This is a genomic window from Mucilaginibacter sp. 22184, from assembly GCF_052045695.1.
Lineage (GTDB): Bacteria > Bacteroidota > Bacteroidia > Sphingobacteriales > Sphingobacteriaceae > Mucilaginibacter.
In genome coordinates, this window is the sequence record NZ_JBQEPI010000001.1 from 634,041 (window position 1) to 691,711 (window position 57,671).

50 protein-coding genes (1 of these 50 only partly in view) are annotated in these 57,671 nt (G+C 43.7%); 12 read left to right on the forward strand and 38 right to left on the reverse strand.

Going from position 1 to position 57,671, the window contains the following annotated elements; translation table 11 throughout:
* The 8 genes from ACTJKG_RS02680 to ACTJKG_RS02715 form a co-directional block, all read right to left on the reverse strand.
* On the reverse strand, positions 1–986 hold the 5' portion of the coding sequence (locus tag ACTJKG_RS02680) for a sigma-54-dependent transcriptional regulator (RefSeq protein ID WP_172334395.1). Its footprint begins 436 nt before the window's first position; only the first 986 of its 1,422 coding nucleotides appear in the window; the start codon lies at positions 984–986; the stop codon falls past the left edge of the window.
* A gap of 178 nt (positions 987–1,164) precedes the next feature.
* Positions 1,165–2,712, reverse strand: coding sequence for a hypothetical protein (locus ACTJKG_RS02685; protein ID WP_172334394.1), 1,548 nt, complete (start codon positions 2,710–2,712; stop codon positions 1,165–1,167).
* Positions 2,713–2,990: 278 nt separating this feature from the next.
* Positions 2,991–3,596 carry a hypothetical protein gene (locus tag ACTJKG_RS02690; RefSeq protein ID WP_440738275.1) on the reverse strand — a complete coding sequence of 202 codons (606 nt, stop codon included), beginning with the start codon at positions 3,594–3,596 and terminating at the stop codon, positions 2,991–2,993.
* A gap of 354 nt (positions 3,597–3,950) precedes the next feature.
* Positions 3,951–4,733, reverse strand: coding sequence for an enoyl-CoA hydratase/isomerase family protein (locus ACTJKG_RS02695; RefSeq protein ID WP_440738276.1), 783 nt, complete (start codon positions 4,731–4,733; stop codon positions 3,951–3,953).
* Positions 4,734–4,746: 13 nt separating this feature from the next.
* On the reverse strand, positions 4,747–5,166 hold the full coding sequence (locus ACTJKG_RS02700; RefSeq protein WP_172334391.1) for a cobalamin B12-binding domain-containing protein: 420 nt from the start codon (positions 5,164–5,166) through the stop codon (positions 4,747–4,749).
* Between the two features lie 480 nt (positions 5,167–5,646).
* Complete coding sequence (locus ACTJKG_RS02705) at positions 5,647–6,045, reverse strand: hypothetical protein (RefSeq protein ID WP_172334390.1); 399 nt, start codon at positions 6,043–6,045, stop codon at positions 5,647–5,649.
* A 556-nt stretch (positions 6,046–6,601) separates the two neighbouring features.
* The gene (locus ACTJKG_RS02710; RefSeq protein ID WP_172334389.1) at positions 6,602–7,291 is read right to left on the reverse strand and encodes a response regulator transcription factor; all 690 of its coding nucleotides are present in this window, start codon (positions 7,289–7,291) and stop codon (positions 6,602–6,604) included.
* A 1-nt stretch (position 7,292) separates the two neighbouring features.
* Positions 7,293–8,909 carry a sensor histidine kinase gene (locus ACTJKG_RS02715; RefSeq protein WP_440738277.1) on the reverse strand — a complete coding sequence of 539 codons (1,617 nt, stop codon included), beginning with the start codon at positions 8,907–8,909 and terminating at the stop codon, positions 7,293–7,295.
* Between the two features lie 398 nt (positions 8,910–9,307).
* On the opposite strand from ACTJKG_RS02715, the gene pdeM reads away from it, so the two are divergent.
* Entirely contained in the window at positions 9,308–9,973 is a 666-nt protein-coding gene (gene pdeM, locus ACTJKG_RS02720) for a ligase-associated DNA damage response endonuclease PdeM (protein WP_440738278.1), read from the forward strand.
* Between the two features lie 54 nt (positions 9,974–10,027).
* On the opposite strand, the gene ACTJKG_RS02725 is transcribed toward pdeM, so the two are convergent.
* Entirely contained in the window at positions 10,028–11,173 is a 1,146-nt protein-coding gene (locus ACTJKG_RS02725; RefSeq protein ID WP_440738279.1) for a TlpA family protein disulfide reductase, read from the reverse strand.
* A 342-nt stretch (positions 11,174–11,515) separates the two neighbouring features.
* Between ACTJKG_RS02725 and ACTJKG_RS02730 the strand changes: the two genes are divergently transcribed.
* The 3 genes from ACTJKG_RS02730 to ACTJKG_RS02740 all read left to right on the forward strand — a co-directional run bounded on the left by ACTJKG_RS02730 (position 11,516) and on the right by ACTJKG_RS02740 (position 15,337).
* Positions 11,516–12,298, forward strand: a complete 783-nt coding sequence (locus ACTJKG_RS02730) for a succinate dehydrogenase cytochrome b subunit (RefSeq protein ID WP_440738280.1) — start codon at positions 11,516–11,518, stop codon at positions 12,296–12,298.
* A 119-nt stretch (positions 12,299–12,417) separates the two neighbouring features.
* Positions 12,418–14,352, forward strand: coding sequence for a fumarate reductase/succinate dehydrogenase flavoprotein subunit (locus ACTJKG_RS02735; protein WP_172334385.1), 1,935 nt, complete (start codon positions 12,418–12,420; stop codon positions 14,350–14,352).
* Positions 14,353–14,542: 190 nt separating this feature from the next.
* The gene (locus ACTJKG_RS02740) at positions 14,543–15,337 is read left to right on the forward strand and encodes a succinate dehydrogenase/fumarate reductase iron-sulfur subunit (RefSeq protein ID WP_172334384.1); all 795 of its coding nucleotides are present in this window, start codon (positions 14,543–14,545) and stop codon (positions 15,335–15,337) included.
* Between the two features lie 152 nt (positions 15,338–15,489).
* On the opposite strand, the gene ACTJKG_RS02745 is transcribed toward ACTJKG_RS02740, so the two are convergent.
* The 5 genes from ACTJKG_RS02745 to thrA form a co-directional block, all read right to left on the reverse strand.
* Entirely contained in the window at positions 15,490–16,095 is a 606-nt protein-coding gene (locus ACTJKG_RS02745) for an HAD family hydrolase (RefSeq protein WP_440738281.1), read from the reverse strand.
* On the reverse strand, positions 16,092–16,454 hold the full coding sequence (locus ACTJKG_RS02750; RefSeq protein WP_172334382.1) for a hypothetical protein: 363 nt from the start codon (positions 16,452–16,454) through the stop codon (positions 16,092–16,094). The genes ACTJKG_RS02745 and ACTJKG_RS02750 overlap by 4 nt, the downstream gene beginning before the upstream one ends.
* Before the next feature lie 178 nt (positions 16,455–16,632).
* Positions 16,633–17,943, reverse strand: coding sequence for a threonine synthase (thrC, locus tag ACTJKG_RS02755; RefSeq protein ID WP_440738282.1), 1,311 nt, complete (start codon positions 17,941–17,943; stop codon positions 16,633–16,635).
* 227 nt (positions 17,944–18,170) lie between these two features.
* Complete coding sequence (locus ACTJKG_RS02760; RefSeq protein WP_440738283.1) at positions 18,171–19,169, reverse strand: homoserine kinase; 999 nt, start codon at positions 19,167–19,169, stop codon at positions 18,171–18,173.
* A 55-nt stretch (positions 19,170–19,224) separates the two neighbouring features.
* Entirely contained in the window at positions 19,225–21,675 is a 2,451-nt protein-coding gene (gene thrA / locus ACTJKG_RS02765; RefSeq protein ID WP_440738284.1) for a bifunctional aspartate kinase/homoserine dehydrogenase I, read from the reverse strand.
* 426 nt (positions 21,676–22,101) lie between these two features.
* On the opposite strand from thrA, the gene rsgA reads away from it, so the two are divergent.
* The gene (gene rsgA, locus ACTJKG_RS02770; RefSeq protein WP_172334378.1) at positions 22,102–23,022 is read left to right on the forward strand and encodes a ribosome small subunit-dependent GTPase A; all 921 of its coding nucleotides are present in this window, start codon (positions 22,102–22,104) and stop codon (positions 23,020–23,022) included.
* 150 nt (positions 23,023–23,172) lie between these two features.
* On the opposite strand, the gene ACTJKG_RS02775 is transcribed toward rsgA, so the two are convergent.
* From ACTJKG_RS02775 to ACTJKG_RS02790, 4 genes are all read right to left on the reverse strand, one after another.
* Positions 23,173–24,384 carry a serine hydrolase domain-containing protein gene (locus ACTJKG_RS02775; protein ID WP_172334377.1) on the reverse strand — a complete coding sequence of 404 codons (1,212 nt, stop codon included), beginning with the start codon at positions 24,382–24,384 and terminating at the stop codon, positions 23,173–23,175.
* Between the two features lie 9 nt (positions 24,385–24,393).
* Complete coding sequence (locus ACTJKG_RS02780) at positions 24,394–26,817, reverse strand: hypothetical protein (RefSeq protein WP_172334376.1); 2,424 nt, start codon at positions 26,815–26,817, stop codon at positions 24,394–24,396.
* Positions 26,780–27,790, reverse strand: coding sequence for a hypothetical protein (locus ACTJKG_RS02785; protein ID WP_172334375.1), 1,011 nt, complete (start codon positions 27,788–27,790; stop codon positions 26,780–26,782). Before ACTJKG_RS02785 ends, ACTJKG_RS02780 begins: the two co-directional genes overlap by 38 nt.
* Positions 27,791–27,878: 88 nt before the next feature.
* Positions 27,879–29,114, reverse strand: a complete 1,236-nt coding sequence (locus tag ACTJKG_RS02790; RefSeq protein WP_440738285.1) for a cystathionine gamma-synthase family protein — start codon at positions 29,112–29,114, stop codon at positions 27,879–27,881.
* 198 nt (positions 29,115–29,312) lie between these two features.
* On the opposite strand from ACTJKG_RS02790, the gene dtd reads away from it, so the two are divergent.
* The 4 genes from dtd (at position 29,313) to ACTJKG_RS02810 (ending at position 31,671) form a co-directional block, all read left to right on the forward strand.
* Positions 29,313–29,771 (forward strand): D-aminoacyl-tRNA deacylase, encoded by a 459-nt coding sequence (gene dtd, locus ACTJKG_RS02795; RefSeq protein ID WP_440738286.1) that lies wholly within the window; start codon positions 29,313–29,315, stop codon positions 29,769–29,771.
* Positions 29,772–29,869: 98 nt separating this feature from the next.
* Entirely contained in the window at positions 29,870–30,244 is a 375-nt protein-coding gene (locus ACTJKG_RS02800; protein ID WP_440738287.1) for a GxxExxY protein, read from the forward strand.
* Between the two features lie 91 nt (positions 30,245–30,335).
* On the forward strand, positions 30,336–30,662 hold the full coding sequence (locus ACTJKG_RS02805) for a nucleotide pyrophosphohydrolase (protein WP_172334372.1): 327 nt from the start codon (positions 30,336–30,338) through the stop codon (positions 30,660–30,662).
* A gap of 115 nt (positions 30,663–30,777) precedes the next feature.
* On the forward strand, positions 30,778–31,671 hold the full coding sequence (locus ACTJKG_RS02810; protein ID WP_440738288.1) for a DUF4349 domain-containing protein: 894 nt from the start codon (positions 30,778–30,780) through the stop codon (positions 31,669–31,671).
* 136 nt (positions 31,672–31,807) lie between these two features.
* On the opposite strand, the gene ACTJKG_RS02815 is transcribed toward ACTJKG_RS02810, so the two are convergent.
* The 18 genes from ACTJKG_RS02815 to ACTJKG_RS02900 all read right to left on the reverse strand — a co-directional run bounded on the left by ACTJKG_RS02815 (position 31,808) and on the right by ACTJKG_RS02900 (position 51,520).
* Positions 31,808–32,524 (reverse strand): 2-phosphosulfolactate phosphatase, encoded by a 717-nt coding sequence (locus tag ACTJKG_RS02815; RefSeq protein WP_440738289.1) that lies wholly within the window; start codon positions 32,522–32,524, stop codon positions 31,808–31,810.
* Between the two features lie 93 nt (positions 32,525–32,617).
* Positions 32,618–33,697 (reverse strand): glycine cleavage system aminomethyltransferase GcvT, encoded by a 1,080-nt coding sequence (gene gcvT / locus ACTJKG_RS02820; protein WP_172334369.1) that lies wholly within the window; start codon positions 33,695–33,697, stop codon positions 32,618–32,620.
* Positions 33,698–33,808: 111 nt separating this feature from the next.
* The gene (locus tag ACTJKG_RS02825; protein ID WP_440738290.1) at positions 33,809–35,023 is read right to left on the reverse strand and encodes a glycosyltransferase family 4 protein; all 1,215 of its coding nucleotides are present in this window, start codon (positions 35,021–35,023) and stop codon (positions 33,809–33,811) included.
* 146 nt (positions 35,024–35,169) lie between these two features.
* Entirely contained in the window at positions 35,170–35,766 is a 597-nt protein-coding gene (locus ACTJKG_RS02830) for a ribonuclease HII (protein ID WP_172334367.1), read from the reverse strand.
* 125 nt (positions 35,767–35,891) lie between these two features.
* Positions 35,892–37,130: a PP2C family protein-serine/threonine phosphatase gene (locus ACTJKG_RS02835; protein WP_172334366.1), complete on the reverse strand. Its 1,239-nt coding sequence runs from the start codon at positions 37,128–37,130 to the stop codon at positions 35,892–35,894.
* 39 nt (positions 37,131–37,169) lie between these two features.
* Entirely contained in the window at positions 37,170–38,369 is a 1,200-nt protein-coding gene (locus tag ACTJKG_RS02840; protein WP_440738291.1) for an ABC transporter permease, read from the reverse strand.
* A 207-nt stretch (positions 38,370–38,576) separates the two neighbouring features.
* Positions 38,577–39,707 carry a glycosyltransferase family 2 protein gene (locus ACTJKG_RS02845; RefSeq protein ID WP_172334364.1) on the reverse strand — a complete coding sequence of 377 codons (1,131 nt, stop codon included), beginning with the start codon at positions 39,705–39,707 and terminating at the stop codon, positions 38,577–38,579.
* Positions 39,691–40,665, reverse strand: a complete 975-nt coding sequence (locus ACTJKG_RS02850; RefSeq protein WP_440738292.1) for a hypothetical protein — start codon at positions 40,663–40,665, stop codon at positions 39,691–39,693. The genes ACTJKG_RS02845 and ACTJKG_RS02850 overlap by 17 nt, the downstream gene beginning before the upstream one ends.
* 85 nt (positions 40,666–40,750) lie before the next feature.
* Positions 40,751–41,596, reverse strand: coding sequence for a dienelactone hydrolase family protein (locus tag ACTJKG_RS02855; RefSeq protein WP_172334362.1), 846 nt, complete (start codon positions 41,594–41,596; stop codon positions 40,751–40,753).
* A gap of 99 nt (positions 41,597–41,695) precedes the next feature.
* Positions 41,696–43,837, reverse strand: a complete 2,142-nt coding sequence (locus ACTJKG_RS02860) for a xanthine dehydrogenase family protein molybdopterin-binding subunit (RefSeq protein WP_440738293.1) — start codon at positions 43,835–43,837, stop codon at positions 41,696–41,698.
* Between the two features lie 6 nt (positions 43,838–43,843).
* Positions 43,844–44,824 (reverse strand): FAD binding domain-containing protein, encoded by a 981-nt coding sequence (locus ACTJKG_RS02865; RefSeq protein WP_440738294.1) that lies wholly within the window; start codon positions 44,822–44,824, stop codon positions 43,844–43,846.
* Positions 44,821–45,465, reverse strand: a complete 645-nt coding sequence (locus ACTJKG_RS02870; RefSeq protein ID WP_440738295.1) for a (2Fe-2S)-binding protein — start codon at positions 45,463–45,465, stop codon at positions 44,821–44,823. The genes ACTJKG_RS02865 and ACTJKG_RS02870 overlap by 4 nt, the downstream gene beginning before the upstream one ends.
* A 317-nt stretch (positions 45,466–45,782) precedes the next feature.
* Positions 45,783–46,163 (reverse strand): RNA recognition motif domain-containing protein, encoded by a 381-nt coding sequence (locus tag ACTJKG_RS02875; RefSeq protein WP_172334359.1) that lies wholly within the window; start codon positions 46,161–46,163, stop codon positions 45,783–45,785.
* Positions 46,164–46,377: 214 nt separating this feature from the next.
* Positions 46,378–46,830 carry a 3-oxoacyl-ACP synthase gene (locus ACTJKG_RS02880; protein ID WP_440738296.1) on the reverse strand — a complete coding sequence of 151 codons (453 nt, stop codon included), beginning with the start codon at positions 46,828–46,830 and terminating at the stop codon, positions 46,378–46,380.
* Positions 46,831–47,240: 410 nt separating this feature from the next.
* Entirely contained in the window at positions 47,241–47,870 is a 630-nt protein-coding gene (locus ACTJKG_RS02885; RefSeq protein ID WP_172334357.1) for a gluconate 2-dehydrogenase subunit 3 family protein, read from the reverse strand.
* Between the two features lie 21 nt (positions 47,871–47,891).
* Complete coding sequence (locus ACTJKG_RS02890) at positions 47,892–49,625, reverse strand: GMC family oxidoreductase (protein WP_440738297.1); 1,734 nt, start codon at positions 49,623–49,625, stop codon at positions 47,892–47,894.
* 126 nt (positions 49,626–49,751) lie between these two features.
* A complete protein-coding gene (locus ACTJKG_RS02895; protein ID WP_172334355.1) occupies positions 49,752–50,423 on the reverse strand; it encodes a 3-keto-disaccharide hydrolase in 672 nt (223 codons plus the stop codon).
* A 158-nt stretch (positions 50,424–50,581) separates the two neighbouring features.
* The gene (locus ACTJKG_RS02900; protein WP_440738298.1) at positions 50,582–51,520 is read right to left on the reverse strand and encodes a hypothetical protein; all 939 of its coding nucleotides are present in this window, start codon (positions 51,518–51,520) and stop codon (positions 50,582–50,584) included.
* Between the two features lie 390 nt (positions 51,521–51,910).
* Here ACTJKG_RS02900 and ACTJKG_RS02905 point away from each other — a divergent pair, with 390 nt between their 5' ends.
* The 3 genes from ACTJKG_RS02905 to ACTJKG_RS02915 all read left to right on the forward strand — a co-directional run bounded on the left by ACTJKG_RS02905 (position 51,911) and on the right by ACTJKG_RS02915 (position 54,824).
* Positions 51,911–52,339 (forward strand): CBS domain-containing protein, encoded by a 429-nt coding sequence (locus tag ACTJKG_RS02905; protein WP_172334353.1) that lies wholly within the window; start codon positions 51,911–51,913, stop codon positions 52,337–52,339.
* 248 nt (positions 52,340–52,587) lie between these two features.
* The gene (locus ACTJKG_RS02910) at positions 52,588–53,826 is read left to right on the forward strand and encodes a DEAD/DEAH box helicase (protein WP_172334352.1); all 1,239 of its coding nucleotides are present in this window, start codon (positions 52,588–52,590) and stop codon (positions 53,824–53,826) included.
* Positions 53,823–54,824: a glycoside hydrolase family 43 protein gene (locus tag ACTJKG_RS02915; protein ID WP_172334351.1), complete on the forward strand. Its 1,002-nt coding sequence runs from the start codon at positions 53,823–53,825 to the stop codon at positions 54,822–54,824. The genes ACTJKG_RS02910 and ACTJKG_RS02915 overlap by 4 nt, the downstream gene beginning before the upstream one ends.
* A gap of 795 nt (positions 54,825–55,619) precedes the next feature.
* On the opposite strand, the gene cysM is transcribed toward ACTJKG_RS02915, so the two are convergent.
* Positions 55,620–56,492 carry a cysteine synthase CysM gene (cysM, locus tag ACTJKG_RS02920; RefSeq protein WP_440738299.1) on the reverse strand — a complete coding sequence of 291 codons (873 nt, stop codon included), beginning with the start codon at positions 56,490–56,492 and terminating at the stop codon, positions 55,620–55,622.
* A gap of 185 nt (positions 56,493–56,677) precedes the next feature.
* Complete coding sequence (gene epsC / locus ACTJKG_RS02925) at positions 56,678–57,487, reverse strand: serine O-acetyltransferase EpsC (protein WP_172334349.1); 810 nt, start codon at positions 57,485–57,487, stop codon at positions 56,678–56,680.
* Positions 57,488–57,671 lie beyond the last annotated feature (184 nt).

Here is a 57,671-nt window from a genome sequence, read left to right on the forward strand (position 1 = left end):
TTGCCCCGCTCACGCAATGGCGGCATGTAGATGGTAAATTCATTAAACCGGTGGTACAGATCCTCCCTGAATTTGCCTTTTAATATACCATCCTGCAAGCTCTCATTGGTAGCTATAATAATGCGCACATCCAGATCGATCTCCTTGGTGCTGCCTATCCTTTTAACTTTGCGCTCCTGAACGGTGCGCAGCAAGGCAGCCTGGATCTCATAGGAGAGGTTGCCCACTTCATCTAAAAACAGAGTACCGCCATTAGCCATTTCAAAATGCCCAATTTTAGTATACAAGGCTCCGGTGAATGATCCTTTTTCATGACCAAAGAATTCGCTGGCTGCCAGTTCTTTGGTTAACGAACCGCAATCCATGGCGATGAAAGGCTGGTTATGCCGCTGGCTGTTCAAATGGATACTTTTGGCCACCGACTCTTTACCCGTACCACTTTCACCCAATATAATTACACTGTAATTGGTTGGGGCCACCAGCTCTATCTGGCGTTGCAGCTCTTTTGACGATTTGCTGCTGCCGGCCACAAATTCGCTGGCAAATACCACTTTTTTATTGTCGCGGCTTTTTGATTTTTCGGCAACCACATTATTGTCGCTGCCGGTATCTTCAACCAGGGCATAATGGGTTTCGACAGCCTTATTAATGGTATTTAGTATTTCGTCGGGATATAAGGGCTTGGTGATGTAATCATAGGCGCCCATTTTTATCAGTTCAACCGCCATTTTTATATCCGAGTACCCGGTTATAATAATAACGCCGGTTTTAGGGTATTGGGTTTTGATGTTCCTGAGCATTTCGCGGCCATCGGTATCTTCGAGCCTGAAATCGCATAGCACCAGGTTAAACTCGTCATTTTTAAGCGCTTCCATGCCACTTGTACCGCTGGAGGCAGTACTCACATCAAAGCCATTACGGGTTAAAAATTTAGATAGCAATAAAGCCACATTAACTTCATCATCAATGATGAGGATTTTCTTCATAAGAGCAATACTGGTAACGGTAAATGTATAAACGCGTTTAAGTTACAAACAATGTTGCTAATTTATGGAGCTTAATTTAAAAACGGGCTTTTAAACACAAAAAAGGGGTAAACAAAAAGGGAGATCAACATTGATCTCCCTTTTGGATAAAATATTAAATGATTGGTTTAATTAATGATCAGAATACTCTTTTGGGTTCAATGCCTAAGCTTAAAATATTGCCGGTTGTTATTTCCCTCGTAGAATAAGCATTATTTGAAAACCCTGTAATTATGGGCTGGTCAAAAGTCAAAGTGGCTTCTCCTAAAAAATCAGAAGTTAGAGTTGTTTTCACACTGAACGTCCTTTTATCGCTGGTTGTTGCAGTAGCGCCAAATTTTAATCCTACTTTTTCAATCACAGAACTGGTTATTTCAAAGTTAGCAGCAAACGTTGTTGTGTTTTCATACGACTGATTAACCTCCTGTGAATTATCATTCTCGTACACGATAAACTTCCATGCAGTACCATAATTTTGCAAATCCCAAGGCACCAATTCTACATTAGGATGATATTCCTTAGGGGTAACGCTCTGGAGGATATAAAACTCAAATACCTTTCCGCTTCCGCTATATTTAAGATCAAATAACTCCTCAGGTCTTACACTCAATATTTTAGTAATTTGATTCCCTATGCCATTTTTTGAATTAAGTAAAATTGTTATTGTGAATTCAAAATTTCCGTCAGTCCAGGGTTTTTTGGGATATGGTACACCATTATTTGTCAACCCAAATTGATTATACTTTGCATTGGCTTTAGGGTCTTCGTCCTGATCTGCAATTTTACCCAATGCGTCAGGTGTCAAAAATTTAAATGAAGTAATGAATTCGCTGTAATTGTGTCTAAATTCACCTCTTGTGTTAGTTGCAGTTAAACCATAATATATGTAGTCGCGTTGCCAATCATTTCCCGAATTATAAGCTGCAATATTTATAGGATCGATACCATTAGCGTCTGTTGTTCTGTTAATGTTAAGCCTGTTCGAAGTAACTTTTTTATGGATGTTGTCGAAAGCAGCATCAGCAAAACTTAAATTTAAGTTGCCGCTTGTATAAGCAACCAATGATGTTGTCCCTGTTGAGGCAGTTGTATTAGCTCGCAAGTTGGAGTTGCTATTTGTATTTATTACAATTCTTTCGTTCTGTTTTACTACAAGAACAGGAAACCCAGGTATTTCATTTGATTTCGCTATAATTTCTTTACCCAAATCATCATAAATAGAAGTTTGATCTTGCCCTGATACGGCGCTTGCCACTAAAGGAATCTCTGTATTTGTATTCCATTTTTCAGGTGAAAAATTGGGCAATGTAGGGATCAATATAGTTAACAGCGGTAATTGAATTTCAATTGATTCAAGCTCTTCTTTAGAATTTGCAAAATGAACCAACTTTTCATGTACGGTCTCTGTATTATTAACTTTTTTGTCTTTAATCATCAGATAAAGTACATCGTAATCATTATCAAATTGTTTTAAGCTTTCTTCTTTGAGAAAAGCTCTCAAAGCACCGTCTGTTTTAACTGCTTTTGCCAAAATTTTAGCAAATGTAATTTGAGACTTGCTTGTTGCTGAATTTTCAGTTACAATACTGGTGGGTGGATTTTGATTTTGATTGATGTCTTTTTTACAGGCCTGAATTAAAGAAATAAAAAACAAGCAGGAAGAAATAATAAGGATTTTTTTTGTCATAATATTTTTAAATTATTGCGCAAATAGAATCAAAAAAGAATAAAAACATGTCTATTTATTGCAATAATAATAATTATAAAATCATATTATATATAATCATACTCTCCATTCTCGACCATATTTCAAACCAAGTGACATAGTTCAAAATAAGATTTCTAATCGCTATATGACAATTACAGATTATATGCATCTGAATACTTAAACGCAAAAAAAGGCACAAACAAAAAGGGCAGCCAATTGGCTACCCTTTTTGTTAATTAGGTATATGTAGGGCCATATTAGAAGCCGTATGCTACACGCAGACCTAAGAAGCTTACCTTGCTGTCGTTAATACCAGTTGCATATTTTGTAGTTGCTTCGTAACGGATACCAGCGTCGATAAAGTTACCGTTTGCGCTAACCGGGAACTGAACACCTACTTGCGGAGCATAAACAAACGCTGTTGATTTGTTAACACCAACATCTTTTTTGTTTAACAAAAATGCGGCACCAGCCTCACCTTGTACATAAAAGTTTGGAATAACGAAGTATTTTAAACCCGCTTTTACAGGGATCAGTTGAAAGTTTGTAACGTCATACTGACCAAGTGGACCTACCTGATTCTTCTTACCAAATACGTTATTGTAACCAGCGTTAACAGTAACAAATAATTGGTTTGAAATAACCGGGATGTCCGCTTGTACCGAACCGCCTAAATTCCATTTGTAGTTATCTTTAAAGCTTCCCAATGGGATACCAGCGTCAACGCCGATGCTATAACGGATACCGTTGTTAGTAGTGGTTGATGTAGTAGAAGTGGTTGGGGTAGTTGTTTGTGCTTTAGCGCCAAATGCAAATCCTGCAAATGCTAAAACAAGGGCCGAAATTTTAAATGTATTTTTCATAACAATTGTGTGTTTTTGATATATGTTTTATAAACACAATGCAAAGTAAAGCACAGAAACATATACGATTTTTCATCCAAAAGTCACGAATATTTAATCGATTGATTAACAATGATTTATTTTTTGACCAATTTGGTATTTTAGTCAAGCCATTGTCAAATTGAATATTTACCCTCCCGTTAGTGTCAAATTAACACGGAATTAACATAGCTTTTCGGCCGGCAAAAAGCCTTTTTTTGGCGCGTTTGGTGGCTAATTTTTGTTTTTAAGGATAAGGGGCTATCCGAATAAGATAGCCGGATAGCCCCTGACAGAACTTTCATTAACAAATTTTTAACATGGAGATCGGGCAGATCACTCTCCCTTAAACGCGGCTTTGCGTTTTTCTAAAAAAGCGGTAACACCTTCTTTAAAATCTTTGGTGCCAAAACATTTTCCAAACTGTGCTATCTCGATACCGTAACCATCAACGCCATCAGTAAAGCCTGCGTTTACAGAGTGTATAGCGGCAGCCAGGGCCAGCGGCGCCCGCTGTAATATCTTTTGTAATAACTCTTCGGCTTTAATAAGCAAATCTTCCGGGCAAAACACATGGGTAACCAGGCCGTATTGGTGGGCTTCAACAGCGGTGATCATATCGGCGGTCAGTATCATTTCCAGGGCTTTGCCTTTTCCTATCAGCTGGGCCAGGCGCTGGGTGCCGCCATAACCGGGTATTAAACCCAGGGTAACTTCGGGCAGTCCCATTTTGGCAGTTTCTGAAGCTATGCGGATATGACAGGCCATAGCCAGCTCCAAACCACCACCCAATGCAAAACCATTAATGGCCGCTATTACCGGTTTATTGCCATTGGCAATCAGGTTAAACACCTCTATTTGTCCTTTCCGGGCCAGGGCCGTGCCTTCATCAACATTCAGGTTGGCAAATTCGCTGATATCGGCACCGGCTACAAAAGCCTTCGCTCCGGTTCCGGTAATAATAATACCGCCAACGGCAGGGTTTTTAAAAGCCGCGGCAAAGGCTATGTGCAGCTCGGCCAGGGTTTCCCGGTTGAGGGCATTGAGCTTACTTTCGCGATTAATGATGATGTATTGTATGCGTTCTTTATTTTCTATCAGCAGATTTTGAAATTCCATGGGGTTGTTTTATTTAAAAATTACGATGCTCGTGCACCCAATCCGTAATATAAGCTACAATGTCCTGTGTGCTGGTTCCAGGCGGAAAAAGTTCGCCAACGCCCGATTGTTTCAGCGTCACCATATCTTCATGCGGGATAATGCCGCCGCCGGTAAGCAGCACATCATCCATCTCTTTTTCCCGCAGCAGTTTAATGATGCGCGGAAAAACGGTCATGTGCGCGCCTGATAGTATGGATATACCAATGGCATCCACATCTTCCTGCAGGGCGGTATTCACCACCATTTCGGGGGTTTGGCGCAGGCCGGTATAAATTACTTCCATCCCGGCATCGCGCAGGGAGGTGGCAATAATGCGTGCGCCGCGGTCGTGCCCGTCAAGACCTACTTTAGCTACTAAAACGCGTATGGGGCGGTTAAAGGTATTACTCATGTAAAACCGTATTGGTTGCCGTAAAAGTAATAAGAAAGCCGGGAATATTTCGGATGTCGGATGTTCGATGTCGGATTTATATTACAGAACCAGGAACCTCATCGCCACCAGCCCAAAAACCGAACTTATAAAATTCAAACTGCCTCCTCTTAACAAAAACTTTTTAAAGCTCTATTTTAACACTTTTCGGCTCAAAATGAGGGCAAAAACAGGTTAAAAACTGTTCAAAACTCAATCAAAACCATCGATTTTAACACTTTTTAACAAATTTTTGACGCGTTTTGAAAAGTTTAAAAAGAACTATATAATTGATATTCAAATAACTACATACCCAACGGGTGATTTTTGCGCCTTTTATCTCTTTAACCAAACAGCCCTGCTTACAATTTTCAAGTAAGCAGGGCTGTTTGGTGGATATACTTAAAGATACAAAAAATATCCTGGGATTACAATGGGTTATGGTTAGTCAGGGTAAACAAACTATTGCTTTTTTAACCTGTAGGTATAATTATAGCCCGTGCCTTTTTTCACCAGGATCAAACTATCGCCTTTGGTGGTTGAGGTGTAAGTACCGTTGAGCAACAGGCCCCAATCAAAATTGGCTGTGTGTACCGTACTGTCTGTAAATGCTATTTGATTTTTGCTGGTAACGTAGCTGCCTCTGCTCGAAACGCCGAAAGCGGTATTTAAAGTAGCTTGATATGTTTTACCTGTAATAACAACTTTGGCTGTAGCGCTAGTTGCGCCAACGCTTGTGGATGTAAATGCACCGGTATACGTTCCGTCCAGCTTTTGTGGGAGCGGGGTTGCCTCGTTTTTGGAACAGGCAGTAAAACTTAGCGTAGCAGAGAGTAAAATAAAAAAGATAGGGGTTTTCATAATTTGGTTTTTTAATCATTACGGTTGATGGATGATTTGTGTAACAGGTTGATGAAAAATCCTTTTCGGAGAGGCATGTATGGTGCAGACCCGCTCTTGGCCGCGGGAGGGCCCTTACTTTGTAGCCACAAAGTAACCAAAGGGCTTTCAGCAGAAATGCTTCTTTGCGCACGAGGCCTTTGCCCTGCAAATCAGGCAGAACCACGGGCTGCAATTATTTGCCCCGCTTCGCACCCTTTAGCCTCTGCTTCTGCAAAACTTGCTATGCCCCTGCAGCCGCACAGGCCACCATCGTTCTACCCGCTTTCGTCCGAAGCTGTTCTGCTGACGGGGAAAGGAAATTCAATAAATCATTAATTAAAGCGTGGCCAGCCAGGGGGTTCAATTGGGCTAAAGCCCATAGCAGCTATTTACTTGTAATCCGTTGGTTAAAACCAACGGCAATAAAGGGTAAATCAATTAGTTTTCCATTCATTGCCGTCCCATTTATGGGACGGATAATAGAAGCATTTGATGGCTTTAGCCAAAAACGATCTTCCGAACACCTATAGTTCCATCACCAGACCAATTTGTACCCATGTCCTCTTACGGTAATGATCTGCACGTTGGGGTCGGCTTTTAAATGTGTGCGGAGTTTGCTGATGAACACATCCAGGCTCCGGGCATTAAAAAAGCTGTCGTCGCCCCAAACGGTTTCCAGCAATGCTTTTCGTGGTAATATTTGCTGCTGGTTTTTACATAACAACCTCAAAATATCGCTTTCCCTGCTGGTTAATTGCCATTGGTTGATGCCTTGCTGAACGGTATTTTTTAGTGGGTTAAACGTAATACTGCCTATCTGGTGACTTTCGCCCGCGGGTTTGCCGGTGCTCAACAAACGGTTATCACTTAGTAAAACCCTGATGCGCACTACCAGTTCCTCTACACTAAAAGGCTTTTTTAAATAGTCGTTAGCGCCCGACTCAAACCCGGCCACCACATCTTTGGGCTGCGACCGGGCCGTTAAAAATATGATCGGTGTTAGTTTGTCGGTTTCACGTACCTGCCTGGCTACTTCAAAGCCATCCATTTTGGGCATCATGATATCCAGCACTAAAATATCGGGCCTGTCGCTTTTATATTTTTGCAGGGCCTGTTCGCCATTGGCGCACAGTATTACTTCAAAGCTATTTTCTTCCAGGCTTTCACGTACAATATGGGCCAGGGCCAGTTCATCTTCGGCCAGCAATAAGCGTATTTTACTCATATTACATCGGTATTGATATCATAAACTGACTGCCCGTATTCACTTCGCTTTTTACAGTTACCTGGCCACCATGCGCTTCTGCAATATACTTCACATAACTTAAACCAAGCCCGGTACCTTTCACATTGTGCACATTACCGGTAGGTACCCGGTGAAACTTTTCAAAAATGCGCCCCAGGTGCGCTGCCGGGATGCCCATACCCTTATCGCTTACGGAAAAAACGATCATATTGCCATCCCGGTATACATCTATCTTGATATCGGCCGGCTCATTGGAATATTTAACCGCGTTATCCAAAACATTCAATATGGCGTTACCGAAGTGCAGTTTATCCGCCACAATATAATCAACCCGATCTCTATTATTATAGGTGATGCTCACTGTTTTAGCGGCTTTGGCTTTTTCGGCGGTTATCAGTTCGTTCATCAAGGCATCAACCTGTATTTTCTCTTTCAGCAAGGTTATTTTATCGCGTTCAAAGGCGGCTACATCAAGCACTTTGCCCACCAGCTCGTTTAGTTTGGTCAGTTCATTCCTGGAGGTTTGCAGGTATCGCTGTGTTTTTTCGGGATCATTTAAGGCATTAAATTTTTGCAGCCCCTCAATGGCTACGGTAATAGTAGCGATAGGTGTTTTTAATTCATGCGTCATGTTGTTTATAAAATCATCCTTTAACTCGCCCAGTGCTTTTTGCTGATTGATGGTTCGGACTATATAATAAAAGCAAAATATAGTGAACAACACCAGCAGTGCCGATAATAGCAGGGTGATCATCATCCCTTTGATAACGGCATATTGCGGATTGCGGATCGCCGCCTTTGCATATAACGTAAACTCATCTTGCCGGGTGTAATGCGTTAAAAGAAATATAAAGCCATGATATTGATAAACGTTTTCATTGGTTTCGCCGTCATGGAAATTGAAATTTTGCTCCGACTGGCCTTTGTTGGGTAAGCTTAAAATAAACGGCGCATCAATATTCCTTTTCTGTAGTTCCTCGGTAAAATACCGGCTTAGCTTTAAACTATCGGCCTGTTTATAATTGGGTGGCAAAGCATATATGCCCTCTTTGGGCAGCGGCCATTTATTGCCGGGGATACCTGGGTGCGTTTTTATAAATGTGGATAGTTCCTGTGAGGGGTGCATAGCATCGTCGATACCTAAAAATGTGGTGAGCTCCATCATTAAAGTCGGAACATAAAAAGACATTTCCGTTAGCACCTCCGGAACGGTGGCTTTATGACCGATCATATCCTTATAATAGTTATAGGTATTGACATTCGTTTGAAAAGGATTGCTGTTTACAGAGCCATGAAATGAGAAACTAATATTAAGCACCGGGTTTACGTTGTTGTTTGGAGTATTTACTCTTGAAGGGGTATCGATGGTAATAACACTGCTGGGATCAGAAAGTCGTTTTACCAATACGGTTCGGACGGAGTCAAAATAATCTTTTTTACACCGGTCCATAGCAAGCTGCATGGCGACGATTACTTTGCTATCAAATATTTTTTTATTGATGGTATAAGCATTGAGGCTCCAATAAATTTGGAAAATAACAATGCCTGTTAATGATATGGCTATTAAGATTAATACGATTTTGAGTTTCCTTTTCATGATTAATGGATTGATGAAGATAAAAGTAAATACATCAATATGTGCCGGCATTTTCTGTTAACATTGCTTAACATTAAATAATAAAAATTAAGGTTGAGGGGCTTTTAAATTCCCTCCCCACAGGAGGGGTGTGGCTGGTTTGTGAGCAAAAGCGGGGAGGGGTTTATACGTTATGCACATAGAAACCCCTTCCTCCCGCTTTAAGGCAAGTCGCAGAGTAGACTCACTCGGTCTGCACTTCGCTGGACCACCCTCTCTTCGGCTTCGCCGGAAAGAGGGTAGAGAAAATAAAAGTGTAAAATCCCCTCTCTCCGCTTCGCGCATAGAGGGGCGACAAGCGCAGCGACGTCGGGGTGAGTCGATACATCTCCGGAAATAAATTTTAACTTTGTTCTGTTATGATGATCTGTGTGGCAACTCCATTTACTTTATTAGGGCAAAAACTTTTATTACTCCCTCAGAAAGCGATCTATTGGGAGCAGCAAAAGGCATTGATCATTGCCGATGTGCACCTGGGCAAGGTGGGGCATTTCCGCAAGGCGGGCATCGCCATTCCAAGGGATATGGAGCAAAGCGATCTGGCTACTCTGTCTGATCTGATCCATGAATATCAACCCGAAAAACTATTGTTCCTGGGTGACCTTTTCCACAGCAATATGAATAACGACTGGGATTGGTTTATCCTGTGGCGAAGCCAGTTTCCCAACTTGCAGATCATCCTGGTTCGGGGCAATCATGATATCATCGCCGATAAACATTACCAGAAACTGAATATCGAACTACATGACGAATTGCTCATGCATCCCTTTTTAATGCAGCATCATCCGCTTGTTGACGAGCAGTTGCAAAACGCGGGGGGCTATGTTTTTTGCGGACACATACACCCCGGAGTTAACCTGAGCGGCCGTGGCAGGCAATCCATCACGCTGCCTTGTTTTGCTTTTGGCAGTAAACAGGCCGTATTGCCTTCGTTTGGTAAATTCACCGGCAAAGTGGCCATCCGCAATCAAAAAGCCGACAGGATATTTGCCGTTTTGAAAGATAAGGTGCTGGCTATTGAATGAACGAGAGAATCAAGAAGCCAGAGTCAGGAATCAAGAAAAACTTCGCACGGGTGATTAATGCGCTTTACTTAAATATTGCTTAACCGTGGCGTATATACCACCTATGGGTACATCGCGCTCAATCATGTGCCAGTTGCCATCAACCAGATCATAATGTGGTATTTTGGTAACGCTCCAGTTGAGGGTGTTGGGCGAATCGTCGCCTTTCAGGTCGGATACCTGTGTCCAGGTGATGCCGTCTTCCTGAACGGCGCTGCTCCACCAGTCGGCTTTGGTATCCATGGATACGCTGATCACCCCAAAATTCTTATCGCCAAACTCACGCAGCATCGATTTTAGTTCCACATGGTTTCGGCGGCTGATGTCGTTAGCAGCCCGCCAAAAATCAATTAAATAGACAGCTTTATGCATCGCCATCGGATCAAATGGTTTCCCATCCAATAGTTTACCATTGATAGCCGGAGCCTTGGCACCCGGGATAAGCTTCACCAAGCGGCCCAGTTTTTCACCTATTTCTTTGCCATCATCGCTGCTTTTTACGGCAGCGCTTAGTTTTTGATAGACGGCATTATATACAACCGGGTCGCTTTCATAATCGAGCTGCAGCATGAGGTGCGCGCCGATAGTATTCTGAGGGTATTTGGCAACAAATTCATTCATGATCTTTGATGCGAGAGCCCGTTTTTTAGCCTCAACCGCCGAAGCGCTGTTCAACAAAGCCACAAATTGATCTTTGGGCAATAGGGAAGATGCTTTATCATTTATCCGGGCATTGATCTGGCTTGCCTGGCGGTTCAAGTCGCCGTTAAGTTTATTGGCGATACTGTAATAGGCCGAAAGTTCCTGCTGTATGGGCGATGATGATGTTATTTCGGGATAATCGCCAGGCTTGGCGGCATCGGCTTTAATGGTATACTTGCCATCCTGCAGGTAAACTTCAAACACGCCATCGGCTGCTTTTTTACTGGTCGAATCATTGGTGAGCTTCATGCTGTAATAGCCCGGCACTTCCAATACTTTGGCGGGGACTTTAAATTTACCGTCCTTAATATTATCGCCATAAATGGCATGCCCGGCATGATCATTAATGACAAACACCCCGCTTTTATCGCCGGTAACGGTTCCTTCAAATTCTACATGTTCAAAATGCTTACAACCGGCAAGGCAGAGAGCCAGTAAAACAACAGCTGCTAATTTCATTGATAATAATTATGTTCCTAATATAGGAGAAAGAATCAAGAGGTTAGAGCCAAGAATCAAGATAAGCTGTATAAGAGCCTCACCCAACCCTCTCCCTTGGAGAGGGCTTTAAAGCGTTTTTTTAAGGCTCCCCTTTGGGGAGAGATTATTACATGAGGTCTTCGCCGTTTAGAGGGGGCTCTTACCTCCTGATTCTTACCTCTTGACTCTTTGTTCCCTGTGTAATTTGAATGTAATTTCTTAGATTGATTCTAAATAGACTTTTCCCTACCAATAAGCCGGATGCATTTCTATCTTTTGGCATATAATAAATACTTTTGCCTAAAATAAATCTATTTCATAATGAGCGAATTTAAACAAACCTTTAACTCATCACTGGGAAAAAAGCTGATCATGGCTTTAACAGGCTTGTTTTTGTGTACTTTTTTAATTGTACACCTTGGGGGCAACCTGCTGTTGTTTAAGGACGATAATGGTTTTGGTTTTAATGTGTATGCAAACTTCCTGACACATTTTCCACCGATTGAGGTTATTGCATGGATCCTGTACCTGGCAATTGCGGTGCATGCTATATATGCGTTGATCTTAACAGTAAAAAACCGCAAAGCGCGTCCGCTAGGCTACGCCGTAGCAGCAAAATCAGATGCCAGCTGGTCATCAAAAAACATGGGCCTGTTAGGTTCCATCCTGTTGGTATTTATCGTAATACACATGGGCGATTTCTGGTTCAAGTACAAATACACCCATGAAGTTGCGTTTAAGGAATACCGTACCGACCTGGCTACAGACCAAACTACTGTATCAGACTATACACCGGTATCTGCCGATTTCAACCACTCTGTATCTACCGAAAACAATGTAGAGATAGTACGAGTGAAAGACCTGCATGCACGTGTGGCGCACACTTTTGGCAACATCTGGTACGTATTGATCTATGTAATTGCGATGGGAGCACTATCATTCCACCTGTTGCATGGTTTCCAGAGCGCTTTCCGCACGCTGGGATGGGTACATCGTAAATATACACCTATAGTATACGGTATTGGCGCATGGTTTTTTGCGGTTATTATACCTATAGGTTTTGCCCTTATGCCATTGTGGTACTTTTTTATGCACAAAGGGTAATTTAAGTTGACTAAGTTAAATGGCTGATTGAATTGGCTTAAGTTAGATAGTGTAGTTTTCAAACCACTTAACTTAATCAACCCAATCAACCACTCACAAACTACATAATTATACGAGAAATGAGTTTAGATGCTAAAATTCCTCAAGGCCCATTAGCCGAAAAATGGAGCAAGCATAAATTTAACCTGAAGCTGGTTAACCCTGCCAACAAGCGTAAATACGATATTATTATTGTAGGTACCGGTTTAGCGGGTGCATCGGCTGCGGCTTCACTGGCCGAACTGGGTTATAACGTAAAATCTTTTTGCTTTCAGGATAGTCCACGCCGTGCGCACTCTATTGCGGCACAGGGTGGTATCAACGCGGCAAAAAACTATCAGAACGATGGCGACAGCGTTTACCGTTTATTCTATGATACCATTAAAGGTGGCGATTATCGTGCCCGTGAAGGCAACGTTTATCGCCTGGCCGAGGTATCTGTAAATATTATTGATCAGTGCGTGGCACAGGGTGTTCCTTTTGCCCGCGAATACGGCGGCTTGCTGGATAACCGTTCATTCGGTGGTTCGCAGGTATCGCGTACGTTTTATGCCCGCGGTCAAACGGGACAACAATTGTTGTTAGGCGCGTACTCGGCCTTAAACCGCCAGATACATGCCGGCAAAGTAAAAATGTATACCCGTACCGAAATGCTTGATGTGGTTGTAGTTGATGGCCATGCCAAAGGTATTGTTACCCGTAACATGCTTACCGGCGCTATCGAAACACATGCAGGTCACGCGGTATTATTATGTACAGGCGGTTACAGCAACGTGTTCTACCTGTCAACCAACGCTATCGGTTCAAACGTAACAGCTGCCTGGAGGGCCCACAAACGCGGTGCTTTCTTTGGCAACCCATGCTATACCCAAATTCACCCAACCTGTATCCCGGTATCGGGTGATCACCAGTCGAAATTAACGCTGATGTCTGAGTCGCTGCGTAACGATGGTAGGGTTTGGGCGCCAAAAACAGTTGAACTTGCCGAGCAATTGCGCAAAGGCACACTGAAGGCTGATCAGATCAAAGAAGAAGATCGTGATTACTTCCTGGAACGTAAATATCCATCATTCGGAAACCTGGTTCCGCGCGACGTGGCTTCACGTAACGCCAAGGAAATGGTAGAGGATGGTCGTGGTGTTGGCGCATCAGGCTTCGCCGTATTCCTTGACTTTGCCGATGCTATCAAACGCCTGGGCGAAGAAACCGTAGCTGCCAAGTATGGTAACCTGTTTGATATGTACATCCAGATCACCGACGAGAACCCGTACAAACAGCCGATGCGTATTTACCCTGCGGTACACTATACCATGGGTGGCCTTTGGGTTGATTATAACCTGATGACCACCATACCAGGCTTATATGCTTTGGGCGAGTGTAACTTCAGCGACCACGGGGCTAACCGCCTCGGTGCATCAGCACTGATGCAGGGTTTATCTGATGGTTATTTTGTGATCCCTTATACCCTGGGTGATTACCTGGCTACCATCGGTCCTAAAAAGGTTGATACCAGTCACCCTGCTTTTGAGCAAACCAAAAAAGAAGTTATTGAGCACGTTAATAAACTGTTGGCCTTAAAAGGCACCAAAACAGTCAACGAATATCACCGCGAGCTTGGCCACATTATGTGGGAATATTGCGGTATGGCGCGTACCGAAGAAGGCCTGAAAAAAGCCAAAGGCCTGATCCAGGCGCTGAAAGCCGATTTCTGGAAAAACGCTATTGTAACCGGCGATAACGAGGAAGTAAATGCTTCGCTGGAGCGCGCCGGTCGTGTGGCCGACTTCATTGAACTGGGCGAGCTGATGGTTGATGACGCTTTAATGCGCGAAGAATCATGCGGCGGTCACTTCAGGGTAGAATCGCAGACACCGGATGGTGAGGCTAAACGTGATGACGAAAACTTTGCGTTTGTTGCCGCCTGGGAGTTTAAAGGGGAAAACCAACCCGAAGTATTGAACAAAGAGCCACTGGTGTTTGAATCGGTGCATTTAACACAGCGGAATTACGCGTAAGGGGGTATCAAGTAGCTAGTATCAAGTATCACGACAGTTGCATTTGCTTTTCGATGCTTGCAAGAAAATCTTGATACTTGATACTGATTACTTGATACTATAATAAACATACATTGAAATTAGGACAAGGTACGGGCAAGAAAAGTCTTGATACTTGATACTAGCTACTTGATACTAAATCTCAAAAAAGATGAGTAACGGAAATATGAACCTGACGCTTAAAGTATGGCGTCAAAAAAATGCGCAAGCCGCGGGCAAATTCGTAACGTACAAGGCCGAAAATATTTCGCCTGATATGTCATTCCTGGAAATGCTTGACGTGGTGAACGAGAGCTTAACCCATAAAGGCGATGAGCCCATTAACTTTGATCATGATTGCCGCGAAGGTATTTGCGGTATGTGCTCACTATACATCAATGGCCACCCGCACGGGCCAAAAAGAGGTATTACAACCTGCCAGCTGCACATGCGTACTTTTCATGATGGCGAAACCATCACGATTGAACCATGGCGCGCTTCGGCATTCCCTATTGTAAAAGATTTGGCTGTTGACCGCTCGGCGTTTGATCGTATTCAGCAGGCTGGTGGTTATGTATCGGTAAATACAGGTGGCGTACCCGATGGTAATGCCATCCCTATTCCAAAAGTTGTTGCCGACGAGGCTTTTAACTCCGCTACCTGTATTGGTTGCGGTGCCTGTGTTGCAGCTTGTAAAAATGCTTCGGCTATGCTTTTTGTATCGGCGAAGGTTACACAATTAGGTCTGTTGCCACAAGGTCAGCCAGAGCGTTACCGTCGTGTACAATCCATGGTAGCCCAGATGGACGAAGAGGGTTTTGGTAACTGTACCAATACCGGTGCATGCGAGGCAGAATGCCCTAAAGAAATTAAGCTGACTAACATCGCACGGATGAATAACGATTTCCTGAGTGCTAAACTATTCCGCCAGGAAGTTCTGCATGAAGAGCAGCACGGTGGTGCTTAATCGCGATAGCGAATAATATGTAACAAGGCTTTGGAGATTTTCCAAAGCCTTGTTCTTTTTATGGCCTGTCATGCTGAGCCTGTCGAAGCATGGTGGGTGGCCTCTGCGCGCGGGCCTTCGACAAGCTCAGACTGACTACTTTTGCAAAAACACTACAACAACCCCAACGCATCCAGTTCCTTTTCCAACTGCTCAGCCGAAGTAAAATGTATGCTTTTAATCCCCACTTTTTCAGCGGCTAATATATTGCGGTAATTATCATCGATGAATAAAGCTGTCTGCGGGTCAACCTGGTAACGATCAAGTAAGATCTGGTAAAATTCCGGCGCGGGTTTGCGCATTTTCTCGACGCCTGATACCACAATACCATCAAACCAGCCTAAAAAATCATACCTGGTCTGGGCTACCGGAAAAGTTTCGGCCGACCAATTGGTTAACGCGTATATCTTGTATTTACCGCTTGTTTTTAGCCTCCTGAACAGCTCGACAGTATCATGAAAAGCCTCGCCAAGCATTTCTTCCCAACGCCCGTAAAACGCACGGATAAGGGCCTCATGCTGCGGAAATTGAGCCACCAGAATATCGGTTCCTTCCTGCAACGACCTGCCCGCATCCTGTTCCTCGTTCCAATCCGAAGTACAAACTGTTGCCAGGAAATGGATCATTTCCTGTTCGTCGGTAAACAGGGTCCGGTACATATAATGCGGGTTCCAATCAATCAAAACCGCGCCCAGGTCAAATATGATGGTATCGATCATTTCTTTTTATCGGAGTGCTCGTAAATTTTAGTGCCGGTAACTACAGAATCCTTCAGGGAGAGGATCAATTTTTTAACGTAAATAACTTTTCCTTTTTTGTTTACTTCCTCCACATCATACACCATTTCGGCAGTATTGCTTTGTTGTGGGCGATGCAGCAGGTGAATCACTTCCTGGTATTTTAAACCTTTAAGCTTATAGTTTTTCAGCAAGTCATCCACCATCCCGCTCCGGTTAGGGAATGTAAGGCCATCACCGTAATCCCAATCTTCCCGGGAAAATTTTTTATGACCAGAACAAGCCGCAAAAAACAGGGCGATTACGCAGCATATTAAGATTACTTTTTTATCGATATTCATTGATCAAATATAGCAAGATTCGATTAATGAGCTTTGGAAATGATGGAACAGAAACTTTATTAACGATCGTCATTGCGAGCGCAGCGTGGCAATCCCCGACTATACAGAGAGACTCTGCAAATCGGGGATTGCCACGTCGTTCCTCCTCGCAACAACGTTGCTTTTTTTAGGCAAATCCTTATTTAGCTCCCAACAAATACGCTTTAAAGTCGGCAAAATCCTTACTCAGAGGCACAGCCAGCTTGGTTTTATGCTGCAACTCTTTCACCTGTGCGGGGATCTCGATCTTAGCGCTTATAGCTTCGCTAAACACATCCGGGAACTTGCAGGGGTGTGCTGTTGATAAAAATACGCCTGCGGTCCCGGCACTTGCATGGTCTTGCTGATAATCGGTCAGCGCCTGCCAGGCTATCGCGGTGTGCGGGCAAACCACATAACCATAAGTATCAAATACCCAGTTGATGGCTTTCAGGGTTTCTTCGTCGTTATATTTATAGCCTACAACCAACTGTTTCAAAGCATCGGTATCATTTTTAAACAGATCGGCTATGCGTACCCAGTTACTTGGGTTACCTACATCCATGGCATTGGATAGGGTAGCTACTGACAGTTTTGGCTGATAAACGCCGGTTTTTAAAAACTCGGGCACGGTATCATTAACATTGGTTGCCGCGATGAATTTTTCAACAGGCAAACCCATTTTCCAGGCCAGCAGACCGGCACCGATATTGCCAAAGTTTCCGCTCGGTACCGAGAAGAGCACTTTTTTAACACCCTGCCTTAATAACTGGGCATAAGCGTTAAAATAGTAAAAAGTTTGCGGCACCAGGCGCGCGATATTGATAGAATTGGCCGATGTGAGGCGGAACTTCTCATTCAGCTCGGCATCGGTAAAGGCTTGTTTCACCAGGGCCTGGCAGTCGTCAAACGTACCATCAACTTCCAGCGCACGGATGTTTTGGCCGTTGGTGGTTAATTGCTGCTCCTGCACACCACTTACTTTGCCTTGAGGGTACAATATGGTTACGCGGGTATTCGGCACGCCCAAAAAGCCCAGGGCTACGGCGCCACCGGTATCGCCGCTGGTAGCTACCAGTACGTCCAGCTGTTTTTCGCCCTCCTCTAAAAAGTAACTCATTACACGGCTCATGAAACGGGCGCCAAAATCTTTGAACGCAAGCGACGGACCATGGAAAAGCTCCAGTACATGAACGTTATCATCCAGCTTTACCACAGGGGCAGGGAAGTTGATGGCATCATCAATCAGGGTTTTCAGATCAGCTTCGGGGATAGAATCGCCTAAAAGGTTCTTTGCCACTTCAAACGCAATCTCGGGCAAGCTGTATTTATCCAGGTTGTTGATAAAATCATCGCTCAGGCGGGGGATGCTGTAAGGCATATACAATCCTTTATCCTGCGGCATACTGTTAAAAACCGCGTCTTTAAAGGATACTTCTGATAAGGTGTTATTGGTACTGTAGAGTTTCATTTTTTTGATTTCGGAATTCGGATGTTCGATTTCGGATGTATTTAATTTTTTAATTTGTCATGCTGAACATAGTGAAGCATCTATTCGGCGATTAGATCCTTCGTTCCTCAGGATGACAAAGCTGGCTGCCATGCTGAGCCTGTCGAAGCATGGAGGGAAGACTCTGCTCACGCCCTTCGACAGGCTCAAGGTGACACCTTTTTTTGCTTTTTGAATTTGACTTAAACTTAAAACCTCGCTATTACCTTCGGCCCTGCGTCATTGATGGTGGATACATAGCTGTTTGAGCCAATTTTCAACCCGGTTAAATGCTGCTGCAGTTTTTGAGTGATGAGCGTGGCTGTTTCTTCGTCTTTAGTAAATGCGAAAACAGATGGACCAGAGCCGGAGATACCGAAGCTTACGGCGCCCATACCCATGGCAATCTCACGCATTTTATAAAAATCGGGTATCAGCATGGAACGTACGGGCTCAACCAGAACATCTTTCATGCTGCGACCTATCAGTTCAATATCCTGCATAAATAAACCGCTTACCAGGCCGGCAATATTGCCCCATTGGGTTACGGCATCTTTCATGTGGATGTTTTTACGGATGATCTGGCGGGCCTCACGGGTAGGTACATCCACATCAGGGAATACGATGGCGCAGTAAAGATCTTTAGGATGCGGTAATCTTACCACATCCAGCGGCTCGTAACTGCGGATGAGCACAAAACCACCAAACAGGGCAGGGGCAACATTATCTGCGTGACCCTGACCGCATGCCATTTCTTCGCCTTTCATGGCAAAGGGCAATAACTTTACCGGGTCGGCATCATCGCCCAACAAGGTTTTGATGGCAAACAGGCCTGCAACCGTACTGGCCGAGCTGGATCCCAGGCCGCTGCCTATCGGCATTTTTTTGTGCAGTTCAATATCCAAACCCACATCGGTACGGCCAACGCTTTCCAGATAATGCTGCACGCTTACGCTCACCGTGTTTTTGGCCGGATCAAGCGGCAGGCGACCATCATCGCCAGTTATTTTGCTGATGGTGATGCCCGGCTTACCTGTCAGGCGCATGATCACCTCATCGCCCGGTTCATTAACCGCAAAGCCCAATACATCAAAACCGCAAACCACGTTGGCCACAGTTGCCGGGGCAAAAACGTGGATGCCCTCCCCGCCCCCTGAAGGGGGTGCTATCTGCGAGGGATCTTTTAATTCTTCTATTTTATTTTCCATTTTAATATTATCAAACTATACTGTCGGTTCCACTTTACGGGGCTAGGGGCTCCATTTAATTCGCACCTATATTAATCAGATCAGCAAATACACCGGCGGCCGTAACTTCTGCACCTGCGCCAGGGCCTTTTACTACCAGTGGGCGTTCCTTGTACCTGTCAGTAGTGAAGGATATGATATTATCGCTGCCCGACAGCATGTAGAAAGGATGGTTTTCATCAACCATTTGCAGGGTGATGGTTACTTTACCATCTTCCAGTTTGCCTATATAACGCAATACCCGGCCATCTTTTTCGGCCTGGTCTTTTAGTTTGGCAAAGTGCGCATCTTCTGTTTTCAGTGTGGCGTAAAAATCTTCTACGCTTTTGGCTTCCAGGCTGGCTTTGGGCAGCACGCTTTCTATCTCCACATCAGCCTCTTCCATGGCATAACCGGCATCGCGGGCCAGGATCAGCATTTTGCGCATAAAATCCTTCCCACTCAGGTCATCACGCGGATCGGGTTCGGTATAGCCCTTTTCCTGTGCTTCTTTTACCACATCGTGGAAATTAGCATCGCCCTTAAAGTTATTAAAGATGAACGATATGGTGCCCGACAAAATAGCCTCGATACGCTGTACCCGGTCGCCGCTGTTCATCAGGTTTTTCAGCGTGTTGATGATGGGCAAGCCCGCACCAACGTTGGTCTCATAGAAAAAGTCGACCCCATGACGGCGCGCGGTATCTTTAAAGGTTTTGTATTGTTGATAGCTGCCTGAGTTACCTATTTTATTACAGGTGATCACCGAGATATTGGCTTTAAACACCTGCTCATAAAAACCTATTGGCACCGGGCTGGCGGTATTATCAATAAATACGCAGTTTGGCAGGTTCATTTCTTTCATTTTGCTGATGAAAGCCTGCAGATCGGCCTCATATGGCGAAGCCTGCAAATCATCCTGCCAGGTATCCAGCGATATGCCATCGCTGTTGAAGGTCATTTTACTGGTATTGCTGATGCCCGCTATTTTTACCTGTATGCCATTGTTATCTTTCAGGTATTGGCTATGGGCATTCAACTGGTTAAACAGGGTTTTCCCGATATTGCCGGTACCCAGGCAAAAGGCATGCAGTGTTTTGGTGAGCTGTACAAAAAAGGCATCGTGAACGGCATTTAACGCTTTGGAAAGATCATTAGCCGAGATAATCACGGAGATATTATACTCCGACGAACCTTGCGCAATGGCTCTTACGTTAACACCATTACGACCCAGCGCATGGAACAATTTGCCCGACATGCCCGGGGTTTGTTTCATATTTTCGCCCACAATAGCCAATATGGCCAGGTTCTTTTCGATCACCAGGTGTTCCAGCTTTTTGGCGGCCAGTTCCAGTTCAAATTCCTGTTCTATCACCTGTTTGGCGCGTTCGGTATCCTGGGGCTGTACCGCGAAGGTAATGCTATGCTCTGATGACGACTGGGTGATGAGGATCACGTTGATCTGCTCACGGGCCAGTAGCGAGAACAAGCGACCGCTAAAGCCCGATTTACCCACCATGCCGCTGCCTTCCAGGTTCAGGATGCTGATATTATTGATAGAGGAAATGCCTTTGATAGGCAGGCTTGATGCCTTACAATCATGACGGATCACCGTACCTTCAAACTCTGGCTCAAAGGTATTTTTGATCACGATAGGGATCTTTTTCAGGAAGGCCGGGATCATGGTTGGCGGATAGATCACCTTGGCGCCAAAGTACGAAAGTTCCATGGCCTCGGTATAAGTAAGTTCGGTTAAGGAGAATGCTTTTTTCACCATCCGTGGGTCGGCGGTCATCATACCGTTAACATCTGTCCAGATCTGTATCTCTTTGGCATTAAGCGCCGCGCCAAATATAGCCGCGGTATAATCGCTGCCGCCACGACCCAGGGTAGTGGTTTGCCCGGCATCGTTGCCCGCTATAAAACCGGTTACGATAAGCATTTTATCTTTATTAGCCTCGTACAGGTTACGGATCAGCATTTCGGATAGTTCGGTATTCACTTTCGCGTTACCAAAAGAGCTGTCTGTTTTGATCACTTCGGCGGCATCAACAAAAAGCACATCTTTAAAGTGCTGAGCGGCTATTTTGCTTACCATAATGGTTGAGCAGCGTTCGCCAAAACTCAGGATCTGGTCGCGTGTTTTGGGGGTAAGCTCCCTAAGGGTCAATACACCTTGCAACAACTCCTCCAGCTGGTTAAAATGAATTTTTAAACGGGTAAAAGCCGGGTTTTGGTTTTGCACATCCAGCAGGCTTTTTACCACATCAAAGTGGCGTTTTTCCAGGTCGGCCAGGGCCGCTGTAAATTCTTTTCCGCTGGCTGCGTCCTCCGCCATGGAGGCCAGCAGGTTGGTTACCCCGCCCATAGCTGATAGAACAACTACTGGTTTTTCCTGCGCTTTAAACTCAGTACTCAGTATGTTTAAAAGAGTTTGGATGCTTGTGATCGATCCTACGGATGTACCGCCAAATTTTAGAACTTTCATTTATGGTTTAGTATCAATATTTTAAATATTCCATTCAAAACCCTCTCCTTCGGAGAGGGCAGGGTGAGGCCATTTAAACAAAAAAGCCTTCCTCTTTGCGGAGGAAGGCTTTCATTTGGTTTCTTTTTTATGTTTTTACACCATACGATTATCTTCCTCCGAGGTTTATGCCGGTGGTAATAATAATGGTAATAATGGTGTTGTTAAGTGTCATATATAATGTCTGTAAAGTAAGTAGATTAATCTTTAAATAGCAAGGATTATTTTATTTTTTATGAAAAAGCGAATAAAAAGGCTGATTTGTATCATATAATTACCTGAATGATAAAAAAGCGGGTACAAACCGCGGGCTTTTGCCATAATTTTTGAGCATTACACCCTAAAATAAAGCGATGGCAAATTAATTATTACTTTTGGGGCTATAATATGCAGGGACTAATCACCAAATCAACCGGAAGCTGGTACCAGGTACAAACCCCCGATGGGCAGCGTATAGATTGCCGGATTAAGGGTAAGTTTAGAATGAAGGGCATCACGACCACCAATCCGATAGCTGTTGGCGATGTGGTTGATTTTGAAATGGAACCCGATAGCGAAAACGGCGTAATCACCAACCTGCAGCAACGCAAAAACTATATTATCCGCAAGGCTATCAACCTGAGTAAGCAGGCACAGGTCATAGCCGCCAATCTTGATCAGGCCCTGCTGGTGGTTACCCTGGCCTCTCCGCGTACCTCGCTGGGCTTTATCGACCGTTTCCTGGTGACTGCCGAAGCTTATGATATACCGGCACGATTGATATTTAACAAACTCGACCTGTTTAGCGACGAGGGTTTGGAAATACTGGCCGACTATAAAGCTATATACGAAAATATAGGCTATCCCTGCTTTGAGGTGTCGGCATTGGATGGTACCAATATCGACCAGGTACAGGAGCTGTTAAAAGATAAGGTAACGCTGTTCTCGGGTCACTCCGGTGTGGGCAAATCAAGCCTGATCAATAGCCTGTTGCCTAATCTCGACCTCCGTACACACATGGTATCTGAATGGAGCGACAAGGGCATGCACACCACCACCTTTGCCGAAATGTTTGAGCTGCCGCAAGGTGGTTTTATTATCGATACCCCCGGCATCCGCGAATTAGGCATTATCGACATTGAAAAACAGGAGCTGGGCCACTTTTTCCCCGAAATGCGGGAGCGTATGAACGAGTGCCGCTTCAACAACTGCCGCCATATTAACGAGCCGGGCTGCGCCGTATTGGAAGCCCTGGAAAACGGCGATATCGAACTATCTCGATATGAAAGTTACCTGAGCATTTATCATGGTAACGATACTCGGGCGTAGGTTTTAGAACCAAGAGATAAGAATCAAGAAATAAGACAAAAGAAAAGTTTGTCATCCTGAGTGAAGCGAAGGATCTATTATCGAACTTTGCATATCGGCGATTAGATGCTTCACTCCGTTCATCGTGACAACTAATTTTTACTCAAGCTCTTATTTTTCCCCTGTTGCTTTTACCAGCAGATCAATTATAGACTGTTTATTGGGCAGGTATTTATTGCAAAGGAATAGACCTCCCAAGCCAGTATTGGGGTTGAAGAACAGGAAAGCCCCAACCCCGGGATCATCGCCATCGTGACCAATGGTTCCGTTTATATATAGGTTCCAGAATATACCTTTGTTCCGGTTTTTTAAACTGATGTTTTTGGGCGGATGTTCTGTGCTGAACTGTGGTGTAAACATCGCTTTATAGGAAGCTTCGCTCAGCAAGCTTTTGTCTCCCTGATAACCTCTGATCACGGCCATCAGGTATTTGCTCAGGTCGCTGGCAGATGTTTTGAGCCCTCCATCGGGATAGGTCAACAGATCATACAATGGAAAATAACTATGCAGATCGAGGTAAAGTTTGGCGTGAGTCTTTAAATTCATTGCAGGAACAGACCACCCTGAATGATCCATTTTTAATGGCTTTAAAATATATTTCGTAGTGAAATCGGCATATGAAAGGTGCGATTTGATCTCGATCAGGTAAGCAACCAATGCCGAGCCTATATTGCTGTAGGATGAAGTACCGCCAGCCAGTCCCTCACCAAAATTGGCTTTGTTGTAATATTTGCCCCCGGTAGCCAGATAATTATAAAAAAATGTCTTCAGGGACCCATCCTTCAGGCTTTCCCGGTAGCCTATCCCCTGTAATGCGTTTAAAGCTGTACTATCAAATGATCTTAGTTTAGGATAAAACTGGTAAGTGTTTGGATAAATAGCAGGGTTATCAACAATCCCCGAAGTGTGATTGGCCAATTCCCTTATCGTAATTTTACTGTCGGGCTGGTTGGGATTGATCACTTTGAAGGGCAGGATATCATTAATATTGGTTTCTAATGTAAAATACTGGAGTTCAATAGCCTTCATTAAAGCCAGCGCTATAACAGTTTTACTTACCGACCCTACATTCTGTACGGTGTTGGTTGTATAAGGGATATGGTTACCAATATCGGCAAATCCAACGCTTTTTTGGTAAATGACCTTGTGAGCGTCTACTAAAACCACGCAAAGTCCGGGCAAGCTATCCTGTAAAAAAACCTCATGTAAACTGGTAGTAAGTGTATCCCTTGCGATTTGCGCATTTGCTTTTTTGAATACCCCTGTTAATAAAACACAACAGATCAAACAAGCGTAAATACCTCTTTTAATTACATGCTCCATGCAGTTTAATTACTTAGTTCTTTTTAAAAAATCCCTCAAATAGCTGCAATCATTTACCGCCAGTTTATAGTAGGCTGTTTTGCCATAGCTTTTTTGTAATTCGGCAAAGTAGGGGTTGCGCCTTACGGACTTGTCATATTCCTTTTCGGCATCCTGGAGCTTAGTATAGTTGTAGTCCGGAAAATCCGAGTAGGATGGTAGTTTGATTTGTTTCTGTTTACATTTTGCCGCCATAAAGGTGCATTTGGCTTTAAACTCGGCATTGGTGCTTAGCTGCCTGGCCTGTAAAAACAACTTTTCAGCATAAGTAGTTTTTATATAGTCGGCATCATAATAGTATATGGATTTGCGGCCATAATCTGTCGACGACCAATCATAGCTGATCAGGTACCAGGCATTACCATAGGTTGAGGTATTGTATATAGCCGTAGCCATATCAAAGTAACCGGTAGCGGCAGTTTTAGGGTTAGCCTTAATTTGTTTTTGATAAGCCACCATAGCCTGGGCAAACTGCCGTTTATTATATCCTTTCCCACCTTTCTTTAGCAGCAGTTTCGGGTAGTCGGCCATCTGGCTGATGAAGGGATCGGCACCGGTTGCTTTTTCGTCATAAAAATTGGTCGGGAATTTATTCAGCTCTTTTTCATTAACCATATTTAACGCCGCCGCGGCTTCGGGATATTTATGCTCACGCAGATAGGCGGTACCCAACAGTCCGTACAGATCATCCGTTTTATAGATAACCAGCTTTTTTGTCATGAAATTCAAATACGGGGTAGCGGGCGGACTTTTTTTCCAGGCCACCAATTTGTTAATGGCCGATGAATGCAGGTAATTTTGCCAAAAACCAATGGTTTGATAGCTTGGCTCAATAACCTTTTTTATGGTAGCATCGCCCTGCAGCATAGCCAAAGCGGCTTTGCTGGTATCGCGCTGTTTAAGATAGGCCGGCGCCATAATGTTCTGATAAAAATTGCGGGCAGTGGCTGCAAAGGGATATTGGCCATAAAAACCCCAATCGCGACTGGAGGTATTGACATTGACCTCATGGGCAACTTTTGCATCGAGCCATTTGAGCGATGGTAATAAAGCGGCTTCGTTCACCTCATTATATTGCTGCATGCCCTGCGCGGTAAGCAGCAGTTGGATGATCTGTTTTTGATCATTAAATTTATCACTCAGTTTTTCGTCCTTTAGCGCGTCCATATAAGCCTGGCCAGCTTTGGTGTCCTTTTGCATCCAGGCCATGTAGGCTTGTGCCAGTTTACCCAGCCCATATTCCGGATATTTTTTTTCTGAGGCCAGTTGTTCGCAAAAGGCATTCAACTGTTTCATGTGGTTTTGCGCGTGGAGCTTGGTGCTATCGGCCAGTTTGTTATAATAGGAGTTGAGGAGGATAGGGCTGCCCTCCAAAGTTGGCGTAAGATAATATTCTTCCAGTTTATTGATCTCACGTACCAGCAAAACCCCAACCATATCAGATGTTGGTTCATAATGGTAAACTTCTTTTAAAGAGCGGTTATCCAATTCAGAATTACTGAAACCATCAATAGCCATGATCACCGCCTTTTCGCTTTTGTTATTGGCCAATGCCAAAACCTGCGAAGATTTTACGTTGATATAATTATAGTTGCGATAGGCCTGTATACGCCTTTCGGGATATTGGGCAAACACTTTCGAAAACAGGTAGGCAGCCTGTATGGTATCCTTAAGCCGGCGTTTCTCGCCTGCATTTAACGCCAGGGCCCAGCCTTTTACATGGCTGTCGGTTTTATAATTAACCAGGTATTTATCGTACACATTAGCGGCCTGCTCATAGTTTTTACCATAGTGCAGCAGGCGTTGGGCCTGGTATAAGTACCGTAGTTTAATAAATTTATCATTTTCGGTATTGGCGTTTGATAAAGCTTCTTCACCGGCACTTTTAAGACCCTCAGTATCCATTTCTTTGGGATCCCAGTATTCAAACCTCACGTTGGCGATAGATTCCACACGCTTGGCAAACTGGTAATATTTGAGCGCGCTTTTGTTTGAAGGGAGCGCTTGCAGAAACGTATTATTTTTTAGACTATCGGGTAAGCTGCCTTTTCCGGCTAAATATCCTACGTATAAAGCGGTATCAGCATTGCCTTTTAAACGGTACATCGCCTTTTGTACATCAGCTGCTTTAACACCGCCGCCTAAATAGGTTGCCCATTCGCGCGAGTTGATCTCGGCCTCACTCACCCGTTCATCGTCATCATACAAAAACTTGTAGCTGGTAAAATAAAAGGGCTCGTACTCCTGCGTACGCTGCACATTATTGTGAAAAAACGAGATATAATAATCGTATGGATCAACCTCGCCTCCACAGGCCATATCGATCGCGATTTCAACAAAAAAGCAAATGATCAAACTAACGGAACAGATGAGCAGTTTTTTGAAGGTTGTCATAGGTATAGGTTTTTATAGTAGCATCGTCCAGGTGAAAATAAATAACGTTTACCGTATCCGCTTTAATAAACGGCGATAAATAGGTGGCTGTGGCCTGCAAATTACTGGCAGATACATTTTCCCAGCGCACCTCGTCATTTGTTTTTAAACCATAATCGGGCAAATTGGTTTTGGCCCGGTAAATGTTATTTTTTATAAAGATAAACTGATTTTTATTATTCAGATCATCGAACGAGATCCGTTTAGCAATTCCGATGTATTCCTTATTCCGGAAAGCGACAGCCCAGCTAAACAGTGGCAATCCGATATCAATGGGCATAGGGTAGGAGGTCAAGTTATCGCCCAGGTATTTTTTCAGTTCGCTTATTTCCAATATCGAATTTTGCTCCCCGTATTTACGCAGGTTGCCCATATTATAACACATCAGCATAGCCCGGTTTACCGGTGGGATACCGCTGCCTTTTTGATTTTTTAACTGGTGCAGCCTCAGCGTTGCCGAAATGGGTTTCCCCTTTAGGCCTTTAACTTTATGTAATTGCTCCAACAGGTAAAAATAATTTTCACGGGTTGATGCTGTCCAATCGCAATCTATCTGTAATTCATTAAAGCTGGCTTTACCGGCATGCTGCACTTTGCCATTTACAAAGCGAACGATATTAGCGGCCAAGGCATCAAGCTGTTGGTGGGTTGTTATTTTCAGGATATTGTTAACAATGAATACTACAGGTATCATCTCCACAGTGTCCGGGAGCCTGGCTTGAAATGATATGGGTGATACCGGAATGGGGACACTGCCGCTCTCGTCCATATCCACATCCATGATGCGCATATAAAGTTTGCGGCTATGCAGATGATTCAGATAGTCCGATTCTGTCTTGCTGGTTTTATAAACCGTTTTCCAGAAATAAAAGGAAGTGTTGATAAGCCGGTCATGCCGGCGGCAGGAGGAAGAGAGGCAAGAGCTAAGAATCAAGACTGTAAGATAGAGGACTAAGGTTTTCTGTAAAGATCTCATTCCCACTCTTGTCTTGATTCTTGACTCTTATATCTTGACTCTGTCTCTATCCCAGGGCTTCTTTAAAATCAGCCATCAGGTCTTCGAGGTCTTCGATACCTATCGACAGGCGGATCATGGTTTCGGGGATGCCCATTTCGGCACGCTTATCGGCACCGAGTTCAAAAAATATGGTTTGGGCAACCGGGATAGATAAGGTGCGGGTATCGCCCAAGTTACTTGATTTTATTACCAGTTTCAGCTTGTTTAAAAAGGACAGGCAATCAATGCTTTCATCCAGTTCGATGCTCATCAGGCCGCCAAATTTTTTGAATAGTTTACCGGCACGCTCATGCTGTGGGTGACTTGCAACACCCGGGTAAAATACTTTTTTAATTTTAGGATGTGCTTCAAAATACTGCGCCAGTGCAAACGCGTTGTTACAGGCACGCTCCAAACGCAGGGCCAGTGTTTCGGCACCAACAGAAATGGTATGTGCGGCCTCGGGAGATAAAGTTCCGCCTGAATCTCTTAATCCTTTTTTGCGAATCTGGGTAAGGCCCAGTGTTTCGGGTTTTACCTGTTTTTTAAAGGTTTCGAAAATATTAGGATAGTTGCTCCAGTTAAACAAACCAGTATCGGTAACACAGCCGCCCAGCGCATCGCCATGGCCGCCAATATATTTGGTTAAGGAGTTAATCACTAAACTTGCTTTAACATCAACAGGGTTAAACAAATAAGGCGAGGTCATGGTATTATCTACCATGTAAATGATGCTCTTTTGCGCGCAAAGCTCGCCGATAGCTTCCAGGTCGGCTATTTGTGTGGCAGGGTTGGCAATAGTTTCCACAAACACCATTTTGGTGCTGGCTTTAATTTCGTTGCGTACATTTTCAACATCGGTAGCGTCAACAAAAGTAATATCCAAACCCATATCAATATAGGTTTGGAAGATGCTGCGTGTATTACCAAACAGGAATGAACTGGCAACAATATGATCGCCATGTTTTACAAGGGCCATTACCGTAGCCGAAATTGCCGCCATACCAGTTGAGAAAGCAACAGATGATAATCCTTTTTCCATATTGGTTACCTTATGCTCCAAAGCGGTAACGGTGGGATTACCCTGGCGCGAATAAGCGTATCCTTTTTTCTTGTTCTGGAAAATATCAACCAGATCCTGCACATCCTCGTGCCCATAGGTTACTGAAGTATGTATGGGTTTATGCAATGAGCCATGCTCTGGTTTCCCTAAGCGATCGTCATGTAAAATGGTAGTGGTAAAGCCTCTTTTTGTTGTCATTTTGTACCTATTAATTAAAAAACATAATAGCGGTTGCGAACTTAGTTTTTTTTGAGCAAAAAATTGCGGTTTTGTTGCATAAGAAACAGGATATGAGAATCAAGAGACAGCAAACGGGTGAAAATCCAAATAAAAAGTCTTGTTTCTTGTATCTTGATTCCCGACTCTTACTAACTTGCCACCTTAAAGTTTCTAACAATGAGAGCAGTATTACAACGCGTTACCCAAGCCAGCTGTACAGTTGATGGCAAGGTAACGGGCGCTATTAAACTAGGACTCCTGGTTTTATTGGGGATTGAGGAGGCAGACACGGAAGATGACCTGAACTGGCTGGCCAATAAAATTACCGGCATGCGTGTTTTTGGCGACGAAAACGGATTGATGAACAAAGCCCTGGCTGATGTTGACGGAAATATCCTGTTGATCTCTCAATTCACCTTGTTTGCACAAACCAAAAAGGGCAACCGCCCATCTTTTATCAAAGCCGCCCGGCCCGATAAAGCGATACCCCTATACGAGCAAATGATCAAAACGCTGGAAACACTAACCGGTAAAAAGATAGCTACAGGCGTTTTTGGAGCAGATATGAAGATCAGCCTGGTGAACGACGGGCCTGTGACCATCATCATGGATACAAAGGATAAAGACAATCACTAAAAACAAATGAGCACGGATTCTACTAATTGGATCGAATTACACTAATTTTTATTAGTGTAATTGGTCTTAATTCGTGAAATTAGTGTCGATTTATTGTTATGGCTGAGTTGTTATTTAAGGAAGAGTCCTACAAAATTATTGGTGCCTGCTTTGAGGTGCATAAAATACTGGGACACGGATTTAAAGAAGCCGTTTATAAAGATGCGCTGGAATTTGAATTTATCAGATCTGGGATTCCTTTCGTCCGGGAAAAGCCTTACACCATCGTTTATAAAGAACAAAAGCTCAAACATTTCTTTATCGCCGATTTTGTAGTATACGATACCATTATCCTGGAGATAAAGGTCGGTAACTACATTGGTGAACCGTACATCAAACAAACATTAAATTATCTAAAAGCCTCCGGTTTACGTTTAGGGATCGTTATTAATTTCGGTGCCTCATCCTTAAATTATCAAAAAGTGATCTTCTGATAAATCCTTCGTTTTAAGAACCCTCCCTGTTAATTCGCACATACCAATTCGTGTAATTCGACAAAATTCGTGTAATTCGTGAAAAAAAATTATGGAAATCAAAGAAGCGCAGCATCTTGTAGATAAGTGGATAAAAACCATGGGTATCCGGTATTTTAATGAGCTTACCAATACGGCCATTTTGATGGAGGAGGTAGGTGAGGTGGCCCGCATTATGGCGAGGCAGTATGGTGAGCAATCATTCAAAAAATCGGATACAGAGGTTAACCTGGCTGATGAAATGGCTGATGTGTTGTTTGTACTGATATGCCTGGCTAACCAAACCGGAATTGACCTCACGGATGCGCTGGAAAAGAATTTGGAGAAGAAAAGCATCCGTGATGCCGACCGGCATAAGAACAATGATAAGCTGAAATAAAACATTAAAACAAAATTATATTTTGAAATAATAATTTATTTGGAATTTAATTTTGTTTCAATGTAACCTTACAAGGCTAATCAGAATTTATGGTAACACATTAATTAGCCTTGTTATGAAAGCTTATCTTATTTCAATTACCTTATTAATCACCCTGTCTTCATGCGGCCCCAGCCATCATAAAGAAGGAGAAACGGCTGTTCAATTTGCACCTCCAGTTGTAAAACCGGATAATGAAGTTGTAGAGAAAGATGTATCCTTGTTAGAGTCTGACGCAAAAGCTAAAAATCAAGCCGGAGGTAACGGCTACACTAATGCCGCTGATCAGGTTCGTGATACCACAAAAAAGATCATCAAAAGCGGTACTATTGAGTTTGAAGCCAGCAATATTAACACTGCCCGTAAAAGGATCCTGCAAGCGCTCAAAAAATATGGTGGCTACGTGGATGAGGATAATCAAACCACCAACAGCGATATCAACCGTAAGGAGTATAATTTAAAAATAAGTATCCCGGCCAGGTATTTCGATTTCCTGGTTGATTCAGTATCGGCATCGGCTGATAAGATCGATACCAAAAACATTTCTGTGACCGATGTTACTACCCGGTACATCGATATGAAAACCCGGCTGGATAATAAAAAGATCCTGGAGAACCGGTACTTGGAATTACTCAAAAAGGGAACCAAGATCTCGGATCTGCTGGAGATAGAGAATAAACTAACAGAGATCCGCAGTGATATTGAATCGTCACAAGGACAATTGAACTACCTCAATAAACAAATTGCTTACAGCTCTTTTGACATTACTTTTTACACCAAAGCAACCACCCAGAATATTGACGACCGGTTTACCAATAAATTTAAAACATCAATTATTGCCGGATGGGATACTTTAAAAAACCTGTTTTTCGGAATAATTTCAATATGGCCTTTGCTGGTAATTACAGCGATTATTTACTGGATGTTTAAGGCGTGGAGAAAGAGAAGAGGGATAAAACAAGCGGAATGATTGCCTCTATTATCTCAGCGCGCCATTGCGATCGCAGCGTGGCAATTCCTAAAATACAGAGAGGCCCGGCTTATCGGGGATTGCCACGTCGTTCCTCCTCGCAATGACGTGATGATTAATTTTTGGAGAACCTTACCTAAACCAACCTCACCAACCGCTCTCCCTCTAACACGGGGATTGCGGTTGTAATATCAATTTGCAGACAAAACTCAATATCCTTTTCGATGCCCAACTTCTTGAGGCGTTCACCGTGTGATGTTTTTTTGAGATAAAGGTTGATATCATCTTTACCCAGTTGAAAAAGATCATTAGCAGCAAGGGCGGCATCATCCAGTACAAAACCTTCTGTTTTTAGCTGTTCAATTACAGCACCGGCAAACAGGGTGTCTTCCAGGTTAAAATTATTTTTCCAGCCGGCGCATACCAGTAATATATTTTCGTTCTGCATTTTTAACCAGTTGCTTAACGCGGTAAGGTTTAAAAACGAGCCAATAACAATACGCTTTGCGCTGCGTGATAAATGCAGCGCGTGTGTACCGTTGGTGGTAGTAAGCACTACCGTTTTACCGGCCACCTTTTCGGCAGTGTAGGAGAATGGCGAGTTGCCAAAATCAAATCCATCTACTACTTTTCCATCACGTTCTGCTGCCAGAAGGTAATCCAGCCCTTTCTCTCTATACGCGGAACACTCTTCAACCTGTGATACCGGGATAATAGCCTCAGCACCGTTTTCAATACCATAACATATAGATGATGTTGCCCTGAAAATATCAATAACCACTACAATATACTCCTCTACATTATAAAGCGGTAGCAATGCAGGGGTAAGGCAAACATTTAAACTTTTATTCATTTGTGATTTAGTCATTGTATCATTAAATCATCAGGTCATTGTAGCAATGAGCCAAAAAAATGACTTAATGATCCAATGCCCCGAAGGAAATGACTATTTATAGAAAGGCGGCTTTACAATTTTAGCCTTCACTTTATTGTCCCTGATGCTGATGTATATTTCGGCGCCTTCTTTGGCAACTTCGGTATTCACGTAACCCATGCCAATAGCTTTTTGTAACGATGGCGATTGTGTTCCGGAGGTTACCCTGCCTATATTATTGCCATCGGCGTCAACAATCGGATAATCATGACGAGGAATACCACGGTCTATCATTTCAAAACCTACCAGTTTACGGCTCACGCCAGCTTGTTTTTGTTGCTGCAACGCTTCAGAATTGGTAAATGTTTTGCTGAATTTAGTTACCCAGCCTAAACCGGCTTCTAATGGCGAGGTGGCATCATCAATATCATTACCATATAGGCAGAATCCCATTTCCAGGCGTAAGGTATCGCGTGCTCCCAAGCCAATAGGTTTAATACCAAATGGTTCGCCGGCTTTAAAAATAGCGTCCCAGATCTGATCGGCATATTGGTTATCGAAATAGATCTCAAAACCACCTGCGCCTGTATAACCTGTGGCAGATATGATCACATTATCAACACCGGCAAATTTGCCCCTGTTAAAGGTGTAATACTCCATAGATACCAGGTCAACCTCGGTAAGGCTTTGCAACGCTTCGGCAGCTTTAGGACCTTGAATAGCCAGTAATGAGGTGCGGTCTGATATGTTTTTCATCTCCACACCAAAAGTATTATACTTTGATATCCAGTTCCAGTCTTTTTCAATGTTGGATGCATTAACCACCAGCATATAGGTTTTCTCGTCGAGGCGATAAACCAGCAAATCGTCTACAATACCGCCGTCTTCATTTGGCAGGCAAGAATATTGCACTTTGCCGTCATATAGTTTGGCAGCATCATTACTGGTAACTTGTTGTATAAGGTCAAGGGCGTGATCACCTTTTAAAATAAATTCGCCCATGTGGCTTACATCAAATACACCTACCGCTTTACGTACAGTTTCGTGTTCGGCATTTATCCCGGCATATTGCACAGGCATATTGTAACCAGCAAAGGGCACCATTTTGGCACCGGCTTTAATGTGTGTATCTGTTAAGGCAGTGTTCTTCATCGTTAACGTTTATGCCGCAAAAGTAATTATTCTGACGGGAATTTTGAGAGATTGATGAGGGTTGAATTTTCGAGCATAGCTAACACTCGGTCAATGTTGATTTTAAAGCGCTTAACCCTGATAAAAGGGGGTTAGTTTTTCGTAAAACTGTGCCAGATCATGCGTTACCGCATTTACATTGTGTTGCTGTTCAACCAACTTTCGGGCGTTTGTGCCTATGGTACGGCAATATTCCTCATCGGTGATACAACGCTCAATAGCATTATAAAACTCATCCTGATCATTAGCTATAATAATATTGGTGCCATTCTCGAAGTTTATACCTTCGGCACCAATGGATGTGGAAATGATACATTTTTGCATAGCCATCCCCTCTACAATTTTCACCCGCATGCCTCCACCCGATAACAGCGGTACAATCATAATGGCTTTGCTGTTTACAAATTCAAAGGCATCGTCAACTTCGCCCTGAATAAATATTTTACCCATTACTTCGTAATCATCAAAGCGCTCGGGGATGTTATGGCCGGCAACATAAAACTTTACACGCAGATCACCATCGGTCAAATCCTTGTGAAAATGATCAATAAACCACTCTATACCTTCACGGTTAGGCAGCCAGTCCAATGATCCCAGGAAAAACAGACTGGGAAATTCCGTTTTCTCAAAATCGGGCTGATACTGGGTAAGATCAATCCCTACCGGGAATATTTCGACCGGGATGGAGGTTCCGTATGACAGAATGGTGTTTTTATCTTCGGTTGTAAAAACGGCAATGGCATCAACTTTATTCAACTGCTGCAACTCATAGTCCTTTACCCGCCGGGCCAGCATACGCAGATACCATTTTTTAAACAGATCACTTTTTTGCTGCGCCAATCGTTCCCATACCTGGTGTTCGATATTATGCGAGCGATAAACCAGTTTAGCCCTGGAGTGTTTACGGATAGCCGCCAAATAGGGCGTTACAAACAAACCCTCGAACTGAATAATATCATAGGCTGTTTGCCGAAGCTCGCGTATCAGCAATTTTTCAAACTCGGCATCATAGTACCGGTCAATATCGTTTGATTTTTTTGTTATCAGGTTTACCAGTCCATCGAGCATGGATATACTGATATCGATATTGTAGCTAGTATAATTTATTTTAGTCAGCAGGTCATCCGTCACCTCTTGCGGGTTACCATTGTATTTTTGGGCATTTAAAGCCACCAGCGATACCTTATGTCCAAGCGCAACCAGGCCTTTTATGGTATTACATACCACAATGGCATAGCCTCCGTTTTGCGGAAACGGCACTCGGTGAGTTAAAATAAGGATTTTCATCAGGGCAAATTGTTTTTTAATGACAATGAAGCTATCATGAGCCGTTTTACTCATTTCGGTTTGTGAACCTTTAGCTCATGATGGTTTCAATGGATTCCTGGTTTGGTGCAAAAATACCAACCTGAATGCCGGAATCAAAGCCATCGTTAAAAAATACTTAACTGCGGATCGGTTACACGAAAAGTACGACGATGATATGGTGTATAGCCTATCTTCATTACCGTTTCGCGATGTTTAATTGTAGGGTAACCCTTATTGCTATGCCAGTCATATTCAGGGTGATCGGCCGCTATCTGCAACATATAATCATCCCGGTAGGTTTTGGCCAGAATTGAGGCTGCGGCTATGCTGAAAAATTTACCATCGCCCTTGATGATGCATTCATGCGGGATGTTGGGGTATTTTTTAAAGCGGTTACCGTCGATAATTAAAAACTGGGGCATTAAATGCAATTTTTCAATAGCCCGGTGCATGGCCAGGAACGATGCATTTAAAATATTGATCTGGTCGATCTCCAGGTTGTCAACAGAAGCCACGGCGAAAGCAATAGCTTTTTCCTCAATCTCGCCACGCAGCTGATACCTTATCTCTTCAGATAGCTGTTTAGAGTCGTTCAGTAAATGATGGTCAAAATCGGGAGGGAGTATTACCGCGGCAGCAAACACAGGTCCCGCCAAACAGCCACGCCCGGCTTCATCACATCCCGCCTCAATCAAATCATACTGGTATCTGGCTGATAACATATAGACAAATATAAGAAATATGGGAAAGTATCAAGTAGCTAGTATCAAGTATCAAGATTTTCCTGTAGACGTTTTAAAGGAATGCAGCTGCCGTCATACTTGATACTGACTACTTGATACTATATTTAAAAAATCCTTAAAGTAAGCAGGGTAATATCATCAATGGATTTGCTTTTAACTACATGGTTCAAATGTTCCAGGAGGGAGTCATTCAAATTATCGGGCGATAAGTGCCCGTTGGCTTTTATAAAATCAAGCAGTTTGTCCTCATTCCAGATCTTGGTGTTGATGGTTTCAAAATCCATGAGGCCATCGGTGTAGTTAAATATCAAACTACCGGGCTCCATATCAATTTCTCCCTCATTTAAAAACGGCAGCTCTTCAAAAACACCAATCATGGTGGTGCCTAACTTTAACGGAATGGCTTCTCCGTCTGAGTACAAAATGCTCGGATTATGACCGGCATTGATATAATTGAGCTTGCGTTTCTTTTCGTTATACCGGGCCAGGAATAGGGTTATAAACCTTTCTCCTTTAGTATTGCTCAGCACTATTTTATTGAGGCGATCGATAATATTAGTCAGGTCTTCTTCTACCGCCGCCCAGGCATGCAGGCTGGCCTGAAAATTGGCCATAAGCAATGCCGCCGAAATACCCTTACCTGATACATCGGCAATGCACCACAAAAACTCATTTTCGTTCAGCCGGATAAAGTCAAAATAGTCACCGCCGATATTTTGGTGCGGCAGGTACTTGGCACCGATCTCCACACTATCATCCTTGTGCATGCGCAAGGGGATCAGCATATTTTGCACTTCAACAGCCAGCTCCATCTCACGCTGAAAACGCTCTGATTGCAAACGTTCCCGGAACAACTTTTTATTTTCCAGCGCCACAATGATCACATTCATCAACGTTTGAATAAAGTTCAGGTCGTTGTTAAGCATCTCGCCAGAGGTGTTAAAATCGCCAATGAGGGCATAAGCTAAAACCTTGCTTTTGTGATGTATGGGGATGAAGTAATTATATTTTTGAAGCAGGGGATCGTGATGATCAGTTATAGCAACGGGCGATTTGATCTTACTTAATTTGTTACAGGCCCGGCTCAGCAAGATGGCCGACTCGATCTCGCCGCCATATTTGGAAATACAGACAAATTTATTCTCCTTCTCGATAAAAAAGCGAAGCTTACCCACCTGCAGATAACTCTGCAAAATCACTTCGAGCATTTGTATGAGTATAGGAGTGGCGGTGTTTTTATTAATTGCCCGGGTAATCTCTAACAGGGAGTTTAACTCCGACTGTCTTTTGAGCAACAAGCTGATTAATTCATCTTCACCAGAACTATCGTCTATATATTGCATCTGTTATTAGTAGTCACAGACTAAAGTAAAAAAATATTTTTAAATGCGTGTACTTTGTGATTTTATATCGAAGGCATCACGCAAACCTACGGTAACCAGGTTAAAAGCATATACCAACAGCATAATAGCCAAACCCGGAATGATGGCAAGGTACGCCGAGTTCATGACAATATAGCCATAATGTTCTTTTATCATTCCGCCCCAGGTAGGCATGGGCGGCTGGGCACCAAAACCCAAAAAGCTAAGCCCGGCCTCGAGCAATATGGCCGATGCGAAATTAGACGATGCCAGCACCAGGATAGGCCCTGTTATATTGGGCAAAATATGCCGGGTTATAATGCGGGCATTGTTAAATCCTAATGCCCTGGCGGCTTCAATATACTCTACTTGTTTTAAACCCATCACCTGGCCGCGTACCAGACGGGCAACTTCAACCCACATGGATAAACCTACCGCTATAAATATTTGCCATAGCCCTTTACCTAAGGCAAATGATATGGCAATCACTAGCAATAAGGCAGGTAAAGACCATAATATATTCATCAACCAACTGAGGCAAGCATCTATCCAACCCCCAAAGTAGCCAGCAATAGCACCGATGGTTACCCCAAGCAACATACTGATCAGTACCGACATCAAACCCACTGCCAGTGATATACGGGTGCCCAACAACATCCGGCTTAGCATATCGCGTCCGTAAATATCGGTACCCAGCCAAAAGGTGCGGGTAATTATCTGATCGGCCACAATCTTATCTTTAAAACGTTTATATATCTCTTTACTTTTATTGGTCGAAATACCCGGAGCCAACAGATCCTTACCATAATGGTACCGCGATTTAACTCCATTTACTACCTCAAAAATATTGTAGGCTTTCCTTTCCGGCTTATCCTCATCGCCAATATATTCATTTACAATAATGGAATCCTGCGTAAAATGGTAACCGGTAATGGGGATATCCCGGTAAAATGATGGCTGACCAAAAAACATCCGGGTAAAGAAACCAACGGTATCAACCGGCTCGCTTTTGCGTACCTGTAGCATCATAAAAGAAGATCCCGGCTTTTTAATACTCAACTGTATGGTCATGTTATTGGCATGCGGACTCTGATCGGGCATAATTAAATAACCCAAAATAGCTACCAATAAGGTAAGTATAATAAAAACAAGCCCGGCGACGGCCACTTTATTGTGTTTAAACGCCTGCCAGGTACGTTTGGATGGAGTAAGATCTGCCAATAGTTATGCTGCTTTCGGCTAAATATCGCTTAAATAGGCACAATTAACAAACAGGGAAATTAATATTTACACAGGTTTGTTATTTAGCCTCACCCAGCCCTCTCCAAAGGAGAGAGTTCTAAATATCTTTTATTTTAAAGTCCTCTCCTTTGCAGAGGATTATTACATGATGGCTGCGCTGTTAGGTGAGGCTCTTTCACAGGCTTGTTATTTCACCACCCTGCCTTTCCACAGGTATTTATGGTTATTGCCCATAAGCCCAATAACCACGAAGTAAACTATGTGCAATGGAATGAGCAGAATAAGCAAGCTTACCAGGTAAGTACGTCTGAAAAACGTGGTTATAGGCAGCAGATAAAGGATCTCGAACAAGTATTTCAATAAAAACTGAACCAGGAAAAGTTTTAAAAAGTACAGGTCGTAAAAGCCTAATGCCGCGTTAACCAATAGCGAAACATTAAATAGCCAGATGCATAGGCCAAAGGCCACCACCTTTTTATCCTTGTATTTGGTTGATTTAGAAGCCCAACGCCGTCTTTGCTGCATAAACTCTTGTAGGGTATGTTTGGCATGAGTATATACTACCGCTTCGGTTTGTTTCAAAAACCCGATCCTGCCGGGATAGCGCTCGGCTACTTTTTGCAATAGTAACTCATCATCACCCGATGCCAGATCGTCGATACCGGCAAAACCACCTACCTCATAAAACACATCTTTACGATAGGCAAAATTAGCCCCGTTACAGGTTGATGCTCGGCCATTGCCGATAAATGCGGCACCAATACCTATCAGGTAACCAAACTCCAGGGTCTGCATCAGCTCAAATAAGGAGCGTTCCTCAAAATACGTTACCGGCGATGATACCATAACCAGGTCATTCGTTTCGTAGTAACCCACAATAGATGATAACCAAGCCGGCCCCATGCGGCAATCGGCATCGGTAGCAACCATGAGCTCGCCTGTAGATAATTTGATAGCTTCGGCAATTGCTTTTTTCTTATAGGAGTTAAGCGCGCGTTCCTCCTGTAATTGCAACAATTTAACCCCTTGATCGGCATAACTGCTGATAATAGCCGCGGTATTGTCTGTGGAGTGATCGTCAACAATGATCACCTCAAAAAGGTGCTTGGGATAGTCCTGGGCCAAAACATCTTCAATAGTCAGGCTGATCCGCTCTTCTTCGTTCCGGGCCGCTATTAATATGGTAACCTTGGTTTGAAAAGATGTGCTTTTTACCGGGGTAACCTTTACTCTGCCCCAGCCACGTATCAAATAAATTACCAGTAGCAGGTAAATGCCTGTTAAAAACAGCGAAACAAAACTATGCAGTGCGATCAAAGAATTTGAGTTTAAAAACAAATAAAGACCCAATAATGGCCGGAATAATTAAATTGATGAGCCATATTGACGATACGCCTGCAATAATAGCTATTTTTTGGTCGGTTACATAGGCAAACAAGTGCGAGGCGGTGAAGCTACGCACACCCACATCGAGCAGGTCGAGTGAAGGAACAGCCGATGTTACAAAGAAATAAACAAACAGCATCATCACCATTGGAAAAAACGCGAACTGTGGAATAAGCAGGTGAAATACGATACAGTATTGAACAGTAAACGTTATATAACGGGCCATGCTGAATGCCAGGATACGCACAAGTTCGGGCTTTTTGTACCTGCCCATGATATCAAAAAAACGGTGATATTTCCGGAGAAAAGCTATCCGGTTAATCAAATTAATGATGCCTTTGATATGAAAAAAACAGATGAACAATATAGCAAGCGTCAATACCGACATAAGAACGATCAAAGCAAATAACCAGGCACTCACCGGAATGTAATTATAGAAAAGCCATACAATGGCTATCAGGCCCAAAAGGTTGGTCATAATAATTTGCCCAAAAGCGCCTACCGCCATAGCAAAAACGCCATGTATACGCTTGCGATTGGGCAAAAACATAACCCGGCCACCATATTCGCCCACCCGGTTTGGTGTGGAAATAGCCCAGGTAAGACCACAAAAAACAGCTTCTATTGATTGCCAAATAGAGATATCCACCAATCTTTTCGCCAGATATTGCCACTTGAACGCTTCCAGCACCCAGTTAACCACCATTAACAAAACCACTATCCCCATAGTTATAAACACATGGGTACTGTTTATCTGAGCAGTTAAGGCCTCAAACTGTTTAAGGTCGTCATTCTTTTTATAAAACTGATGGTATATATACCAGCCGGCCATGACCAGTACGGCCGCTTTAAGCGAAATGGATATTATTTTTTTTGTAGAAGTAGTCAAAGGTAAATTTTATGCAATGTTACAAAAAAACCGGGCAAGCTTTTCGCTTGCCCGGTATAACATCACATTATATGATATGTTTTGTTTATTTCAGCCGTGCTTTCAAAAAAGCGATGGTATTAGCGTACGCGTCTTTGGTAGCGTTGCTGTCATAAATGGGATTACTTGGGTTTGCAAATCCATGATCGGCATCATATTGATGCAGGTACAGTTTTTTACCTGCCTTTTTCATGTCCGCATCAAATTTGCCCACTACTTTAGGGTTTATCCATTGGTCTTTATTGGCAAAGTTACCCAACACGTCGGCATTCAATGTTTTTAAGCGGTTAACATCCTGCTCGGGCATGCCATAATACATTACACAGCCAGCAGCTTTTTTACCTGCCAGTAAACTGGTTTGCAAACTCCAGCCACCACCAAAACACCAGCCAATGGTAGCAATGCGCGCTTTAGTACCAGTATAAGCAATGGCTCCGTTGATAATAGCTTTCGCGCGATCTTCATTTACGGCTTGCATAAATTTACCTGCTTCTTCTTTTGTGCTGGCAACTTTACCATCATAAAGATCAAGGTCGATCACGTTAACATTACCCAGATCATTGTAGATCTTTTCAGATTCTTTTTTTACGAAATCATTCAAGCCCCACCATTCGTGTATCACCAGGATATAGTTATTGGTGGCCTTTTTAGCTTTCAGTAAATAAGCGGTTGACTCTTTACCATCAGCGGTTTTATAAGTGATAGCTGTACCAATAGAACTTTGAAAGTGAATAGGCAATGGATTCTTGTGGGCAGCCCTGAATTTTTCGCTGGAGGCCAGCATGGCAAACTGCCTTGTTGCCGAGGGTTTGCTACAGCAAACTACCCTGCGCTGTGCAAAAGCAACAACACCAAGGCAAATAAATAAAGCTAAAAGAGTTAATTTTTTCATAGACGTTTTTTTTAGTGTTAGTAGTATATATGATACAATAACAATACGTTGTTAAGCAATTCTGGTTGTGTGGTTATGAAAATAAAATTACCAACCATCTTACCCTATTACCTTATCAGGTGTTATGGGTAATTCTCTTACCCTTTTACCAGTAGCATTATAAACCGCGTTGGCTACCGCGGCGGCCATGCCTACCAGGGCTATTTCGGCCATGCCTTTTGAGCCCATCGGGTTCAGGATAGGGTCGGGTTTATTTACAAACAGGGCATCTATCTGCGGGATGTCAGCATTCACTGGTACATGATAATCGGCATAGTTGTTATTGATATAACGACCGTAGCGATGGTCTATAATCGCTTCTTCCATCAGGGCCATGCCTATACCACCAATAGCTCCGCCTACAATCTGACTGCGGGCGGTTTTAGGACTGATGATGGTACCGCAATCAGCAACAGAAGTAACCTTATCTATCTTCACTACACCTGTTAAAGCGTTCACCAATACCTTAACAAAGTGTACCGACCAGGAGTTCATCGAATACTTATCCCGGCCTTCGCCACCATCTGATTTGGAAGTAACTTCTACTGATGGCAGATTATGCTGCTTCAATATTTGCGCGTAATCGGGTTTATCATTCGTGTTGTTACCTGTTAATTTTTGAAACTCTGTTTTTAAGTCGGCACAAGCCTTGTACACCGCTGAACCCACGCTTGCCGTTGTAGCCGAGCCTCCTTGTGTAGGTGCCTGTGGTAAGTCGGAAGCTCCGTTTTCAAAGCTGATCTTATCTGCCGGTATACCCAATTGTTCGGCCGCGATTAATACCATAGCCGTACCTGTTCCGGGACCGATATCGCTTACCGCGCTTTGTAAATGCAATGTGCCATCGGCTTTTAGGGTTGCTTTGATCACAGCACCACTCCGGTAAGCGCCAAACATACCGCAACCAATGCCGTAACCTACAAACCAACCATCTTTTTTTACTGATGCGGGCTGTTGTTTGCGGTTGCTCCAGCCAATGCTGTCGGCACCAAGCTGATAAGCTTCTTTTAAATGCTTACTTGAAAATGGCTTCCCATTTTCCGGATCAGTTTCGGCATAATTACGAATTCGTATCTCGATAGGGTCTATGTTTAAAGCATAAGAAAGCTCATCCAGTGCCGATTCCAGCGCGAATGAACCCGTAGCCTCGCCCGGGCCACGCATCCAGGTGGGTGTGCCCAAATTAAGGGCCACTAAATTATATTTGGTGTTGACATTTGGGCACGCGTACAAGCTCTGACTTACATTAACGGCCCCCTCGGTAAAATTTTCATATGGAGAAGTTTGTCCGTAAGCCTGGTGGGTAATCCCTGTAAGTTTACCATCGGCAGTAGCGCCGATACCTATTTTTTGCCAGGTATGCGGGCGGTATCCCACAGAGGTGAACATATCTGCGCGGCTAAGTACCAGTTTAACCGGCTTCTTAACCGCTTTAGCGCCCAATATGGCTACAATTTCATGCGGCCAGGTGCGCAGCGCGCTGCCAAAAGCACCGCCCACAAACCGGGAGTTTACCTGTACGTTTTCAAGCGGTACCTTAAACAGCTGCGAGATATCGCGCTGGGTAGCTTTAACCCCTTGCGTTTTATCCCAAACAGTAATTTTATCGTCAGCATCCCAGCGGGCAATAATGGCATGCAGCTCCATGGGATTATGCGTATTGGTAGGCACTATATATTCCTGCTCCAACTTTATCGGAGCCGATTTCCAGGCATCTTCGGTACCACGTTTATATAAACCATCGCCGCGCGGCGGGAATCCTTTACCAAAATTGTCGGTTAAACTGGTTTGATGCTCCTCTTTGTTATACGTTGCTTTAACCAGCGATGCCCCGTACAGGGCTCGTTCATAAGTATCGGCGATAACCAGGGCTATCGGTTGCCCGTTGTAAAATATCTTATCGTCATTAAATACTTTTAACTGCGCCCTTATACCTTTTTGGTCAGGTTGAAAACCCGGAACTTTTGGCGCGTTAAGATAGGTGACCACCGCCAATACACCTGGAGCCCGTTCAGCGGCTTTAGTATCAAGAGCAGTAATGGTGCCTTTAGCTATAGTACTGCCTGCTAAAACTCCATAGGTCAATCCTTCTACAGCATATTCGGCAGAATATTTTGCTGCTCCGGTAACTTTTAATCGTCCGTCTATCCGGCTCATCCCATCTGATGATGAAGGCCGGTTTATGTTGATCGCTTTTTCCATAGGATATTAAACTAAACCTGCGGCATGTTTTAAAGCCTCGGTGATGCTTGCCGGGGCCAGTTTTAATTTAAACGAATTGTATCCGTAAGCTTTAGCGCCTTGCATAGCCAGTTGGGCAATTTGCTGAAAATTTTCTTCTGAGGCCTTTTTACCCACGAGCGCTTTTTCGGCATCAAACAATCGCCAGGGTTTATGTGCCACACCGCCCATAGCCAGGCGCGCATTTTGTATGATCCCGTTTTTAATATCCAAAGCCGCGGCAACCGATATGAGGGCGAAAGCATATGATTGCCTGTCGCGCACTTTCAAATAGTAGCTGTTTTTTGCCAGGTTATTATCTGGAATTTCTATACCGGTGATCAGTTCGCCAGGAGCCAGGTTATTGTCAGCTTCGGGATGATCGCCAGGCAGGCGGTGAAATTCGGTAAAAGGCACGCGGTGTTCTCCCTTTTTTCCCGCAACGATCACGACAGCATCCAGGGCGGCCAAAGCCACGCACATATCACTGGGATGTACCGCTATACATTGCGAACTGGCACCAAATATGGCATGCATCCGGTTAGCACCTTCATAAGCCCCACATCCGGAACCCGGCACACGTTTATTGCAGGGCATCGCGGTATCATAAAAATAACCACATCGCGTGCGTTGCATCATGTTACCTCCCACAGTGGCCATATTACGCAACTGCGGAGATGCTCCCGATTTGAGCGCCATGGCTAAAAGTGGTTGCTTTTCAATAACCTGCTTATTTTCGGAAACCACACTGTTTAAAGCCAGCGCACCAATATATAATCCATGGGGGGTTACTGTTATATTTTTTAGTGGCAGGTGATTAATATCAACCAATTTATCGGGAGCAGTAACACCACGTTTCATGAGGTCGACAAGATTAGTACCACCTGCAATTATTTTTGTCCCTGGTTTATTAATTGCCTCCAATACGGCCTGCCTGGTAGCCGGTTGAACATATTGAAATTGCTTCATACTTCCTGCCCTCCATTTTTAACTTCCTGTATGGCATTAACTATGTTGGGATAGGCTCCGCAGCGGCAAATATTCCCGCTCATATATTCTCGTATTTCATGTTCTGAACCAGCATGCCCTTCGCGGATACAGGCTACCGCCGACATGATTTGCCCAGGAGTACAATAACCACACTGAAAACCATCATGTTTTATAAAAGCCTCCTGCATGGGATGCAATTGATCGCCATGCGCCAGACCTTCAATGGTGGTGATCTTTTTGCCATTCATCATTACACCCAGGGTTAAGCAGGAGTTAACCCGCCTGCCATCTACATGCACGGTACAAGCACCGCATTGACCATGGTCACACCCTTTTTTGGTACCTGTTAGCTCCAACTGCTCGCGCAATATATCTAACAAAGTTGCGCGCGGCTCCACAGAAAGTATCCGGGGTTTGCCGTTCACCTCCATTTTTAAAGGCATTTTTTCAAAAACAGCGGCGATCTCCTCATTCAGATGCAAACCAGCTGCTTTCGCGGCTATTTCAGGAGTGAGTGCAACAGCTGTTAATAATGATGATTGTTTAAGAAAATTTCTCCTGGAGCTATCCTCTACATACGGCTCAATTGCCGGGATGATAGCGCTTTCTTTGCTTTCCATAAAAAACAGGCTTAATATGATGTTAAGTTAACTATTTTTAATAAAAAGCAACCACAGGCAACAAATGTTTTACATCGCTGGTAACAAAAAAAGGAGGATGAGAGTGTTATCAAATATTTTGCTGAGCAGCAAACTAATGAATCTCTTGCTGAGATATCACAAACACAAATAAGACCCGATGATTAATTTTATGTATAAGTATATACTGCCGGCAGATTTACCAGCCGCTAAAAATAATCCCCAACGAGCCGCAGACAGTATTTTTAAAATAAAACACCGGGTAATGTAGCCCCGGTGTTCTATTCTATTTTATAATTTTACCAACGGCCACCGCCGCCGCCTCTGTTACTATCTTTTGAGTAGCCGCCGCCACCGCCACGGTTTCCACCGCCGTAGCCGCCACCACCGCCGCGGTTACCACCACCGTAACCACCGCCGCCTCTGCGGTCAGTCGCTTTTTTCTCTTCGGCCTGGCTTACAGCAATTGAACGACCTCTAACTTCAGAGCCATTTAAGCCGGTAATAGCTAATTGGGCAGCCTCATCATCAGGCATTTCAACAAATCCGAAACCCTTGCTTCTTCCGGATTCCCTGTCAATAATTATTTTTACGGTGCTTACTTCACCGTACGCTTCAAAAAGCTCTTTTAAATCGGCTTCCTCTAATTGAAAAGGAAGACTTCCTGCAAATATGTTCATCAATTTTTAATTTATAATAGCAAGGTTCTTTTTTTACTTGCCTCGTTTTGTTAACATCAAATATAGTAATAGATATTTGATGATTACTGCAAGAATTTGTGAATGAACGTTTTTATTTTTTTTAATAATTAAAATATCATTTAACCAAAACAAAATAATACTCATTTGCGTTAAAGGTTTCCTCGAAACACCTGTGCGATTTGAGCCGAATCGCCTAATTTACAGCCTCAATGATATAAGGTTTGCCATTGAGACTGAAACTGTCACCCACTGCTTTACCCGCGAGCAGGACACCAATAGGGGAGGCCGGCGACACCGCAAAATAGTTTTTCCCGTCAACTGAAATGATTCCGGCGCTTATAGCCAGGTAAAAACTGCCATTATTCGTCGTGATCACGCTGCCGATTTCGGCTTTAATGCTTGTACCATTGGCACTGATCCGTTTAAGAGCCACCATTAATTTATTGGCTTCGTTCAGTTGGGTTAAATTACGGTCGGTTTCCTGTTGCATCATAGCCCGGCCGGTTTCATACTTATCCCCGGCGCTGCTTTTGGTATCTTCGTTTGATGCCTTTTGTGCCTCTTTGATTCCCAACTCGGCCGCATCCATGCTTTTGCGTACATAATTTACGCATGCGTCATGCAACTTCTTTCTCAGATCGCTCATGTATATAATTAAATTTGAAACTCAAACGGTAATTAAAAGTCGTTGGAATGGTGACCTTCTTACATTTCCCTGAGGCAAATAAAGCATTTTTATTATTAAGTGCGACGATAAAATCCGATGTAAAATAAAAGCCCCCTTGCACTCGCTGCTTGGGGGCTTTAAACCTAAACCTTATCACTATTTGCAGGTGTGAACCTACAAAGTAGATAAACGTATCAAATTGCCGAAATGGTATATTAACCCACCACTAATTGACAAAATAATGATAATTCAAGTCCGCAATACCCATTAAACATTTAATTATCAATTATTTATAGTTTTACTTAAAGGCAAAAAAATTTATCTTAATCATAAAAAAACGCCGGACTATTTTATCACCCGGCGTTTCATTTATCTATTGTCTGATGCTTTTATACATTCTCCATACCGTAATGTTTCAGTATGTCTGCAGGAACTCCTGTCCATTTCCCCGGAGCATTACCTGCATAGCCGATATCTTTAACACCCATTTCACTGGTAAAAAAGCCCGACGCTGTCAAATCGCGCATACGGTTAAAGAATGCCACACCCTGGGCCATTTCTGGCTTTGCTTTAGCTGGGTAAGCTATATCATCAATCACCTCTATCTGCTGCGCGCGGCTGCTATCGGTAAATGTTTTACCAAAGCGATTGAGGCATTGCAGATCGAGCCAGCGCAAACCACCACGCAAAGGCGTTTGGTGATAAGGCATATCTTTTACAATAAATTCAATAAAATCAGGCACTTTGGCATCTGTCGCGCTGCCAGATTTTTCGTCCTTGGGGATAATTATATCTACCAATACGGTTATCGTAGCCATTTCTGCAGGGGTAAAGAATTTATCGGCGTTCAGCTTTTTATCGCGTTCAACCTCAAACGGTTGGCGACCGGCTTCGGGCGCCGCAGGAGTGGATGCAGCTTCTTCACCTGTTTTTTTAGTATCGGTTTTACAGGCTTCCAGTAATAATCCTGCTGAGAGTGTACCAAAGCCTATAGCTTTTAGGGAGTCACGTCTGTTCATAACTAATTTTATTGGGGCTTGTTAAACGTTTAATTTTTTTCTTTCCTGTAAAATATATTCGGCAGTACGCATAGACAGGGCCAGGATAGTCCATGTCGCGTTTTTATCGCCTTGTTGTACAAACGGAGCGGCATCAACCACAAACAAGTTTTTGCAATCATGTGCCTGGCACCATTTATTCAGCGCCGATTTTTTAGGATCGTCACCCATACGTATGGTTCCTACTTCATGGATGATCTTACCCGGTGCTTCTAAGCCGTAATTGGTATCAGCCCCTTGTGGAGGACCGTAAATGGCGCCCATATTATGCATAATTTCCTGAAAGGTATCCTGCATGTGCTTGGCTTGTTTGATCTCATCATCGGCCCATTTGTAATGGAAACGCAATACTGGGATACCATACTTATCAACTACATTAGGATCAATTTCACAATAGTTATCATAGCGGGCTATAGCAGTACCCCGACCGGCCATGCCAAACTGGGTACCATAAAAACGACGGTAATCATCTTTCAATGATGCGCCGTAACCACCAGCCTCTTTCTTTTTACCGTTACGATCTGGCACCGCGCCATTCATGTTATGGATACCACCACCAAAACCGTATGATGGCATGTGTAAGCCGCCACCGTATTCGATGTGATAACCACGCGGGAAATCGAGTTTTTTATTATCCAGCCACCATGGCGAGTAGATATGCACACTACCTACACCGTCTTCATTGTAGCGTTTGCGATCCATCAGTTGCGGCAGGAAACCACCGGCGCTTGATCCGGTTGAATCATGCAGATAGCGCCCAACAACACCGCTGCTGTTGGCTAAACCGCCTGGATGGGCTGCTGATTTGGAGTTCAACAGGATACGAGCTGATTCACCGGCGCTGGCACCAAGCACTACCGTTTTGGCATTAACCTGGTATTCCTGCATATCTTCTTTACTGATGTATGATACTCCTGTAGCCAAACCTTCTTTATTAGTCAACACTTCACGCACCATGGCATTGGTGATCACCTTTAAGTTACCCGTTTTTACAGCAGGGATAACCAAACATGATGATGCCGAAAAATCGCCGTATACTTTACAACTACGACCGCATTGTCCACAGAAAAAGCATGCGCCACGATCTTTGTTACCAGGCAAGGCTTCGGTTAAAACCGAACCACGGCCAGCAATAGTAGTTACACCCGCTTTTATAGCACCTTGTTTAATATACAATTCATTCAGCCTTGGCTTTGGAGGTGGTAAAAAGATGCCATCAGGTTCATTCTCCAAACCTTCTTTGGTGCCATAAACACCAATCATGCGGTCAACCTTATCATAGTAAGGCTTTACTTCATCATAAGTGATCGGCCAATCATCTGTAAGGCCATCTTTAGCTTTAAAATCATGCGGCCCCATCCTTAATGAAATACGGCCCCAGTGATTGGTACGGCCGCCCAGCATACGTGAGCGGAACCAGTAAAACTCGGTTTTGTCTTTTGTTGTGTAAGGTTCGCCTTCCAATTCCCAACCGCCGTAAGCAGCGTCAAAGTCGCCAAAAGGACGGGTAGTACCCGCGCCACGACGTGGCGATTCCCATGGCCATTTTAATTGTTGTGAATCTTTGGCAGGGTCAAAATAGGCTCCGGCCTCAAGCATTAAAACTTTTACACCGGCATTGGCTAACACATAACCAGCCATACCGCCACCAGCTCCCGAACCTACAATGACCACATCGTAAGTTTCTGCTGATTTCTTGATTTGTAGATCGCTCATATAATATCAGGTGTATCCTCTGTTACGAGAAGAAAAATGCACGCGCAGGCATGCATTTGCATTTATTTGGTTTTATGGCATAAATATATCGAACGCAAAGCGTTACAACATAATCATTTTTAAATATTATAACTGTTTGATGTAAATATTGCGGAATGCAACGTCGTGACCGTGATCTTGCAGCGCGATATGACCTTTTGGATATTTGGCAAAATCAGTCCAGTTTTTGAATTTACTGTTGGCCAGTAATTCTTTCCACTCGTCGCTGCCAATTTCGGTTTCTACTATTTTAGTCCCATTTAACCAAAAAGTTAGATGACCATCTTTTTTACGCAATACTACGGCATTCCATTCGCCGGCAGGTTTAGCTACATCTGCAGAAGGGGCCTTCATATCATATAAAGAGCCCGCAAGGTGATTTGCTTTTTTGTTGTCGCTGGCTTTGGCGTTATCCAATACCTGCATTTCGATACCGGTAAGGTAAGTTTCGTTAAATTTAGGGTCTTCGTGCACACCAAAAATAATTCCGCTGTTGCCTGTTTCGGATATTTTCCAATCCAGTTTCAGTTCATAATTTTCGTATTCACCATCAGTAACCAGGTCGCCCTGGCCCTCGGCTTTTGGATCAAGCTGTAACGCGCCGTCAACAACTTTCCATGCACCAGAACCTGTTTTTAAATAGGTATGCCAACCGGTGGTTGTTTTACCATCAAATAAAGGTTTAAAGCCTTTGGATTGGGCCGATACCGTGAAATGAAGCACAGGAATAGCCATAAGGCTCAAAAGGGTCTTTTTCATTATAAATGTTTTAGATTTAATTAAGATATACCATTAGGTTGGGCTAAATATATCTGCTTTTTTTCAATGCTAAAACGATTATATGAAAAATAAATTACAAACAGCTGTGAATAGCCGTGTAAAAATATGGTTATATAAAAATGACTCCCTTTTTTGGCTTAATGTTTACCAAAATTGAATGATAGGTCTGATGCCAAACCAATGGTCACATAGCCGTAACTATCCTCAAAAAACTGGTTATAATCATCCTGCCCGCGGTAACCACCACCAACCATAAATGCCGTGCTTGGCATAAAAGGGAACTGGTAGTAATACTTCAAACTTACGTTGAGTCGTTTCTTGAAATCAACAGCCGAGTAATTATCGTACTTGTCGGCAATATAAGTAAAGTCAAACCGGATACGCTGCCAGTTTTTATACACCTTTTTGCCTTTCTCCAACGGATCATCATACGCTTTGGCAAAATTATACATGCGGCTGCCATTAACCCTGATAAATCCGTAGTGATCCTTTAATCCTTCAGATACGCCCAGGCCAAATAATCCGGCGTGTACCTCAAGCGCTATATTATCGTAACGGTTAATGATCAAGTCCTTTTTATCAATGCGCTTGCCGGTATAATAGGTAAGGGTATAAAAGTTGGTTGTGAATTTGCCGCTGTCGCGATTAAAACTGCCGTCGGGGTTCAATGATGGCCCTCTTACCCCATTGGAGTGATGCGAGTAACCGAACGATAGGAATTCCGGCTTATAAGTATCCTCATTCAACCTGTAAAATACAGTAGCACCCGGCATAAAGCTTGGCGATTTTACCGGAGCTCCATGTGAAGCCAGCAAACGTATTTTAACCCTTGCTGTAAACACGGCAAAAAACCGCGATTTAGGGGTTTGGAATAAGATAAAGTTGGGCGCCAGATCGGCGGTTAGTTGGGTCTTTATCTTGTTAAAATAATCATTACCGCCTTCGGATGTCCGCAGGTTTTGTATAAAAATATCATCAAACGCGTTATTGATCAACCGCCGTTTTAATAGAACAGAATCGGCTGTGGTATCAGTCGCTGCTATATATGGTTGTTTAAGCGTTGTGCTTTTAGCCATTAATTTGCCTGGTAAACCAAGGCAAATGAGACAGCAGATCACTATTAAGGCAGGGATTAAATTGATATGGCTGATGTTGCCTTTAAAACGCGTTTTGTGGGGTATAAGATTGATCAATGTAGTATGTATTATTTTGACCGGCAGTAATGACTAAATCAATAATTTCCAGTCGCACTATGTTAAAATACTGTTAAAAATTACGGGGGCAATATTAGATATTATTCTTTTTTAACAGTGTCAAGCTAACGTAAAAGCTAACTATACCTGAACGAGATGGCAATTCCATGATAAAATGCTGAATTGTTGATATTTATAACCCCACTGCATTTGTTTTTCAATTCTGTTTATTATATTTGGTTATAGCCAATTCTTCATTTTAACCTCAGTGCCATGATAAAAGTTTCAAATATCCTTGCCCGCAAAGGCGGCCGCATAGTTACCATTGATGCCGGCAAATCAGTTCTGGAAGCATTAAAAGTAATGGCTGATGAAAACATCGGCTCGGTGGTTATACTGGAAGATGGCGAATACGCCGGTCTGCTTACCGAACGGGATTATGCCCGCAAGGTGATCCTGAAGGGAAAATCATCCCACGAAACCTTGGTGCGCGATATTATGAGTACCGGCTTGCCCCGCATACTACCCGATAACTCCATCGAAACCTGCATGCATATCATGAGCGAAAGCAATATCCGCTACTTGCCCGTATTTATTGATGATGCGCTATGCGGCATTATTTCTATCAATGACCTGGTTAAGGAAACTATCCTGTCGCAACAGGAAACTATTGAACAGTTAAAAAGCTACATACACTCGTAGGGGAGTAAGGATTTTGGGAACAAGGAATAAGGACTTTGGGAGTAAAGAAAATTTGTTTTACTATTCCTGCCTTATCCTTTCTCTTTAATCTATATATCTTTGTTCAAAACCCTTATTCCTTGCTCCCCAAATCCTTGCTCCAAAAGTTCTTTACTTCATAAATCCTTACTCCATATACCCTTGCTCCAAAAATCTTTGCTCATTGTCCTAAAAATCTATACCTTGCGTAACACACCAAGTAGAACATAGTGACGTTTCAGGATTTCAATTTTAACGAACAATTATTCGAGGGCATACAAAGTATGGGGTTCAACAACCCAACCCCCATACAGGAAATGGCCATACCCGTAGTTTTAAAAGGCCACGATCTTATTGCCTGCGCGCAAACCGGCACCGGTAAAACCGGGGCTTATTTGCTGCCCGTGCTCAATTTCATCAGCAATAGCAACAAGCACCATACCAGCGCCCTTGTTTTGGCGCCCACCCGCGAACTGGCCCAACAAATTGACCAACAGGTTGAAGGGCTGGCCTATTTTACAGGAATCAGCTCCATAGCCGTATTTGGCGGCGGCGATGGTGCCGTTTATGAACAGCAGCGCCGGGGCATTCAAAATAATGTAAACATTATTATAGCCACACCCGGCCGGCTGATAGCCCACCTTACATCGGGTGTTTTAAAGCTGAACCATCTTACCCACCTGATATTGGACGAAGCCGACCGAATGCTGGACATGGGTTTTTCTGACGATATCAAAAAGATCATCAGCTACCTGCCTAAAAACAGGCAAACACTGCTTTTTTCGGCCACAATGCCCGGTCGTATCCGTGCGCTAGCCAAGGCTATTATGAAGGAGCCAGAGCAAATCAATATTGCCCTATCGCAACCCGCCGTAGGTATCGATCAGCAGATCTATCGTTTGCATGATCAGCAAAAAACGCCTTTGCTACAGCTTATCCTTCGCGATTCTGCTTATACCAGTACCATCATTTTTGCATCCCGTAAGGAGATCGTAAAAGCACTGTATAAAGAACTGAAGGCAATCAACATCAAGTCAAACGCATTTCATTCCGATTTGGAGCAACGCGAGCGCGAAGAAATATTGTTACAATTCAAGAACAAGCAACTGCCTGTAATTATCGGTACCGATGCCCTTTCGCGCGGCATTGATGTGGAGGGTATCGACCTGGTGATCAACTATGATGTACCCGGCGACCCGGAAGATTATATTCACCGCATTGGCCGTACAGCCCGTGCTGCCACTACCGGTACTGCTATCACATTTGTAAATCACCGCGATGAGCGTAAATTAAAAAGCATTGAACAACTGATAGAGCGTCCCATTCGCCTGGTTGGCCTTCCCGATGAACTCGCGGCTATTCAGCCAACCCATACCCCAGGCACTGGCCAGAGCGACAAGAACAAGAAACCCAACAGGCGCTTTAATAAAAAGCGGCCAAAGAATAATAATACCAATACTCAAAAATGAACAGGAGCGTAGCTTCAAAGCTGGTTTTGCAGATACTATTAGGCGCGGCATTGACGGTGCCTACACTAAACATTTTTGCACAGAGCAAAAAAACGTCGGGAAATCCCGTAGTTGAAGGCTGGTATGCCGATCCGGAAGCCAAAATTTTCAATCACCAATACTGGCTGTATCCAACCTACTCGGCCAAATATAATGAGCAGGTTTTTATGGATGCCTTTTCATCGCCAGATCTGGTGCATTGGACAAAACATGCCCGCATTATTGACACCAGCGGGGTTAAATGGGTGAAACGTGCGCTTTGGGCTCCTGCCGTTACCGAAAAGGATGGCAAGTACTATATCTTCTTCGGCGCGAACGACATCCAGAACAATAATGAAAAAGGCGGGATAGGCGTGGCCGTAAGCGACAAACCCGAAGGCCCATTCAAAGACTACCTCGGCAAACCCCTTATCGATCAGATCATTAACAAGGCTCAGCCTATCGACCAGTTTGTTTTCCGGGATGATAACGGCCAGTACTATATGATATATGGAGGCTGGGGCCAATGCAACATTGTGAAGCTAAAGAACGATTTTACAGGTGTTGAACCTTTTGACGACGGCGTAACCTATAAGAAAATAACCCCCGAAGGCTATGTAGAAGGCCCCGTGATGTTTAAGCGCCAGGGCAAGTACTACTTTATGTGGAGCGAAGGCGGCTGGACCGGCCCGGATTACCGGGTGGCTTATGCTATTGGAGATACCCCATTCGGGCCATTTAAGCGTATCGGCACTATTTTAAAGCAGGATGCCAGTATAGCCACCGGCGCGGGACATCATTCGGTGATCAACGTACCGGGTACCGACGAATGGTACATTGTTTACCATCGCCGGCCGCTTACCGAAACAGACGCCAATCACCGGGTGATGTGTATAGACAAAATGTATTTTGATACCGACGGTACCATCAAGCCAGTGAAGATCACCAACGAAGGGGTGACTGCCAGGAAACTGAAGTAACAAAACTTTTTAAACCACTAATTTTAACATTTTTTTAGTCAAAAACGGGGCAAAAACGCCTGCTTTTTGGCTACTTTAACAAATTTTTAACGCCATTTTAACACTTTTTAACAAATTTTTGACGGGTTTTGAAATGTTTAAAAAGTATTAATTTACTGTCTATCAAAAACTAAAAAAACAAGTCGGTTTTTGACCTTGTTTTTCTCTTAACCAAACAGCCCGCTTATCTTTTCAGGAGATAAGCGGGCTGTTTGGTATATAAATATACGAAAAATTACCGTAGCATTTGGTGGCGGTTTTTAATTATTGAATTACTGATTTAGTGAATTATTGATTGAAAACAACGGCTCTTCTTCTGTCAGCTTCTTAATTAGTGAGTTTTCTTCCCCATCGGCAGATAAGCTTCGGGCGAAAGCGGGCAGAACAATGGTGGGCTTGTGCGGCTGCGGGGCATAGCAAGTTTTGCAGAAGCGCGGGGCTTTGCGTGAACGAAGTTGGGCAAATAATTGCAGCCCGGGTTCTGTCCGATTTGCGGGGTAGAGGCCTCGTGCGGCAAAGAAGCATTTCTGCTGACAGCCGTTATTCGCAGTTATTTATTTTTATCGGTGCTCATTATCTCGCTACGCTCGGTCTGGTTACTTTGTGGTCACATACGGCGAAGCCCTCTTGAGTACCTTAAAAAACAAACCACAACGAAAAACGTAAAGGCCCTCCCGCGGCCAAGAGCGGGTATGCGACAAGCCTATCGGCGAGTAGATCCTTCGTTCCTCAGGATGACAAAATTTTAATTCCCAATCACCCAAACAAATCACTACTCAAATACCTGTCGCCCCGGTCACAGCAGATAAATACGATAAGGCCTTCTTTGAGCTCGGCAGCCAGTTTGATGGCGCCGGCTAATGCGCCGCCGCTGCTCATGCCGGCAAATATGCCTTCCACTTTGGCCATATCGCGGGCCATTTGGGTAGCTTCCGCCTCGGAAATATCCATTATGCGGTCAACCCGGCTGGCATCAAATATTTTGGGCAGATAGGCTTCGGGCCAGCGGCGGATACCAGGAATGGATGAACCTTCGGTAGGCTGGCAGCCGATGATCTGTATGTCTTTATTTTTGTCTTTAAAATAGCGGGAGCAGCCCATAATAGTACCCGTTGTACCCATGGCACTTACAAAATGAGTAATCTTGCCATCGGTATCGCGCCATATTTCGGGACCGGTGGTTTTGATGTGGGCTCCGTAATTATCCGGGTTGGCAAACTGGTTCAGTAGGAAATAACCTTCGGTAGCACCTTTTTCCTCGGCATAATCGCGGCAAAGCTCAATACCCTCTAATAAGGTCACTTTGGCTCCGTAGGCCTCCATGGTTAAGGTGCGCTCACGGGTAGAGTTGGAGGGCATCACGAGCTCAATTTCTAATCCAAACAAGCGGGCTATCATCGCCAGGGCTATACCTGTATTGCCGCTGGTAGCTTCAATGAGTTTGGTGCCGGGTTTTATATCACCACGCTCCATAGCGCTGCGGATCATGTTGAGCGATGCCCTGTCCTTCACGCTGCCGCCGGGGTTATTACCCTCCAGTTTGGCGTATATTTTTACGTTGGAGTTGGGGTTTAACTTTTGTATTTCAACCAGGGGCGTATTTCCTATTATATCAATAATGCCTGCCATAATTTTTATTTTGGAGTATCAAGTTGTTGAGTTCGTATCAAGTAGCTAGTATCAAGTATCACGACTTTTTTTCTTTTTTCATACAATTTTTCTGTCTTGATACTTGATACTATTCCATTCCTGTCTTGATACTTGATACTAACTACTTGATACTTGATACTAACTACTTGATACTATTCTAAAAATCACACTTCATCACTTTTCAGTGTCCGGTGACTTGGGGTGTGATATACCCTTGAATATGGCGGTACGCTTTTAGTAAGCCACACGTTACCGCCGATAAGACTGTTATGCCCAATAATGGTTTCGCCTCCCAGTATGGTAGCGCCGGAGTATATCACCACATGATCTTCCACCGTTGGATGACGTTTGGTATTGGCCATACTTTTATCCACGCTCAGCGCGCCCAGGGTAATGCCCTGGTATAACTTTACATGATTGCCAATAATGGCGCTTTCGCCTATCACAATGCCGGTACCGTGGTCTATATAAAAATACTCGCCTATCTCGGCAGCGGGGTGTATGTCGATACCTGTTTTGGAGTGTGCGTATTCGGTGAGTATCCTGGGTATCAATGGCACATGATCTACATACAAACTATGCGCCAGGCGATACATGGATATAGCTAAAAAGCCTGGGTAGGTACGTACCACTTCAAACTCGCTTTGGGCTGCCGGATCGCCGGTAAAAATGGCCTGAATATCGGTATTCAATATCCTGAACAGCTCTGGCAAGCCTTTAAAAAACCGGGCAGCACGTTCTTTATTATCACAATCGTCGCAACCTTTGGTTACTTCCATCATGTGGCACAGCTCATTCTCCAGCAGGGCAAATTCTGCCTTAAGGGCATCAATATCGGCAAATATCTTTCCCGTTTGCTCCGGGTATAGCAAATGAATTACCTGGAGCGCCCAGCGGGTGATCTCCTTGTTCGACGGCACGGCCTCAAGCCTTTGCTGCTTGCTAAAAATTTGCTCGTAAAAATCCTCACTCATGTTTTATGCGGGCTATTGTAGGAAACAGCGCGTTATTAATGCAAGTTTAGGCAAAAGAATGTGTTTTGTATGTAAAAAGCGCTACTTAATTGATAGATATACATGTTTAGGGAAATTCTTTTGTCATCCTGAGGAACGAAGGATCTGTTGTTGAATATACCAGGAGCAGTATAGATAAAGAGGG

Excerpts from the sequence above, each read along its gene's own strand:
- ACTJKG_RS02905 (WP_172334353.1), top strand. The coding sequence starts at position 51,911 with ATGATAAAAGTTTCAAATATCCTTGCCCGCAAAGGCGGCCGCATAGTT.
- ACTJKG_RS02885 (WP_172334357.1), bottom strand. The coding sequence starts at position 47,870 with ATGAACAGACGTGACTCCCTAAAAGCTATAGGCTTTGGTACACTCTCA.
- ACTJKG_RS02875 (WP_172334359.1), bottom strand. The coding sequence starts at position 46,163 with ATGAACATATTTGCAGGAAGTCTTCCTTTTCAATTAGAGGAAGCCGAT.
- ACTJKG_RS02685 (WP_172334394.1), bottom strand. The coding sequence starts at position 2,712 with ATGACAAAAAAAATCCTTATTATTTCTTCCTGCTTGTTTTTTATTTCT.
- ACTJKG_RS02740 (WP_172334384.1), top strand. The coding sequence starts at position 14,543 with ATGAGTAACGGAAATATGAACCTGACGCTTAAAGTATGGCGTCAAAAA.
- ACTJKG_RS02900 (WP_440738298.1), bottom strand. The coding sequence starts at position 51,520 with ATGGCTAAAAGCACAACGCTTAAACAACCATATATAGCAGCGACTGAT.
- ACTJKG_RS02835 (WP_172334366.1), bottom strand. The coding sequence starts at position 37,130 with ATGCAATATATAGACGATAGTTCTGGTGAAGATGAATTAATCAGCTTG.
- pdeM (WP_440738278.1), top strand. The coding sequence starts at position 9,308 with ATGATGATCTGTGTGGCAACTCCATTTACTTTATTAGGGCAAAAACTT.
- ACTJKG_RS02695 (WP_440738276.1), bottom strand. The coding sequence starts at position 4,733 with ATGGAATTTCAAAATCTGCTGATAGAAAATAAAGAACGCATACAATAC.
- rsgA (WP_172334378.1), top strand. The coding sequence starts at position 22,102 with ATGCAGGGACTAATCACCAAATCAACCGGAAGCTGGTACCAGGTACAA.
- ACTJKG_RS02860 (WP_440738293.1), bottom strand. The coding sequence starts at position 43,837 with ATGGAAAAAGCGATCAACATAAACCGGCCTTCATCATCAGATGGGATG.
- ACTJKG_RS02745 (WP_440738281.1), bottom strand. The coding sequence starts at position 16,095 with ATGATCGATACCATCATATTTGACCTGGGCGCGGTTTTGATTGATTGG.
- ACTJKG_RS02700 (WP_172334391.1), bottom strand. The coding sequence starts at position 5,166 with ATGAGTAATACCTTTAACCGCCCCATACGCGTTTTAGTAGCTAAAGTA.
- ACTJKG_RS02800 (WP_440738287.1), top strand. The coding sequence starts at position 29,870 with ATGGCTGAGTTGTTATTTAAGGAAGAGTCCTACAAAATTATTGGTGCC.
- thrA (WP_440738284.1), bottom strand. The coding sequence starts at position 21,675 with ATGAAAGTTCTAAAATTTGGCGGTACATCCGTAGGATCGATCACAAGC.
- ACTJKG_RS02760 (WP_440738283.1), bottom strand. The coding sequence starts at position 19,169 with ATGGAAAATAAAATAGAAGAATTAAAAGATCCCTCGCAGATAGCACCC.
- ACTJKG_RS02825 (WP_440738290.1), bottom strand. The coding sequence starts at position 35,023 with ATGAAAATCCTTATTTTAACTCACCGAGTGCCGTTTCCGCAAAACGGA.
- ACTJKG_RS02815 (WP_440738289.1), bottom strand. The coding sequence starts at position 32,524 with ATGAATAAAAGTTTAAATGTTTGCCTTACCCCTGCATTGCTACCGCTT.
- ACTJKG_RS02890 (WP_440738297.1), bottom strand. The coding sequence starts at position 49,625 with ATGAGCGATCTACAAATCAAGAAATCAGCAGAAACTTACGATGTGGTC.
- epsC (WP_172334349.1), bottom strand. The coding sequence starts at position 57,487 with ATGAGTGAGGATTTTTACGAGCAAATTTTTAGCAAGCAGCAAAGGCTT.
- ACTJKG_RS02865 (WP_440738294.1), bottom strand. The coding sequence starts at position 44,824 with ATGAAGCAATTTCAATATGTTCAACCGGCTACCAGGCAGGCCGTATTG.
- ACTJKG_RS02915 (WP_172334351.1), top strand. The coding sequence starts at position 53,823 with ATGAACAGGAGCGTAGCTTCAAAGCTGGTTTTGCAGATACTATTAGGC.
- ACTJKG_RS02715 (WP_440738277.1), bottom strand. The coding sequence starts at position 8,909 with ATGAAAAGGAAACTCAAAATCGTATTAATCTTAATAGCCATATCATTA.
- cysM (WP_440738299.1), bottom strand. The coding sequence starts at position 56,492 with ATGGCAGGCATTATTGATATAATAGGAAATACGCCCCTGGTTGAAATA.
- ACTJKG_RS02780 (WP_172334376.1), bottom strand. The coding sequence starts at position 26,817 with ATGACAACCTTCAAAAAACTGCTCATCTGTTCCGTTAGTTTGATCATT.
- ACTJKG_RS02775 (WP_172334377.1), bottom strand. The coding sequence starts at position 24,384 with ATGGAGCATGTAATTAAAAGAGGTATTTACGCTTGTTTGATCTGTTGT.
- ACTJKG_RS02725 (WP_440738279.1), bottom strand. The coding sequence starts at position 11,173 with ATGAAATTAGCAGCTGTTGTTTTACTGGCTCTCTGCCTTGCCGGTTGT.
- thrC (WP_440738282.1), bottom strand. The coding sequence starts at position 17,943 with ATGAAACTCTACAGTACCAATAACACCTTATCAGAAGTATCCTTTAAA.
- ACTJKG_RS02880 (WP_440738296.1), bottom strand. The coding sequence starts at position 46,830 with ATGAGCGATCTGAGAAAGAAGTTGCATGACGCATGCGTAAATTATGTA.
- ACTJKG_RS02790 (WP_440738285.1), bottom strand. The coding sequence starts at position 29,114 with ATGACAACAAAAAGAGGCTTTACCACTACCATTTTACATGACGATCGC.
- dtd (WP_440738286.1), top strand. The coding sequence starts at position 29,313 with ATGAGAGCAGTATTACAACGCGTTACCCAAGCCAGCTGTACAGTTGAT.
- ACTJKG_RS02705 (WP_172334390.1), bottom strand. The coding sequence starts at position 6,045 with ATGAAAACCCCTATCTTTTTTATTTTACTCTCTGCTACGCTAAGTTTT.
- gcvT (WP_172334369.1), bottom strand. The coding sequence starts at position 33,697 with ATGAAGAACACTGCCTTAACAGATACACACATTAAAGCCGGTGCCAAA.
- ACTJKG_RS02690 (WP_440738275.1), bottom strand. The coding sequence starts at position 3,596 with ATGAAAAATACATTTAAAATTTCGGCCCTTGTTTTAGCATTTGCAGGA.
- ACTJKG_RS02710 (WP_172334389.1), bottom strand. The coding sequence starts at position 7,291 with ATGAGTAAAATACGCTTATTGCTGGCCGAAGATGAACTGGCCCTGGCC.
- ACTJKG_RS02730 (WP_440738280.1), top strand. The coding sequence starts at position 11,516 with ATGAGCGAATTTAAACAAACCTTTAACTCATCACTGGGAAAAAAGCTG.
- ACTJKG_RS02830 (WP_172334367.1), bottom strand. The coding sequence starts at position 35,766 with ATGTTATCAGCCAGATACCAGTATGATTTGATTGAGGCGGGATGTGAT.
- ACTJKG_RS02735 (WP_172334385.1), top strand. The coding sequence starts at position 12,418 with ATGAGTTTAGATGCTAAAATTCCTCAAGGCCCATTAGCCGAAAAATGG.
- ACTJKG_RS02855 (WP_172334362.1), bottom strand. The coding sequence starts at position 41,596 with ATGAAAAAATTAACTCTTTTAGCTTTATTTATTTGCCTTGGTGTTGTT.
- ACTJKG_RS02750 (WP_172334382.1), bottom strand. The coding sequence starts at position 16,454 with ATGAATATCGATAAAAAAGTAATCTTAATATGCTGCGTAATCGCCCTG.
- ACTJKG_RS02810 (WP_440738288.1), top strand. The coding sequence starts at position 30,778 with ATGAAAGCTTATCTTATTTCAATTACCTTATTAATCACCCTGTCTTCA.
- ACTJKG_RS02895 (WP_172334355.1), bottom strand. The coding sequence starts at position 50,423 with ATGAAAAAGACCCTTTTGAGCCTTATGGCTATTCCTGTGCTTCATTTC.
- ACTJKG_RS02805 (WP_172334372.1), top strand. The coding sequence starts at position 30,336 with ATGGAAATCAAAGAAGCGCAGCATCTTGTAGATAAGTGGATAAAAACC.
- ACTJKG_RS02870 (WP_440738295.1), bottom strand. The coding sequence starts at position 45,465 with ATGGAAAGCAAAGAAAGCGCTATCATCCCGGCAATTGAGCCGTATGTA.